At 69.6% G+C, this 53,321-nt stretch carries 62 protein-coding genes and 2 pseudogenes (2 of these 64 running past the window's edge); 31 read left to right on the top strand and 33 right to left on the bottom strand.

The window, feature by feature from the left end; translation table 11 throughout:
• The 5 genes and pseudogenes from ACFFF6_RS11480 to ACFFF6_RS11460 all read right to left on the bottom strand — a co-directional run.
• On the bottom strand, nucleotides 1–468 hold the 5' portion of the coding sequence (locus tag ACFFF6_RS11480; RefSeq protein ID WP_376980796.1) for a TadE family protein. The gene continues 12 nt to the left of window position 1, outside the view; the window shows 468 of its 480 coding nt (coding positions 1–468); it begins with the start codon at nucleotides 466–468; the stop codon falls past the left edge of the window.
• Between the two features lies 1 nt (nucleotide 469).
• The gene (locus ACFFF6_RS11475) at nucleotides 470–733 is read right to left on the bottom strand and encodes a hypothetical protein (protein ID WP_376980794.1); all 264 of its coding nucleotides are present in this window, start codon (nucleotides 731–733) and stop codon (nucleotides 470–472) included.
• Between the two features lie 149 nt (nucleotides 734–882).
• Nucleotides 883–1,827 carry a type II secretion system F family protein gene (locus ACFFF6_RS11470; protein WP_376980792.1) on the bottom strand — a complete coding sequence of 315 codons (945 nt, stop codon included), beginning with the start codon at nucleotides 1,825–1,827 and terminating at the stop codon, nucleotides 883–885.
• The gene (locus ACFFF6_RS11465; protein ID WP_376980790.1) at nucleotides 1,824–2,699 is read right to left on the bottom strand and encodes a type II secretion system F family protein; all 876 of its coding nucleotides are present in this window, start codon (nucleotides 2,697–2,699) and stop codon (nucleotides 1,824–1,826) included. Before ACFFF6_RS11465 ends, ACFFF6_RS11470 begins: the two co-directional genes overlap by 4 nt.
• A pseudogene (locus ACFFF6_RS11460) lies at nucleotides 2,696–3,661 on the bottom strand (TadA family conjugal transfer-associated ATPase); the annotation flags it as partial. The gene ACFFF6_RS11465 and the pseudogene ACFFF6_RS11460, both read right to left, overlap by 4 nt.
• A gap of 38 nt (nucleotides 3,662–3,699) precedes the next feature.
• On the opposite strand from ACFFF6_RS11460, the gene ACFFF6_RS11455 reads away from it, so the two are divergent.
• Together ACFFF6_RS11455 and ACFFF6_RS11450 are read left to right on the top strand one after the other, a co-directional pair.
• Nucleotides 3,700–5,262, top strand: a complete 1,563-nt coding sequence (locus tag ACFFF6_RS11455; protein ID WP_376980788.1) for a recombinase family protein — start codon at nucleotides 3,700–3,702, stop codon at nucleotides 5,260–5,262.
• A gap of 189 nt (nucleotides 5,263–5,451) precedes the next feature.
• Entirely contained in the window at nucleotides 5,452–5,640 is a 189-nt protein-coding gene (locus ACFFF6_RS11450; RefSeq protein WP_376980786.1) for a hypothetical protein, read from the top strand.
• A 68-nt stretch (nucleotides 5,641–5,708) separates the two neighbouring features.
• Here ACFFF6_RS11450 and ACFFF6_RS11445 read toward each other — a convergent pair whose 3' ends face one another.
• Nucleotides 5,709–6,440 (bottom strand): TIGR02391 family protein, encoded by a 732-nt coding sequence (locus ACFFF6_RS11445; protein ID WP_376980784.1) that lies wholly within the window; start codon nucleotides 6,438–6,440, stop codon nucleotides 5,709–5,711.
• A 104-nt stretch (nucleotides 6,441–6,544) separates the two neighbouring features.
• Here ACFFF6_RS11445 and ACFFF6_RS11440 point away from each other — a divergent pair, with 104 nt between their 5' ends.
• Nucleotides 6,545–7,069: a phosphoribosylamine--glycine ligase gene (locus tag ACFFF6_RS11440; protein ID WP_376980782.1), complete on the top strand. Its 525-nt coding sequence runs from the start codon at nucleotides 6,545–6,547 to the stop codon at nucleotides 7,067–7,069.
• 70 nt (nucleotides 7,070–7,139) lie between these two features.
• On the opposite strand, the gene ACFFF6_RS11435 is transcribed toward ACFFF6_RS11440, so the two are convergent.
• The gene (locus tag ACFFF6_RS11435) at nucleotides 7,140–7,529 is read right to left on the bottom strand and encodes a helix-turn-helix domain-containing protein (protein ID WP_376980780.1); all 390 of its coding nucleotides are present in this window, start codon (nucleotides 7,527–7,529) and stop codon (nucleotides 7,140–7,142) included.
• Nucleotides 7,530–7,950: 421 nt separating this feature from the next.
• Here ACFFF6_RS11435 and ACFFF6_RS11430 point away from each other — a divergent pair, with 421 nt between their 5' ends.
• Both ACFFF6_RS11430 and ACFFF6_RS11425 read left to right on the top strand, forming a co-directional pair.
• Nucleotides 7,951–8,679, top strand: coding sequence for a hypothetical protein (locus ACFFF6_RS11430; RefSeq protein WP_376980778.1), 729 nt, complete (start codon nucleotides 7,951–7,953; stop codon nucleotides 8,677–8,679).
• A 372-nt stretch (nucleotides 8,680–9,051) separates the two neighbouring features.
• Nucleotides 9,052–9,975: a toll/interleukin-1 receptor domain-containing protein gene (locus tag ACFFF6_RS11425; RefSeq protein ID WP_376980776.1), complete on the top strand. Its 924-nt coding sequence runs from the start codon at nucleotides 9,052–9,054 to the stop codon at nucleotides 9,973–9,975.
• 62 nt (nucleotides 9,976–10,037) lie between these two features.
• Here the strand turns inward: ACFFF6_RS11425 and ACFFF6_RS11420 are convergent, their stop codons facing one another.
• The 4 genes from ACFFF6_RS11420 to ACFFF6_RS11405 all read right to left on the bottom strand — a co-directional run bounded on the left by ACFFF6_RS11420 (nucleotide 10,038) and on the right by ACFFF6_RS11405 (nucleotide 13,123).
• Nucleotides 10,038–11,225, bottom strand: coding sequence for a protein kinase domain-containing protein (locus ACFFF6_RS11420; protein WP_376980774.1), 1,188 nt, complete (start codon nucleotides 11,223–11,225; stop codon nucleotides 10,038–10,040).
• A gap of 148 nt (nucleotides 11,226–11,373) precedes the next feature.
• Entirely contained in the window at nucleotides 11,374–11,502 is a 129-nt protein-coding gene (locus tag ACFFF6_RS11415; RefSeq protein ID WP_376980773.1) for a hypothetical protein, read from the bottom strand.
• Nucleotides 11,503–11,539: 37 nt separating this feature from the next.
• A complete protein-coding gene (locus tag ACFFF6_RS11410; protein WP_376980771.1) occupies nucleotides 11,540–12,133 on the bottom strand; it encodes a hypothetical protein in 594 nt (197 codons plus the stop codon).
• 606 nt (nucleotides 12,134–12,739) lie between these two features.
• On the bottom strand, nucleotides 12,740–13,123 hold the full coding sequence (locus ACFFF6_RS11405; protein ID WP_376980769.1) for a helix-turn-helix domain-containing protein: 384 nt from the start codon (nucleotides 13,121–13,123) through the stop codon (nucleotides 12,740–12,742).
• Between the two features lie 219 nt (nucleotides 13,124–13,342).
• On the opposite strand from ACFFF6_RS11405, the gene ACFFF6_RS11400 reads away from it, so the two are divergent.
• The 12 genes from ACFFF6_RS11400 (at nucleotide 13,343) to ACFFF6_RS11345 (ending at nucleotide 25,293) form a co-directional block, all read left to right on the top strand.
• A complete protein-coding gene (locus ACFFF6_RS11400; protein WP_376980767.1) occupies nucleotides 13,343–13,669 on the top strand; it encodes a helix-turn-helix domain-containing protein in 327 nt (108 codons plus the stop codon).
• 107 nt (nucleotides 13,670–13,776) lie between these two features.
• Entirely contained in the window at nucleotides 13,777–15,684 is a 1,908-nt protein-coding gene (locus ACFFF6_RS11395) for a DNA primase family protein (protein ID WP_376980765.1), read from the top strand.
• A 2-nt stretch (nucleotides 15,685–15,686) separates the two neighbouring features.
• Nucleotides 15,687–15,911, top strand: a complete 225-nt coding sequence (locus ACFFF6_RS11390; protein WP_376980763.1) for a hypothetical protein — start codon at nucleotides 15,687–15,689, stop codon at nucleotides 15,909–15,911.
• A 162-nt stretch (nucleotides 15,912–16,073) separates the two neighbouring features.
• Nucleotides 16,074–16,661 (top strand): hypothetical protein, encoded by a 588-nt coding sequence (locus tag ACFFF6_RS11385; RefSeq protein WP_376980761.1) that lies wholly within the window; start codon nucleotides 16,074–16,076, stop codon nucleotides 16,659–16,661.
• A gap of 315 nt (nucleotides 16,662–16,976) precedes the next feature.
• Entirely contained in the window at nucleotides 16,977–17,468 is a 492-nt protein-coding gene (locus ACFFF6_RS11380; RefSeq protein ID WP_376980759.1) for a hypothetical protein, read from the top strand.
• A gap of 596 nt (nucleotides 17,469–18,064) precedes the next feature.
• Nucleotides 18,065–18,553, top strand: coding sequence for a hypothetical protein (locus ACFFF6_RS11375; protein ID WP_376980757.1), 489 nt, complete (start codon nucleotides 18,065–18,067; stop codon nucleotides 18,551–18,553).
• Nucleotides 18,550–22,194 carry an ATP-dependent DNA helicase gene (locus ACFFF6_RS11370; RefSeq protein ID WP_376980755.1) on the top strand — a complete coding sequence of 1,215 codons (3,645 nt, stop codon included), beginning with the start codon at nucleotides 18,550–18,552 and terminating at the stop codon, nucleotides 22,192–22,194. Before ACFFF6_RS11375 ends, ACFFF6_RS11370 begins: the two co-directional genes overlap by 4 nt.
• A 233-nt stretch (nucleotides 22,195–22,427) precedes the next feature.
• On the top strand, nucleotides 22,428–22,715 hold the full coding sequence (locus ACFFF6_RS11365) for a hypothetical protein (RefSeq protein WP_376980753.1): 288 nt from the start codon (nucleotides 22,428–22,430) through the stop codon (nucleotides 22,713–22,715).
• A gap of 23 nt (nucleotides 22,716–22,738) precedes the next feature.
• Nucleotides 22,739–23,128, top strand: a complete 390-nt coding sequence (locus ACFFF6_RS11360; protein WP_376980751.1) for a recombinase family protein — start codon at nucleotides 22,739–22,741, stop codon at nucleotides 23,126–23,128.
• Between the two features lie 110 nt (nucleotides 23,129–23,238).
• Nucleotides 23,239–23,808: a recombinase family protein gene (locus ACFFF6_RS11355; RefSeq protein WP_376980749.1), complete on the top strand. Its 570-nt coding sequence runs from the start codon at nucleotides 23,239–23,241 to the stop codon at nucleotides 23,806–23,808.
• Between the two features lie 47 nt (nucleotides 23,809–23,855).
• On the top strand, nucleotides 23,856–24,872 hold the full coding sequence (locus ACFFF6_RS11350; RefSeq protein ID WP_376980747.1) for a hypothetical protein: 1,017 nt from the start codon (nucleotides 23,856–23,858) through the stop codon (nucleotides 24,870–24,872).
• Between the two features lie 187 nt (nucleotides 24,873–25,059).
• Nucleotides 25,060–25,293 (top strand): DUF2188 domain-containing protein, encoded by a 234-nt coding sequence (locus tag ACFFF6_RS11345; RefSeq protein ID WP_376980746.1) that lies wholly within the window; start codon nucleotides 25,060–25,062, stop codon nucleotides 25,291–25,293.
• 289 nt (nucleotides 25,294–25,582) lie between these two features.
• Here the strand turns inward: ACFFF6_RS11345 and ACFFF6_RS11340 are convergent, their stop codons facing one another.
• Entirely contained in the window at nucleotides 25,583–26,404 is an 822-nt protein-coding gene (locus ACFFF6_RS11340) for a hypothetical protein (RefSeq protein WP_376980744.1), read from the bottom strand.
• Between the two features lie 185 nt (nucleotides 26,405–26,589).
• Between ACFFF6_RS11340 and ACFFF6_RS11335 the strand changes: the two genes are divergently transcribed.
• Complete coding sequence (locus ACFFF6_RS11335; protein ID WP_376980742.1) at nucleotides 26,590–27,195, top strand: recombinase family protein; 606 nt, start codon at nucleotides 26,590–26,592, stop codon at nucleotides 27,193–27,195.
• Nucleotides 27,192–27,581: a hypothetical protein gene (locus tag ACFFF6_RS11330; protein ID WP_376980740.1), complete on the top strand. Its 390-nt coding sequence runs from the start codon at nucleotides 27,192–27,194 to the stop codon at nucleotides 27,579–27,581. The genes ACFFF6_RS11335 and ACFFF6_RS11330 overlap by 4 nt, the downstream gene beginning before the upstream one ends.
• A 539-nt stretch (nucleotides 27,582–28,120) precedes the next feature.
• On the opposite strand, the gene ACFFF6_RS11325 is transcribed toward ACFFF6_RS11330, so the two are convergent.
• Entirely contained in the window at nucleotides 28,121–28,405 is a 285-nt protein-coding gene (locus ACFFF6_RS11325; protein WP_376980738.1) for an antibiotic biosynthesis monooxygenase, read from the bottom strand.
• Nucleotides 28,406–28,500: 95 nt separating this feature from the next.
• Here ACFFF6_RS11325 and ACFFF6_RS11320 point away from each other — a divergent pair, with 95 nt between their 5' ends.
• A complete protein-coding gene (locus tag ACFFF6_RS11320; RefSeq protein WP_376980736.1) occupies nucleotides 28,501–29,055 on the top strand; it encodes a TetR/AcrR family transcriptional regulator in 555 nt (184 codons plus the stop codon).
• Nucleotides 29,052–29,561, top strand: a complete 510-nt coding sequence (locus ACFFF6_RS11315; RefSeq protein WP_376980734.1) for a GNAT family N-acetyltransferase — start codon at nucleotides 29,052–29,054, stop codon at nucleotides 29,559–29,561. Before ACFFF6_RS11320 ends, ACFFF6_RS11315 begins: the two co-directional genes overlap by 4 nt.
• A gap of 17 nt (nucleotides 29,562–29,578) precedes the next feature.
• Here the strand turns inward: ACFFF6_RS11315 and ACFFF6_RS11310 are convergent, their stop codons facing one another.
• Nucleotides 29,579–29,701 carry a hypothetical protein gene (locus ACFFF6_RS11310; protein WP_376980732.1) on the bottom strand — a complete coding sequence of 41 codons (123 nt, stop codon included), beginning with the start codon at nucleotides 29,699–29,701 and terminating at the stop codon, nucleotides 29,579–29,581.
• A gap of 147 nt (nucleotides 29,702–29,848) precedes the next feature.
• Nucleotides 29,849–30,373: a pyridoxamine 5'-phosphate oxidase family protein gene (locus ACFFF6_RS11305; protein ID WP_376980730.1), complete on the bottom strand. Its 525-nt coding sequence runs from the start codon at nucleotides 30,371–30,373 to the stop codon at nucleotides 29,849–29,851.
• 144 nt (nucleotides 30,374–30,517) lie between these two features.
• On the opposite strand from ACFFF6_RS11305, the gene ACFFF6_RS11300 reads away from it, so the two are divergent.
• From ACFFF6_RS11300 to ACFFF6_RS11285, 4 genes are all read left to right on the top strand, one after another.
• Nucleotides 30,518–32,410, top strand: a complete 1,893-nt coding sequence (locus ACFFF6_RS11300) for an amidohydrolase family protein (protein ID WP_376980728.1) — start codon at nucleotides 30,518–30,520, stop codon at nucleotides 32,408–32,410.
• Between the two features lie 86 nt (nucleotides 32,411–32,496).
• Entirely contained in the window at nucleotides 32,497–34,113 is a 1,617-nt protein-coding gene (locus ACFFF6_RS11295) for an NAD(P)/FAD-dependent oxidoreductase (protein WP_376980727.1), read from the top strand.
• On the top strand, nucleotides 34,110–35,312 hold the full coding sequence (locus ACFFF6_RS11290; RefSeq protein WP_376980726.1) for an FAD-dependent oxidoreductase: 1,203 nt from the start codon (nucleotides 34,110–34,112) through the stop codon (nucleotides 35,310–35,312). The genes ACFFF6_RS11295 and ACFFF6_RS11290 overlap by 4 nt, the downstream gene beginning before the upstream one ends.
• On the top strand, nucleotides 35,312–36,061 hold the full coding sequence (locus tag ACFFF6_RS11285) for an alpha/beta fold hydrolase (RefSeq protein ID WP_376980724.1): 750 nt from the start codon (nucleotides 35,312–35,314) through the stop codon (nucleotides 36,059–36,061). Before ACFFF6_RS11290 ends, ACFFF6_RS11285 begins: the two co-directional genes overlap by 1 nt.
• Before the next feature lie 41 nt (nucleotides 36,062–36,102).
• Here the strand turns inward: ACFFF6_RS11285 and ACFFF6_RS11280 are convergent, their stop codons facing one another.
• Genes ACFFF6_RS11280 through ACFFF6_RS11270 form a run of 3 tightly spaced genes read right to left on the bottom strand, consistent with a single transcriptional unit; the run spans nucleotide 36,103 to nucleotide 38,994 of the window.
• Entirely contained in the window at nucleotides 36,103–36,972 is an 870-nt protein-coding gene (locus ACFFF6_RS11280; protein WP_376980722.1) for an alpha/beta fold hydrolase, read from the bottom strand.
• Between the two features lie 34 nt (nucleotides 36,973–37,006).
• Nucleotides 37,007–37,885, bottom strand: coding sequence for an SDR family NAD(P)-dependent oxidoreductase (locus ACFFF6_RS11275; RefSeq protein WP_376980720.1), 879 nt, complete (start codon nucleotides 37,883–37,885; stop codon nucleotides 37,007–37,009).
• Nucleotides 37,885–38,994: an alpha/beta fold hydrolase gene (locus ACFFF6_RS11270; protein ID WP_376980718.1), complete on the bottom strand. Its 1,110-nt coding sequence runs from the start codon at nucleotides 38,992–38,994 to the stop codon at nucleotides 37,885–37,887. The genes ACFFF6_RS11275 and ACFFF6_RS11270 overlap by 1 nt, the downstream gene beginning before the upstream one ends.
• 174 nt (nucleotides 38,995–39,168) lie before the next feature.
• Between ACFFF6_RS11270 and ACFFF6_RS11265 the strand changes: the two genes are divergently transcribed.
• Nucleotides 39,169–39,759 carry a TetR/AcrR family transcriptional regulator gene (locus ACFFF6_RS11265; RefSeq protein ID WP_376980716.1) on the top strand — a complete coding sequence of 197 codons (591 nt, stop codon included), beginning with the start codon at nucleotides 39,169–39,171 and terminating at the stop codon, nucleotides 39,757–39,759.
• Entirely contained in the window at nucleotides 39,756–40,853 is a 1,098-nt protein-coding gene (locus ACFFF6_RS11260) for a glycosyltransferase (protein WP_376980714.1), read from the top strand. The genes ACFFF6_RS11265 and ACFFF6_RS11260 overlap by 4 nt, the downstream gene beginning before the upstream one ends.
• Before the next feature lie 116 nt (nucleotides 40,854–40,969).
• On the opposite strand, the gene ACFFF6_RS11255 is transcribed toward ACFFF6_RS11260, so the two are convergent.
• The 3 genes from ACFFF6_RS11255 to ACFFF6_RS11245 form a co-directional block, all read right to left on the bottom strand.
• Nucleotides 40,970–41,614, bottom strand: coding sequence for a TetR/AcrR family transcriptional regulator (locus ACFFF6_RS11255; RefSeq protein WP_376980712.1), 645 nt, complete (start codon nucleotides 41,612–41,614; stop codon nucleotides 40,970–40,972).
• Nucleotides 41,584–43,095 (bottom strand): FAD-dependent oxidoreductase, encoded by a 1,512-nt coding sequence (locus ACFFF6_RS11250; protein ID WP_376980710.1) that lies wholly within the window; start codon nucleotides 43,093–43,095, stop codon nucleotides 41,584–41,586. The genes ACFFF6_RS11255 and ACFFF6_RS11250 overlap by 31 nt, the downstream gene beginning before the upstream one ends.
• Before the next feature lie 87 nt (nucleotides 43,096–43,182).
• Nucleotides 43,183–44,334: an FAD-dependent monooxygenase gene (locus ACFFF6_RS11245; RefSeq protein ID WP_376980811.1), complete on the bottom strand. Its 1,152-nt coding sequence runs from the start codon at nucleotides 44,332–44,334 to the stop codon at nucleotides 43,183–43,185.
• Between the two features lie 76 nt (nucleotides 44,335–44,410).
• Here ACFFF6_RS11245 and ACFFF6_RS11240 point away from each other — a divergent pair, with 76 nt between their 5' ends.
• Nucleotides 44,411–45,073: a TetR/AcrR family transcriptional regulator gene (locus ACFFF6_RS11240; RefSeq protein WP_376980708.1), complete on the top strand. Its 663-nt coding sequence runs from the start codon at nucleotides 44,411–44,413 to the stop codon at nucleotides 45,071–45,073.
• Nucleotides 45,074–45,096: 23 nt separating this feature from the next.
• On the top strand, nucleotides 45,097–45,561 hold the full coding sequence (locus tag ACFFF6_RS11235; RefSeq protein WP_376980706.1) for a DinB family protein: 465 nt from the start codon (nucleotides 45,097–45,099) through the stop codon (nucleotides 45,559–45,561).
• A gap of 122 nt (nucleotides 45,562–45,683) precedes the next feature.
• Here the strand turns inward: ACFFF6_RS11235 and ACFFF6_RS11230 are convergent, their stop codons facing one another.
• The 11 genes from ACFFF6_RS11230 to ACFFF6_RS11180 all read right to left on the bottom strand — a co-directional run bounded on the left by ACFFF6_RS11230 (nucleotide 45,684) and on the right by ACFFF6_RS11180 (nucleotide 52,292).
• A complete protein-coding gene (locus ACFFF6_RS11230; protein WP_376980704.1) occupies nucleotides 45,684–45,890 on the bottom strand; it encodes a hypothetical protein in 207 nt (68 codons plus the stop codon).
• Nucleotides 45,891–45,955: 65 nt separating this feature from the next.
• Entirely contained in the window at nucleotides 45,956–46,945 is a 990-nt protein-coding gene (locus ACFFF6_RS11225) for a hypothetical protein (protein WP_376980702.1), read from the bottom strand.
• A gap of 51 nt (nucleotides 46,946–46,996) precedes the next feature.
• A complete protein-coding gene (locus ACFFF6_RS11220) occupies nucleotides 46,997–47,767 on the bottom strand; it encodes a hypothetical protein (RefSeq protein ID WP_376980700.1) in 771 nt (256 codons plus the stop codon).
• A gap of 131 nt (nucleotides 47,768–47,898) precedes the next feature.
• A complete protein-coding gene (locus ACFFF6_RS11215) occupies nucleotides 47,899–48,300 on the bottom strand; it encodes a hypothetical protein (RefSeq protein WP_376980698.1) in 402 nt (133 codons plus the stop codon).
• Between the two features lie 370 nt (nucleotides 48,301–48,670).
• Nucleotides 48,671–49,372, bottom strand: a complete 702-nt coding sequence (locus tag ACFFF6_RS11210) for an SOS response-associated peptidase (protein ID WP_376980696.1) — start codon at nucleotides 49,370–49,372, stop codon at nucleotides 48,671–48,673.
• A gap of 54 nt (nucleotides 49,373–49,426) precedes the next feature.
• Nucleotides 49,427–49,774 carry a hypothetical protein gene (locus ACFFF6_RS11205; RefSeq protein WP_376980694.1) on the bottom strand — a complete coding sequence of 116 codons (348 nt, stop codon included), beginning with the start codon at nucleotides 49,772–49,774 and terminating at the stop codon, nucleotides 49,427–49,429.
• The gene (locus tag ACFFF6_RS11200) at nucleotides 49,771–49,956 is read right to left on the bottom strand and encodes a hypothetical protein (RefSeq protein WP_376980692.1); all 186 of its coding nucleotides are present in this window, start codon (nucleotides 49,954–49,956) and stop codon (nucleotides 49,771–49,773) included. Before ACFFF6_RS11200 ends, ACFFF6_RS11205 begins: the two co-directional genes overlap by 4 nt.
• A 518-nt stretch (nucleotides 49,957–50,474) precedes the next feature.
• On the bottom strand, nucleotides 50,475–50,927 hold the full coding sequence (locus ACFFF6_RS11195) for a hypothetical protein (RefSeq protein WP_376980690.1): 453 nt from the start codon (nucleotides 50,925–50,927) through the stop codon (nucleotides 50,475–50,477).
• Nucleotides 50,924–51,343: a hypothetical protein gene (locus tag ACFFF6_RS11190; protein WP_376980688.1), complete on the bottom strand. Its 420-nt coding sequence runs from the start codon at nucleotides 51,341–51,343 to the stop codon at nucleotides 50,924–50,926. Before ACFFF6_RS11190 ends, ACFFF6_RS11195 begins: the two co-directional genes overlap by 4 nt.
• Nucleotides 51,340–51,681: an Lsr2 family DNA-binding protein gene (locus tag ACFFF6_RS11185; protein WP_376980686.1), complete on the bottom strand. Its 342-nt coding sequence runs from the start codon at nucleotides 51,679–51,681 to the stop codon at nucleotides 51,340–51,342. Before ACFFF6_RS11185 ends, ACFFF6_RS11190 begins: the two co-directional genes overlap by 4 nt.
• A 173-nt stretch (nucleotides 51,682–51,854) precedes the next feature.
• Nucleotides 51,855–52,292 carry a hypothetical protein gene (locus tag ACFFF6_RS11180; protein WP_376980684.1) on the bottom strand — a complete coding sequence of 146 codons (438 nt, stop codon included), beginning with the start codon at nucleotides 52,290–52,292 and terminating at the stop codon, nucleotides 51,855–51,857.
• 164 nt (nucleotides 52,293–52,456) lie between these two features.
• On the opposite strand from ACFFF6_RS11180, the gene ACFFF6_RS11175 reads away from it, so the two are divergent.
• Nucleotides 52,457–52,723 carry a helix-turn-helix transcriptional regulator gene (locus ACFFF6_RS11175; RefSeq protein ID WP_376980682.1) on the top strand — a complete coding sequence of 89 codons (267 nt, stop codon included), beginning with the start codon at nucleotides 52,457–52,459 and terminating at the stop codon, nucleotides 52,721–52,723.
• Nucleotides 52,724–52,744: 21 nt separating this feature from the next.
• Nucleotides 52,745–53,023, top strand: a pseudogene (locus ACFFF6_RS11170) (helix-turn-helix domain-containing protein); the annotation flags it as partial.
• Here ACFFF6_RS11170 and ACFFF6_RS11165 read toward each other — a convergent pair.
• On the bottom strand, nucleotides 52,946–53,321 hold the 3' portion of the coding sequence (locus ACFFF6_RS11165; protein ID WP_376980680.1) for a very short patch repair endonuclease. 26 nt of this gene lie beyond the right edge of the window; only the last 376 of its 402 coding nucleotides appear in the window; the start codon falls outside the window, past its right edge; it ends in the stop codon at nucleotides 52,946–52,948. The pseudogene ACFFF6_RS11170 and the gene ACFFF6_RS11165 sit on opposite strands and share 78 nt — an antisense overlap.

Raw genomic sequence — 53,321 nt, 5'->3', positions numbered from 1 at the left:
CTCGGCGATCGCCCGACCGTCCACGGTCATGGCGCCGGCGGGCCCATACAGCCCCACCAGCGGGAACGTCGCGCTCACCTGAACATCGATCATGCCGTCCGGGGCCTGGGACGCTGTCACCCGGGCATCGATCCCCCGGCCCAGCCGCTGGGAGATCAGCATCCGGGTGCGGTCGGCCCCGTCCTCGGGGGTGTTGCCGACGAGCGAGGCATGATGGGCGCCCTGCACGCTCGCATCGATCAGCGTGTTGCGCGTGTGGAGGATGACCGCTCCCTGGATGACGGCGAGCGCGATCACGACGATGAGCACCGCGAGCAGAGGGAACTCGGCGACCGCCGAGCCCTCCTCCCGCTGCAGCGCCGCGGCGACCCCGCCGCGATGCCGGTGGCGGACGCCGCGTCGAAGCGCGGACCTGCCTCGGTCCGCAGACCTTCTCACCGGCATCGGGTCGCCGGAGACCTCTCCCATGTCACTCGCCGGTGCCGCCGAGGAACGGCTTCATCGAGTTCTGGAAGATCGCGACCAGCTGATCGGCGGCGACCGCCCACAGCGCGACGACGATCGCCGCGGTCATGAGGGTGATGAGCACCCAGCCGGGGACATCGCCGCGATCCTCCTGCAGACGGCGGGCGGCGCGGCGCAGTGCACGGCGGCCGCCTCCGAGGGCCGCGGCGCACCTCCGGGCGAGAGGACCGCTGCGAGCGGGACCGTGGGAGCGGGGCGTGGTGGTCATGAGGAACCTCCGAGGAGATGGGGGGTGAGGCGGGGACAGGCCGGATCGGGGTGATATCGGGAGCGGCGAGGTCGCAGCGGCTGGACGCCACACGCCCGGAGGCCGCTGACGGGGCACGGGAGGTCCGCGGCGCGGCGGGACGACGGCGCTCACAGCGAGATCTCCAGAACCGCGAGACCGGGGAAGATCGCGAACACGATCACCAGCGGCAGGACGAAGAAGACGACCGGGACGAGCATGAAGATCTCCCGACGGCCGGCGGCTTCGAGGAGGTCCCGCTTCGAGGTCTCCCGGGCGTCCTGTGCCTGGGCGCGCAACACCTCTGCGAGCGGGGTCCCGCGCTCGATCGCGACCGCGACGCCCTCGCCGAATCTGCCGAGCGAGTCCAGCGGGGTGCGCGTGCCGAGCCCGGCGAGGGCCTCCGACACCGTGGCACCGGCCCGGATCTCCGCGACGGTAGCGGCGAACTCCTCCGGGAGCGCGCCCGTGGACGAGGTGGCGACCCGCTCCATCGCCGCGACCGGGCTCTCCCCGGCGGCGACGGCGAGAGCGAGGAGGTCGGCGACCGTGGGGAACTCGCGGGCCATCCTCGCGGCGCGGCGCCGCACCGCGAACCCCAGGAGGTAGTCGCGCATCAGCACTCCGCCGAGAGCGCCCAGGGCGATGATCAGAAGACCCAGCAGCGGGCTCGCCCCGCGCAGCGTGACGGCGAGGACTGCGAGGACGCCTCCGAGGACCATGCCGAGCAGGCCCAGGACGACCTGCTCGAGCCGGAAGGTGTCCGCGGAGGTGGTCCGGCCCGCGAGCTGCAGCCGTCTCTCGAGCTGCTCGGGACCGCCGGTGATCCGCTCGAGGATTCCGATGACACGGCCGACCACGGGGCCCAGCAGATGCTGGATCATCTCCCAGCGCCGACCGCCGCGCTGCTTCGGGGCGAGCAGGGCGCTCTGACGGTCCCGACGCAGATAGGGGTCGATCCTCTCGGCGAGCCGACGGGGTCGCCACAGAGGGCTCCCGTAGACGACCAGCAGCAGCCCGATCCCGGCGAGCAGGCCGAGCCCGGCCCCGAGGACGCCCGGCGGGACGACGCTCATCGCAGCACCCTCTCGTCCTGGGGCAACCGTGCGATGCGCAGCATCACCCGGTAGGCGAGCAGCGAGACCGCGGCACCGATGAGGATCATGAGCAGGCCTTCCCGGGAGTCGTAGGCCTGGGCGGCCTGCGGCCGGGTGGACATGAGCGCGAGCACGAGCCAGGGCGCCGCGAGCGCGAGCCGAGCGGCGTTGACGGTCCAGGACTGGCGGGCCTCGAGCTCTGCACGGGTGCGCGCGTCCTCCCGCAGGAAGGAGGAGAGCGTGCGCAGCAGGACGCCGAGGTCGGTGCCCCCGACGTCGCGGGTGATGCGCAGCGCCTCGACGATCCGGTCGCCGACAGGGTCCGCCAGGCGGATCTTGAGCCGGTCCAGACAGCTGCCGAAATCACCGCTCGCCTGGTAGTCGCGGGCGAACTCCACGAAGGCGGGACGCAGGGGCTCCGGGCCTCGCTGCCCGACCTGGACGAGCGCCTCCGGCAGCGACATGCCGGCCCGCACCGCGGAGTTGATGTGGTCGACGACCTCGGGCCATACCTCGCGGAGCTCCGTCCGCCTCCGCCGCGCGGCGGCTCGGAGCAGGATCGTCGGCAGGATCGCGGTGCCGATCGACATCGCGGCCGAGGGCACGAGCGCGGAGGAGATCGACCAGAGGGTCACGAAGACGACGAGCGCCGCCCCGGCGCTGAGCGCGGGCACGGCGGCCGGCGGCACGGTGCCCAGACCGATCTGGACGAGATCGTCGCGGGTGCGTTCGCGCCAGCTCCCGAGTCGGCCATCGGCGCGGGACGGGCGGGATTCCGCATCCCAGCAGGCACGCCAGATCAGCAGGAGCCCGAGGCCCAGGAGCAGCCCGAGCAGAGCTCCCTGGATCATGCGGCGGCCCTGCCGAGGAGGCGTGCGAGATCCGCGCCCACACGTGCGAAGCGCTCGGGATGAGGCGGGAACCCGTCCCCGCGCACGAGCTGGCCGTCCTGCTGGTGGAAGAGGTCGGAGATCTCGATGACGTCGCTCTCCACCCGGCCGGGAAGCGCCGCGATCTCTCGCACGCAGCGTCTTCCGTCCGGCCGGATGTCGAGATGGACCACGAGGTCGATGCAGCTCGCGACGGTCGGGACGACGAAGCGGCTCGAGACGTTCTCCCCGGCGAGGAGCGGAAGGGTGCACAGCTTCGTCACCGCGTCTCGTGCCGAGTTCGCATGCACGGATGCCATCCCCGGCAGGCCGCTGTTGAGGGCGATGAGCATGTCCAGCGACTCCGCCTCGCGGACCTCGCCGACGATGATCCGGCTGGGGCGCATCCGCAGGGACTCCTTGACGAGGTCGCGCAGGGTGATCCGCCCGCTCCCCTCGAGGTTCGCTTGCCGGGTCTGCAGACCGACCACGTCGCGCAGGTGCAGGTCCAGCTCGAAGACCTCCTCCACGGTGACGACCCGCTCGCGGGATCCGATCGAGGAGGCCAGACAGTTCAGCATGGTCGTCTTCCCGGCGCCGACCGCCCCGGAGACGATGATGTTGAGGCCGGCGGCGACCGCGGCGTCCAGCAGACCGGCGGCCTGGCTGCTGAGGGAGCCGAGCTCGACGAGGTCCTCGAGGCGGTGGGCCCTCGCGATGAACTTGCGGATGTTCACGCTCCAGTGCCGCCGGGTCACGCTCGGGATCACGACATGCAGACGGCTGCCGTCGGACAGGAGCGCGTCGACGAAGGGAGAGCTGAGGTCCAGCCGCCGGCCCGAGGTGACGAGCATGCGCTCGACGATGCCGCGCATCTCCTGCTCGTCGACGAGCACCGAGGTGAGCTCGCTGCGTCCGTTCCGGGCCACGAAGAGCTGTCCGGGCTCATAGCCTTCTTAACCACTCCTGGTATGATGAATCCATGAGCGAGCCAGTCCATGCAGCGATCTACGTGCGGATCTCGCGCGACTCCGAGGCCCTCGGCCTGGGCGTGAAGCGCCAGGAGAAGGACTGCCGCAAGCTCGCCGAGGACAAGCACTGGGTCGTGGCCGACGAGGACGTGTACATCGACAACGACGTCTCCGCATCGAAGCGGCGCGCCCGGCCCCGTTACGAGGCGATGATGAAGGCCGTCGCGTCCGGGCGGGTGCAGGCGATCGTCGTCTGGGACGTGGACCGCCTGACGCGCAAGCCCCGCGAGCTCGAGGACTGGATCGACTACGCGGACGATCTTGGGCTGGAGCTCGCCAGCTGCGGCGGCGAGATCGACCTGGCCACTCCCCAGGGGCGAGCGATGGCGAGGATGAAGGGCACCTTCGCCCGCCTCGAGGCCGAGACGATCGGCAAGCGGCAGCGGGCCAAGCACCGGGAGATGGCCGAGGCGGGGAGGTACGTCGGTCCCCGCCCGTTCGGCTATCGCTTCGCCACGGACTCCGACGGCCGCGTGCTCACCGGTGCCGCGCAGCGCCTGGTCGTCGACGACGCCGAGGCCGCAGTCATCCGCGAGTGCGTCCAGCGCGTCCTCGAGGGCCAGGCGCTGTGGACGATCATGAAGGACCTCAACCGCCGCGGGATCACCACGGCGACTGGCCACGAGTGGAGGTCCCAGCCCCTCCGGCGGATGCTCCTGCGCTGGACGCACGCCGGCTACCGCAAGCACCAGGAGTTCAAGGACGAGCGCTGGGTGGGCCCCGTGCACCTCCACGAGGCGGACTGGGAGGCGATCATCGACCGCGAGACCCACGAGCGCGTCGTCGCCAAGCTCACCGACCCCGGTCGCGTCTCGAACCGCGGCGACACCAGCCTGAAGTACCTGCTCACCTGGATCGCCGAGTGCGGCGTCTGCGAGCGGCCGCTCGTCGGCGCATCGCAGCACGCGTACATGGTGAAGGGGTACAAGCGCAAGGACGGCACCCGGTCGCCGGACAGGCAGCGCGTCTACCCGGCGAAGTACATCTGCCCGCACCCCGACTGCCACGGCGTGAGCCGGCGCATGGACGACGTCGACGAGTTCGTAGAGCGGCACGTCCTCGCCCTGCTCGAGGCCGAGGGCGTGCGCGTGTTCGGCGGCGACCAGGCCGTCGTCGAAGCGGCGCGCGCCCGGATCGACGCCATCACGAGCCAGAGGCTGATGCTCTCGGACCTGGCCACGACCCCCGTCGACGAGGGCGGCCTGGACGAGGCGCAGTTCAAGCGCCAGAACGCGAAGCTGTCCCAGCAGCTCAAGATCGAGCAGGCGCGCCTGAAGGCCGCCCAGCCGGCCGAGGGCTTCGACGCCTTCATCGGCGCGGACGCGACGGCGGCGTGGAAGAGCGCGAGGGTCGACCAGAGGCGCGCCGTGCTCGACGCCCTGACGGAGATGGGCGGCCTGCGGATCACGGTCGACAAGATCGGGCCCGGCGCGTTCTCGGCCAAGGGCGCGGACAAGTACGCGGGGATCCGCGTCGAATGGGCGGAGGCGGCAGCGACACGCGGGGCGAGCTGAGACGCGGCTCGGCGGCGCTGTCGTGGCTCGCCGGTAGACTGGCAGCTGAACCAATCGTCAGAGTGTTGTCGCATGCGCACGGCTAGCTCGATCCGGAGACGCGCCCGGATCACCGCCTCGAGGCGGTAAAGGGCACAACTCCGGACACGGGACGCCGGAGGAAGCACTCCTCACCAGAGGAGCGTCCCCGTGCCCACGACCACTGCAGATAGCGCCGCCGACCTGTGCAAGTCCGGCTCCCCCACCTCGGTCGACGCCTCGATCGCCAGGTTCCTGGCGACGAGGCCCGCGTTCACCGACCAGATGCGCGACCGGATCTCCGTCGCGCTGACGCCGCGGATCGACGCCGCTGACGCGCGGCCCGCTCGGGCGGCGTAGCGCCGAAAGAGGTGAGCCCCGGTGCCGACGGCACCGGGGCTCAATACACGTCACGGACGCAGGCGAGCTCAAGCAGGCTCGAGGGCCGCCTGGTCGACCCAGCGGGCCAGGAGGCTGAACGCCGCGAGCTGCTCGAGGCAGAGCTGATCCTCGCCGCCGGCAGCCTCTTCGGGGACGTGCATCCCCGGACTGCGGATCGCGGCGTAGAGGCCCTCGGCGAAGGCACGGGCCCCGCGGTGCAGGTTCTCGTAGGTCCTGCCGCCGTCGTCCTCCATCAGGCGCAGCCGCGCGGCGTCAGGCTTCGGCGCGTTCAGCGAGAACGCCTCGTTGAACAGCGCCGTCTCGGAGATGTCCATCCGGCCGAGCTTGGCCTGGGTCTCGGCGTTGATCCGGATTGCTGCCTGCATCACGGCCTGGTGGTAGTGCCCGGTGTTCCAGTACGAACGCCCGTTCTCCCAGGCCAAGGGGTGGAGGTTGGCCGCGTCCATGTCCGGGGCGTCGTCCCCGAGCTTCTCAGCCAGCTCCGCCTGCCGGCCGAGGGCGGCCTTAGCCCTCGACGCCTGGTCGCGCAGCCACGAGTAGCTCTCACCCTTGTCCGGACTGCCCCGCGACCAGCCCGGCGGGACGCGGTCGAGGATCTGCTCGACGACGTGGGCTTGCTCCGATGCCTCCGTCTTCGGACCGCGCATCAGGGTGCCGAAGTAGACGATCCCAGGTCCCGTGTCAGGGTGGATCTGACCGGTCACGTAGAGGAAGCGGTCGATCTCGGAGATCGCCCATGCTGTGTCCAGTCTCGTCATGCTTCAAGTATCGGCGACATCACGGACACGACGAGAAGGTGTCAGCTTCGGACCTCGCTCCGCCTCGACCATGGATGTCCACCCCGCCGACTACCGTACTGCGTATGGAAACAGAGTCCGTCGCGCTCCTCGTCTCAGCGCTCTCGTTAGTCCTGGCGGCGCTGGCACTCGGCTGGCAGATCGCGCAGTACTTGCTCTCGGCCGGCCGCCCCAAGGCGACGCTCCTGCACGGGCTCGTGTCGCCTTCCGGGGTCTACTCGGGAACCGTGCGTGCGGACGGAAATGGATTCGATCTCGGCGGGCTGCGAGGACAGGGCACGAGCGGGTTCGACGCCGTCGGCATCCAGGTCACGAACCACGGGAGAGCACCCGTGATCATTGAGAGCGTCAAGCTGCTCCCGCGAGGCGGTGCGATGTCTCTCGTCCCCGTGGGCGAGCGAGTCGGCCCGGACCTCCCGCACAAGCTCGAGCCGGGCGCGAACGCAAGCTGGTTCCTCGACCTCGACCACGCCGCGAGGCTGGCAGCCGCCTCACGAGAGGTGCTCAAAGAGCGGGTCTCGGGCGTCTACATGACGGCCCAGCTCGGCACGGGGAGGACGGTCAGGACACGGCAGACGCTTCGAGTCTGATCGGGCCCGGACGCGAACGGGGCGACCAGCGCCTGCGATCGTCTGGCGTGCCGGCGCTGGCGGGGTCTGCTCAGTCTTCGCGGAGCCAGCCGAGGCGCTGCTCGGCGTACGCCAATCCGACGCGGGCCTGCGCGAGGTCATAGTCACCCTGCTGGATCCGGTCGTGGAGCCGGATCACGGGCATCGCGGTCGGAAGCTGGTGCTCCGGCCAGAGAGCGTCCTCGGGGACGAATGAGAGAAGCTCAGCCGGCGTCGTGTCAAGGGCGACGGCGAGGATCATCAGCTCGTCGACCGTGGCGGAGACCTCGCAGTGAACGATCGCACGGAGGCGACCGACGGAGATCTCAGCGCCGTGCATGACGGTAGCGAAGACCAATCCGTCGATGGTCAGCTCGAGCTGCTGGCGGAAGTGTTCGACCGCGGCGGCGACGGCGAGGGAGGTGGAAGGAGGCAGCGGCATCCCCCGAGCCTACGAAGGATCGAGGGCGCGAAAGGGCTGACCGTCGGTCGGGGTCATCGCGCGATCGATACAGTGCGCGCTCTTGGGGCGGTCTTGGCTCGATTTCCGGGCCCAGTCGTGCTGGGAGGCGGGCCGTATGGATGCGACCGATCGCAGCCTCTTTGTAATGCAGGAAAGAACTGGCTAGGGTCGCCGGAGGGCCTCGTGGGCAGCCGGGACAGGGTCGTCCGGAAGTTCTTCACGTTCCGCATATAGGAGGAACTTCCGGGATCGCGTGCAAACCCTACGCACATCTCCGGGATCGGCCTCCATGCTGGCGATGCTCCGGCAGGAGGTCATGCCCGTGACCGAGCTGCCAGGCCGAGCTCGCCAGCACCGCTCTTCGTCCAGCATGTCGGTGCTCAGACCTATATTGAGGACCATGACAGAGATGCTCGCTGCCCTGCTCGGCGCACTCGTAGGCGGAGCCCTCTCCGCCTGGGTCGCCTCCAGACAGACGGCCAAGGTCTTGAAGCACGAGACCGACATCGCGGCCGCTGAGCGTCGGGAAGCGCAGCGCCTCGACGAGGAGCGGCGTCGCTCCTACGCCGCCGATCAGCTAGTTGCGGCACTGGCCGACTTCAGGGCAGTCGCGCGAGACAGCCCGGACGATACGGCCGCGTTCGTCCGAGTGCCGGCCGTGGCGGAAGTCCATCGGGAGCGGACCATGCGTGCCACAGCGTTGATGAAAGCTGGTTCGAGCCACGCTCACGCTCTTCCGCCACAACTCCGCGAGAGGTGGGACGCACTGACTTGGATGCTGCGGTTCAACCAGTCTGGGCAACCAGATCGCTCAGAAGATCTCCGACGCCGCGACGCCAGCGACTTGCTGAACTACATCGAGTACGTGCGGCGCTCCCTGGTCGCGGTCAGCGGGGACTGCCCGATGCCGCCGCACTACCCCGCCCCCGACGCTCGCCGCGAAGGGAATCGCCCGTGGGGTTTCGAGCCCGAGAGCGCGCAGGAGCCGGACCTCACCGAGTGGCACATGGGCTCTCGCGTGGTCGGGAAGGTGAAGTTCTCGTCCGGGGAGACCTCGTGGTACGGCCCCAATGGCAAGGTCGCGGCGCTTCCGGACGAGCCGGTCGACGCCGGCAAGCCCGAAGAGTGACGTCGAGCCGTGCCTCGGTGCCTAATCAGTCCAGCGGCTCCGTCCGCAGGTTCGTCGCCGGAGAAAGCCCTCTGGTGCAACGGTCTTGGAGCTCCTTGGCGAGGTCCGCTGGGTCCGCTTCGAGGCCCACCAGCGGCTGCCGGTCGTCCCGTTCCAAGCAGACAAGCTGCAGGTTATGGCTGAGCGCACGAGCCCTGCCCATTAGGGGCAGGTGGCCGCCCAGTCGCTGCTCCACGGTAGCCAGGCGCTCCCGGTGCAGCCGATACGGTGCCGTGTCTGGCCGGGGCCCCAGTTCGTCCGTCACCGACCGTAGTCTCGTGATCACAGCTGCACACGTGCGAGCAGCACTCAGCCGACCAGATGAGGAAGCCTGTGGGAGCAGACCTGTTCATTTCGTACGCATGGACGTCGAAGGGGCACCGAGAGTGGGTGCGCCTTCTCGCAGCGCAGCTCAAGGCACTGGGGTTCGACGTCCTCATCGACGCGGACGTCGACTACGGCGATGACCTCAACGGTTTCATGCGCCGAGTCGCGGACTGCAAGCACGTCCTGCTCGTCGTGGACCAGAATTACGTCGAACGAGCCGACACCATGCCCGATTCGGGCGTGGGCAAGGAGAGCAGATGGATCGCCGAGGTCTACGAGGACCGCGACCCTGCCTGGCTCTCCACCCTCTTCGTCGACAACGCCTCGTGCGCACTGCCTGCATGGCTCGGAGACCGGATGCCCAAGGGCTTCGACTTCAACCACTCCCCCGGCAGCCAGCAGCAGTTCCCCGGGGCAGAGCAGATCGAGGATCTGTGGCGCTGGGTCTCGGGGCTACCGGCCAACCGCGACAGCGCTACGCCTATCGCGACTCTCCGAGAGCGGGCCACGCGGCTCGAGCAGCAGGACCTTCGCAGCGATCCTTCACAGTGGCGAAGCCCGGACCTCGTCGGCGAGACGCGTTTCATGTATGAGGACGCCCCTGGGAAGAGGTTCTATTGGGGCCTGGGCGCTTCTGAATTCGCACTCGCCGTCAGCGGGCGCTCGTACGACTCGGTGTACGTGTACAAGGACCCAATCAAGGCGGTCGGCCTGATCCAAGTCGATGACGTCGACGACGCCGATCTCGAAAGACACCTCACCCCCGGACGATCTGTCACTCCACGGACGGGGCAGAGCGTCGTGCTCATGAATGCGCACGGGCGACTGGCGGTCGTCGATATCCTCCAGGTACAGCGCGAGGACACCAGCGGCAGCCAGTACGCCCCACCTTTCGTCAATTTCCGCTGGAGAGTCGTCGAGACGTCCTGACGAGGCGCTCCGCGCACAAAGGACATGCTTGGTCGTCGGACTCCCATGCGAAGTGGGAAGGTCTACGCCGGGGCCTCACTGGTCACCGTCATGTCCAGATCCTCGACATCTGCGATCAGCTCCATCACTGACTGGTAGCGCCGGTCAGGTTGCGAGTCGATGCACTTGTGGACAATTCGCTCAATAGGAGTCGCGCTGCTCCGCCCCACGTTCTTCCGTCCAGTGAAGATGTACAGCAGCACGAACCCTGCAGCGAAGATGTCGTGGACAGCGCCGAAGTCCCTGAACGAGCCGAGAGCCGGGTCGATCTTCGTGCCCTTGAGCTCGGTCTCCGTCATCGTGAACTCGGAACCCTTGAGCTTGGCCAGGCCGAAGTCTGAGAGCTTGACCAGCACAGCCGATCCGCCGAAGGTGCGGAGCAGGACATTCCTAGTACTCAGATCACGATGGAAGTGCCCCTTGGAGTGGATGAAGTTCAGGCCGTAGAGGAATTGCAGCGCGATCCGCTTGCGAGTCGTTGGGCCGAAGCCCGGCTGGTTATTGCGCTTGGCGACATAGTCCTCCAGCGAAGAGTCACAGTGCTCCATCGTGTACGACCAGTCCGCCTCGTTGAAGTTGTAGACTTCGAGGACGTACGGAAACCGGAGCTCCTTCATAAGCTCGAACTCCCGTCGGAAGCGCTCCTTCTCCCGGCCATCAGAGCCGGGCTTGAGCTTCTTCCGCGCCAGCGTCATACCGTAGTTGGGATCGGTGAACCGGTGGACCAAGGCGAAGGCTCCCTCGCCGATGGGCGTCAGCTTAGCCGTGCGGGAGTCGGAGACCGTCACGGCTCGGTCGCCAAGGCTGAAGACCGGCGCGTAGCTCTCCACCTCGACAGGCGTGAAGCCTTCAGGGATGGGGCTCCCTCCGCTGTCGACGAGCCATGCAGGGGCGTTATCGACGACCCGCTGGTACTCGGGAGCCATCGCCAGCGAGTGGCCGGCCTTGTTGAGCATCGTGCGGGCTTCGGACAGCAGATCGATGAGATCCAGCAAGTTCCTCGAGTTGTCCGCGTTGAAGTGACCGCTGCTGCCGCCACGGGCCTTGTAGTTCATGTGCTTGAACTCGGCATCGAGGCCAGCGTGGATGTATGCGAAGGCGCGGGGTAGGACCTCCTCCCGGCGGTAAAGCTCGAGGTAGGTGGGGTCGATGTCCTTCTCGCGGAACGCGAGTTCGAAGCGCTCCACTCGCTCCTGCTCCATGGTCTTCATGCCTCGAGGCTACCGATGCCCTCGGACAAGCTGAGGCGAGCGAGTGGACGGCCATTGGATCGATCCTGAAGTCTACGAGCCACTGGTCGATGGGCTCAGCTCTGGGGCCGAAACCGGTCAGATGCTCTACTGCCCGCAGGGCCGCGGATCAGTGGGCGTCTGCCGCCACGGTCGACGACCCGTGCAGCGCCTCCTTGGAGCGCCGATTCGCTTGGAAGATGCCGACGCCGACGGCGGTCAGTGAGAGGGCCGAGATTACGAGCTCGACGATCTCCATGCCCTGACCATGGTATGGAGACTCGTGCCGGCGCGGCCTACCACTCCTCTTGGAGCCAGCCCAGCCTCTGCTCCGCATAGGCCAGCGCGACATTCATCTGGGTGAGGTCGTAGCCACCGCCCTGGATGCGATCTCGGAGGCGGATCACCGGCAGCGCGTCGGCCTCCTGGTCGGCCAGCTCGCCGAGCTCGCGCAGCTCCTCGTAGGCGGCCTGGAGCTGGTCCTCGACGTGGGCGGAGCGGATCTCGAGGCGCTGCACGCGGTCCTCGGCCCAGCGCACGCGGGACTCGTGGTCGAGCGCCGTCCTGCCCTCGAGCCAGGCGCGCAGCTCCTGCTGGTCGACGTCGCTCGGGACCGCGGTCGCGAGCTGGTGGTCGGGCAGCGGCGAGTCCTCGGGGACGAACGAGAGGAGCGCCGCGGGCGTGGTGTAGAGGGCGACCGCGAGGATCAGCAGCTCGTCGACGGTGGCGGACGCTTCGCCGCGCTCGATGGCGCGGAGTCTGTCGGCGCAGATCTCGGTGCCCTGGAGGACGGTGACGAAGGCGAGTTCGTCGGTGGTCAGCTGCTGCTGCGTGCGGAGGTGCTCGACGGCGGCGGCGACGGCGAGGGATGTGGGAGGGAGCGGCGGCATAGATCAAGCCTAGGTCGGGACGCGGACACGGAGGGCTTGGTCGCCGAGGGTCGGCTCGGGGTCAGCTCGCGCCCTTCGGGCGGTCTTAGGTTGATGGCCGGGCTTGGTCGCGGTTGGAGGGGCGGGGATGACGGCCTGCGGGCACCTGTACCCACTCGTGTACCCAGTTGTACCCAGTCTGTACCCAGTAGATCGGCCACTGGGTACAGACGTTTCGCCTGGTCACAGCAGGTATTTGGGACTCTGTACCCGATGTACCCACTAGATCTAAGAAGTTACAAGGAAATATTGCCCCCACATCTCCCGCTGGCCCTGGTTCGCTCTTCCCTATAAAAGATTCACTCCTACTGGGCACATTGGGTACATGTCCTGGGACGTGCTCGTTTACCAGGCGAAACACCTGTACCCAGCACAAATTTCCGTGGGTACAAGCTGGGTACAGGTGGGTACGCACAGGGCGCGGTGCGGGCCTTCGGCCCTCTCGCTCACCTGCTCGAGGCTCTCGGCTGACCGACCCAGCTCGACTCCAAGCCAAGCCCGCGACCGGGCCACCAGGCCCGGCTCGCCGCATGCGCTGCCGGCCCTCACCGCTCGCCGCTTCCGGTTCTACGCCTCCGGCGACCCCAGGCTCTCGATCTGCCGCTCGATGTCGATCATCGCCTGCGTCGCCTGCTGGTGCTCGCGCAGCGCGTCCTCGGCGCGACCCTGCTGCCTCTCGAGCTCGCGCCCCAGCTCGCGTCGGCGCGCAGCGGCAGCGCCTTCCTCGCTCACCAGGTCCGCGAGCTCGATCCCGAGCACCGACGCGATGGCGACCGCCTCGTCGATCTTGACGCTGCGCCGGCCCTTCTCCATGCGGGTGACAGTGCTCGCGTCCACGGTCGACCCGAGCGCCCCGGAGAGCCGCTCCGCCATCGCGGCCTGGCTCAGGCCCGCCCGCTCGCGCTCCTCGCGCAGTCGTCTCGCGAAGGTGGTCGCCGTCGTCGTCCCCATGCAAGCGCCTCCTCGTGCGAGGGGTCCATCCTGACCCCGTAGTGCCAAAACTACACCAGGTTGGTGCCCGTAGTTGCACAAACCTCACTACTTCGCTAGACTGGAGCCACGGCAGCATCGCAGATGCGCCGACGACGGCTGGTGACAGAGACCCAGTGCCTGGCGGAGCCCGACCTCGCGTAGTCGGGACGCTTCAAGCACGACGAGAGGTCCGTCCCGATGACCGCCGCACCGACGCTCGAGCGTCTCTATTCCCTGCGCGAGCTGGCTGAGGCCAACTACGGAACGCGCACCACCCTGACCAAGCGGATCCACGAGGGCACGCTGCCCGCGCTCAAGGTCAACGGCTCCTACAAGGTCCGCGAACAGGACCTCCATCTCCTGGCCGAGCCGGTCAGCCCTGCTGCTCTGGACGATGCGTCGTCCGATGAGGCGTCGGGCCTCGATGACCTCGCGTCCCTCGCGGCGCAGATGGTCTCGACCTGGCCGGCGCTGACGCCCGAGCGCAAGCGCGAGCTGGGCCGCCTCCTCGGCGGCGCTGCCTGATCACCACATGACGAAGGCCCCGCCGTAGCGGGGCCTTGCATCAAGACGTTCACCGCCCAGCTGAGTAAGCGGCTCATGCACTGGGCGACAGAAGAAGGGATCTTCCTGTGTCCATTATTCCAGGAAATCACGACGACAGCAACGAGCAGCGGGACGAGGTCCCGGTGTTCGACGACGACCTCGAGGTGCCGGACGCGCCCGCGGCCAACCCCCTGATCGACGCCCTCGAGGCGGCCATCGCCCACTTCTCGGCCGGCGGCGAGGGCCTCGCGCCGATCAACGAGGTCGTCGATGTCTGCACGGGCCTCTACCTCGACGCCATCGACGCCGACGCCCCGCCGTCGCCCGGCGAGATCGAGAAGCACCTGCTCGCGATCGTCAACGGCGTATCCAAGATGGAGAACACCAAGACGAGCATCGCGACCGAGAAGCTGCCCACCGCGCGCGTGCTGACCTACTGGCAGGTCGCGCAGATCCTCCTGCGCCTGCACCACGTGGTGCGCATCGCCCCGAGCACCGAGGACACCGACCGCGAGTACGACGTGCTGGCCATGTACGTGCACGACGGACGCAGCCGCGGGCTGCACACCCCGAGCGAGCACGACATCCGGACCACCGCCCGGAAGTACAACAAGCAGCTGAGCCTTAAGGAGTTCGCCGAGGTGCAGGCGGTCCTGCAGGAGGACGCGCCGCGCGTGCAGCGGTGTGCCCATCGGGACCTGGTGCCGGTGAACAACGGAGCGTTCAACTACTCGCGGCACGACATCGACCTCGAGATCGACGGGAAGAAGTTCCACTTCCCCGCCAAGAGCATGAGCCCGTTCGACCCGTCGCTCGTCTTCCTGTCGAAGGTCCGGGTCGACTACGTCAAGGGCGCGATCAACCCCGTCATCGTCCATCCGGTCGACGGCACCAGGTGGGACGTCGTCTCCTGGATCAAGGAGTTCTACTACACGCAGGGCGACGACGCGTTCAACGCGAAGTACGCGGGAATGGCGGAACTGATCTGGGAGATCATCGGGGCCGTGGTCCGGCCCAACGTCCGCTGGGGCAAGTCGGCCTGGTTCTACTCCGAGCAGGGCAACAACGGCAAGGGCACCCTGTGCAGCCTGATGCGGAACCTCGTCGGTGCCGGATCGCACACTTCGATCCCGCTCCTGGACTTCGACAAGGACTTCGCGCTCGAGCCGCTGCTGCGTGCCACCGCGATCATCGTCGACGAGAACGACGTCGGCGCGTTCATCGAGAAGGCCGCGAACCTCAAGGCGATCGAGACCAACGACGTCATCCCCATCAACCGCAAGTACCGCATGCCCATCGCGTTCCAGTTCTGGGGCTTCATGGTGCAGTGCCTCAACGGGTTCCCGCGGATGAAGGACAAGTCGGAGAGCAACTACCGCCGCAAGCTCTTCGTCCCCTTCGACAAGTCCTTCACCGGGGCCGAGAGGAAGTACATCAAGGACGACTACCTGCAGCGGCCCGAGGTGCTCCAGTACGTGCTCTGGTACGTCCTGCACGAGGCCGGCGCGGCCGATCCCGGCAGCTACTACGAGCTCTCCGAGCCGGTCGCCACCCAGGAGGTCCTGGCCGACTTCAAGGAGGTCAACGACCCGGTCCGCGCGTTCTGGGAGGAGTTCCGCGAGCGCTTCGCCTGGGACCTGCTGCCGTTCACGTTCCTCTACGACCTCTTCAAGGCGTGGTTCCGCGAGGTGTCGCCCTCCGGATCGCCGGTGAGCATGAACCAGTTCCGCTCGGACCTGCTCGGCCTCGTGCGCACGGATCCGATGTGGCACTGCGCTGACAAGTCGAAGAAGCACCGGCCCGGAAACATGATGGCGCTGCCGGAGATCCTCATCGCGGAGTACGAGCTGGCCAAGTGGCTCAGCCCCACCTTCAAGGGCAGCGACATCACGCGTCGCTCGAAGCCCGTGCTCAGCGCGAGCTACCGCGGGATCCTGCGGCGCACGGGCGCGACCACCGACGGCACCACCAGCACCGACGACACGGAGGACTGATCATGAGCAACCGCCGCACCCGGCGCGCCGCGCGCCGCCGCCCGGAGCCGCTCTCGCGCGCGGCCTTCCAGCGCGAGCTGATCAAGGCCGTCGACGGCGACCCGACTGCCGACCCGGACGTGAAGGCGTTCTGGAACGACGCGTTCGCCGCCCTGGGCGGCAGGGCCGCGCTCTCGCGCCCGGGTGGCATCGAGGTCCTGCGCGAGGAGGGCCGTGCTGATGGCTGACCCCGACGCGATCGCCGCCGCCCTCCGCGAGCCACCGTCCGGTCGACCTCAGCGACGCGATCACCGGCCTCGACCCCGACGCCTTCGAGGCGGTCCTCGCGGCGCTTGCCCACGCCGGCGGCCACCAGTTCCTGTCCACTGACCAGAAGGAGATCGATTCCGATGACTGAGCACATGTTCTACAGCCTCAACCCGTCCGTGCCGTCGCTGGTCGACGCGCCCCTGTTCAGGAGCAGTTACCTCTATTGGCGCATGCGCGAGGACGAGATCGACTGCCGGGTCAACTCGGGGGTGTTCGACGTCGTCCGGGTCGGATTCGTGACCAGGAAGGTCGGGCACGTGCACGTCCTCACCACCGACGCTCCGCGCGAGCGCTACCTCCGCCTCCGCGGACCGCTCCCCAGCGGTGTCGATGAGATCGCTTGGGTGGAGCTGGCGGACGGCGTGTCGTACCTGCTCTCGACTCACCTGTGTCCGGAGGTCCGCTTCTGGGCCCTCGCCGCCGTCAAGGTCGGAGTCCCGCCGGGACTGACCCGCTTCAGCTGCGGTCCCTGGACGCCCGCTTGGCGCATCGAGCCTGCGGACGACGGGTCCGCCACGGCGCTGCCTCGGGCACCACGTCCGCCTGAGCTGGTCCGGCCGGCGGACAACAGCGAGCTGACCTCGGGTCGTGCTGACTCCGGCCGGGCCCTGAGCGAGATCGAGGCCGATCTCTGCGAGTACGGCGGGCATGACGATCCGAGCACCTGACGAGGTCAATTGCAGACGCTGTGGTCCATCTGCGGCGCATCCGCGTCCACCCATGGTCAGCGCTGGGCTTTACAAGGCCACAGGTGGTCCACGAATGCGCCGTGATTGGGCGTCCCGGGAGCCACTCGGGCCCTTCGGTCAGGGCGCTGGTCCAGCGGGAGTCCGTCTGTGGACCATCAACGGCCTCCTGCTACCCGGTGATGGGCGCAGGTGGTCCCGCCCTGGTACGCCGACTCACGTGGCACAGCATCGGAATCGATCCTGGGAGCACCGACTCCACCCGCTGATCACCAAGACATCGAAGAAGGAGACACCATGTTCACCACCACGAGCCGCGACGAGAAGATCGCGGAGCTGCGCCGCCAGCTCGAGGCCGCCGAGGCGGAGAAGAGCGCGCAGGAGAAGCGCGAGAGGGCCGAGCTGGCGCGCGTCCAGAAGGTCGCGGGCGCGAACCACTCGCGCCTCGTCCTGGCGCTCTACGAGCTGCTGGGCGTGGAGCCCGAGCACGGCACCACGCGCACCGTGAAGGGCGAGGTCAGAGAGGTCGCCGTCGACAAGGACGAGACGCTGCGCACGCAGCGCCTCTACGACCTCGTCCGCGGGCTGGCCGAGCGCGCCGACGGCGATCTGCTCGACGAGCTGAGGCTCGCCGATGAGGAGGGCCGCGAGGAGCGCCGGCCGAGGCCCAAGCCCACGGCACCGGCCGACGCCGCCGATGACGAGCGGGACGCCGTCGAGGAGGGCACCGACGAGCACGGCACGAGCTCCTTCGACGCGTTCAGCGCCGAGCACCAGCGGACCGCCTGATGCACGGGCGTCGGCAGCGCCGACGTCATCGCCGCAGAGCCCCGGTCGTCATCGCGACGGCCGGGGCTCCTTCATGTCGCGGCGCGTCTCGTCGACCTCCATCGCAGGCACCGGAGGTGCACCGCGCACCGCTGCGCCCGTCGCAGCGGATTCGGCCCGAGCCTGCGAGGGATCCGCGCCAAGGGCGCGCAGCGTCCTCACCGGGGTGAGCCCGCGCAGCGGGCGAGGGGGCTCCGCCCCCTATCTCGCACGGAGGCCGGAGGCCGGAGTCAAGCATCCGTCTATTCGCGCGAAGCGCGGGCCCGAAGGGCTGTAATCATGACGGACTGCTTGCCTGCCTCACACCTGGTGGGGGTACGGGTCCGCTCCCTCCCAACCATCAGTTCCATGGTCCGTCGAGCCGCCTCGCCGTGTTGGCTCCAGCGCTCAGATCCCTTTGCAGGCAAGGGATCCGGTGGTTTTCCGCCACTGGGTCAGGTAGAATTGGAGGTACCCGGATTGATCTGAGTGACTTTGATTCGTCGGCGGCTTCCCCGCCCGTGAAGAGGCTCTGGGCGACCAGCCTCGTCACCGATCGATCCAGGGGGTGCTGCCGGATGAGCGCAGCCAGCAAGTCTAAGCCCGTCGGCGTCCGCTTCTCCCCGTCCGAACTCGCAGAGCTCGACCGCCAGCGCGCGCTCCTCGGGGGCGTCCCGCGCGGCACCGCGATCAAGCAGATGTGGCAGCGCTTCGGCGACGACGCCGCGGAGGTCGCCGCCCAGCACGCCGACGTCGCCGCGTCGAACGCGAAGGCGATCCAGCCCCTCGTCGACGCCCTCGAAGCAGCCGTCGCCGCGTGGAACGCTCGGGCGCACCAGCGGCAGATGATCGGCGCGAACAAGAACCAGGTCGCCAAGTTCGCCAGCACCCTGCTTCTCGTCCTGCGCGAGGGCGGCGACGTGGACGAGGAGCGGCTCGACGCCCTCGTTCTCGCAGACCAGGGAATCGCCCGCTCGCTCGAGCAGCAGCTGGCCGCCGAGCGCGAGGACGACCTCGTGCTCTCCGGCGTGCGCGCCGCCCTCGAGCGGATGCGGGCCGAGCCGTGAGCGGCGTGACCGAGGGCGGGATCACGCGCAAGGTGCTCACGGGCAGGTCGGCCCGCGGACTGATCGGGTACGAGGCCGAGCTCGGCGAGGGCAAGGAGCCCCCGCTGTTCTCGACCTCGCGCAACTGCGCCAGAGACATCCCGACGCAGATCGTCGAGTGGCAGGCCACCCGGCAGCGCCACGGCACCGACGGTGCCACGCGCGCCGAGAGCGGCAAGTTCGAGACCGTGGACCCGGACACCGGCCTGCACGCCAGCGGCCGGATGGGCACGCACGTGAAGTACTTCGACGGCAAGCGCTGGCGCAAGCGGCCGGCCCACGACGGCGAGACGCCGACGCATCTCTACATCCCGCCGCGACACCTGATGGTCAAGGAGTCCGAGGCGGTCCACACCATCTACGCCGCCGGTGCCGACCTGGTGAACCCGGACAGCATCGAGGACTGCGCGAGGTTCTTCCTCGCGGTCAAGGCCGAGCGCGAGGAGCTCTACCCCGGGCTGCAGGAGAAGCTCTGGCTCGAGCGCAACGGGGACTCCGGGCTCGTCCACGTCCACGTCGCGTCCAACGCCACGATCTACGAGGACTTCGCCCTCGACGGCGTCGACTACGAGGCCGGGCAGAAGATGGCCGGCGCTCTCACCCGCGTCGACGATGTCCGCGCCCGATCCGACGACTTCCTCGACGTCCACCCCGAGTTCGGGCTCTCGCAGGCGCTGTCCCGCGTCGGCACCCAGGAGTACGAGGACGCGCAGGTCCGCGACGGGCAGAAGTCGTACTGGGATCGGCGGCGCGGCAAGGAGACGGACCAGGCTCAGGCCCGCCGCACGGTGACCGAGGCGCTCATGGCCCCCGAGGTCGTCGACCGCCCGACGTTCGCGGCGAAGATGTCCGAGCTCGGCGTCGCCGTGACTGAGAAGAGGCTTCGCCGCGGCAAGCCCGGCAAGAAGCACGACTACGTCTACACCGTCGAGGGCGCGGAGCGGGGAGTGTCGGGCAAGGTCCTCGGCGTCGAGTACTCGTACGACGCGATCGGCGCGCAGCTCGACCTCAAGGCGGTGTCCCAGGAGATCGAGCCGGTCGCCGCGCACCAGAGCACCGGGGAGCGCAGGCCGCTCCCGTTCGAGGAGAAGCCGTGGTCCGAGGAGTCCCGGCGCGCCCACGAGCAGCTCATGGCCGACGTCGCCGAGCTGGCGCGGGCCGAGCGCGAGGCCCAGGCGGCCGAGCTCGCCGAGATGGGCCCGCACGCGCTCGGCCAGGAGGTCGTCCGGGGCCTCGAGTCCCGGAGGTCGGCGTGGTCCACGCGCGACCTCGAGCGCGCCGTCGACCGCCGGCTCGCTCCCATGCGGGAGCTCGGCGACCCCGACGCCGCGCAGCTTCGCGCCGATGCGCTGGCGGCCGCGCAGGAGAGGCTCGTCTCGATCCTCGACGCCGGCACCGACTCCGACTCGATCCGCCACTGGACGACGCAGGAGGTCGTCGACCAGGAGCGGGCAATCGGCGACAGCCTCCGCTCCCGGGCGCAGCAGGCGGGACGCGACGGCGTCGTCAGGGTCGACCGCGGGTCCTTCTCGCTCACAGACGCCCAGGCCGCGGCCGCGAGGTCGCTGACCGGCACCCAGCGCCTGGTCGTCATCGAGGGTGCCGCCGGCTCCGGCAAGACCACCATGCTCGCCGCCGCGAACGAGCAGCTGCGCAGGCAGGGCCGCCGACTCGTCGTCGTGTCCCCGACCAAGCGCGGCGCGATCGAGGCCAGCGAGGCCATCGACGCCGAGGGCAACAGCGTGCACTCGATGCTGTACAGGGCGGGCGCGTCGGTGGACTCCGCAGGGCGCTGGCAGCTGCCGGAGAGGTGGACCGAGCAGCCCCAGCAGTGGGCCCTCGACGAGGAGACCGTGCTCGTCGTCGACGAGGCCGGCATGCTCGACAAGGGCACCGCCGCCGCGCTGCACCGGTACGTCGACGACATGGGGCTCGGCACGCTCGCGGTCACCGGCGACTCCCGTCAGCTCTCCGCGGTCGGCCGCGGCGGGTACCTCGAGCAGGCTGCGTGCCTGGCCGCCCAGCGCCACGACCTGCAGGACGTCCGGCGGTTCCGCACCGCCGACGGCGAGGTCGACCAGGTGTACGCGGATGCCACGCTCGAGCAGCGCCAGGGCCGCGGGCCCGACGCCTTCGTCGACATGCTCGTCCAGCGCGACCAGCTGTCGATCGGCACCGAGGACGAGGTCGTCGCCCGCGTCGCGGACTCGGTCGTCGAGGAGACGCGCGACGGGGAGAGCGTCATCGTCGTCGCCGCGACCAACGCCGCCGCGCAGCAGGTCAACCACGCCGTGTACGAGCGCCTCGTCGCCGACGGGTCGATGGACGCCGGCACGGCCGTCCAGGGCCGCGACGGGGACCCCATCGCCGTCGGCGCGAAGGTCGCGACCCGCCGCAACGATCGCGAGCTCGAGGTCGCCAACCGCGAGACGTGGACCGTCGCCGAGGTGCGCGAGAGCGGCGAGGTGGTCCTCGTCGACGACAAGGGCGAGCTGCGCGAGCTGACGCCCGAGTATGTCCAGTCGGACCTCAAGCTCGCCTGGGCGGTCACGGCGCACGGATCGCAGGGCGCGACCGTCGACCGCGCCCACGTCATCGGCTCCGACCGGATGGACGCGGCGGGCCTCTACGTCGGGCTCACCCGCGGCAGGCTCGCGAACACGTTCCATGCGGTCGCGGACGACGAAGCCGACGCGCGCCGGCAGTTCGTCGCCGCGACCCGGCGCTCCAACGCCGACCACGGCCTCGACGCCGCGCGCGAGCTCGCGCAGAGGCAGGTCGACGAGCTGGCTGTGCCGATCGAGGAAGTCCAGGCAGTCCCGACAGTCGATGAGACGCCTTCTGCGGCGCTGGTCGAGCATCAGCGCCGCATGGACGCGTTCGCCGCCAGGAGCGCCGCGAAGATCGAGGCCCTGATGGCTCCTCGGAGCCCGGAGCAGCGCATTGCCCCTGCAGTGCCCGATCCCGAGCACGGACCGCTCCCGGGCTCCCGCGTGGATGAAGGAGCCGACGAGCCCGTCATCGAAGAGCTCCCCACCGCCTTCCGCTCCCGCCTGCGCGACGGCCGTTCCGCACGGGCCTCGCAGGAGATGCTGCGCCGGCTCGACGGGCTCGCGGCGCTCGAGGAGGACTACCGCGGCCGCGGCTTCGAGCCCGACCCGGAGTTCGTCGCCCGCATCCGGGAATGCGGCGACGTCGACCGGAGGATGCTCGGCGCGATGGCATCGCGCCTGGAGCGGGGCATGCGCGAGGACCTCGAGCTCTACGTCGACAAGACCGAGCTGAGGGACGAGTCCGACGCCGAGCACAGTCGCCTGCGCGCAGCGCTCGAGGCGGAGCGTCGCGAGCACCCCTTCGGTCGGCCCGTCGGCCAGCGCGACGACGCCGACCGGATGCTCCACGAGCGCGCCTTCCACAGGGACCGCCGCGAGCGGCTGGCGGCTGAGCTCGACGACGGCGTCCTCGAGAAGGACACTCCCGGTGCTCGTGCGGAGAAGTCGCCGCTGCAGCGTGAGCTCGAAGCCGCCGGGCACGAAGTCAAGGTCATGAACGACGCGAGCAGGGCGCGTGAGAAGCAGCTGAGCCACGGCATGGAGATGTGAAGGAGGTGACGACGATGACCAAGACCCACACGTACGCGGCCTGGCTGGACGCCACGGCCGCCGAGCTCGAGGAGTAGGCCTACGAGGACGAGGCGCTGGCGATCGGCCGCGGCATGACCGGGCACGGCGCTCGGTTCAGCCGCAGTGCCATGGACCGCGCCGAGGCGCGGGCGGAGCGACGGCGCATCGCGCGGAGCAATCGATGAGAACGACCATGAAGATGGAGGAGCGACATGGCTCAGAGCACGAAGGACCACATCGATCAGGAGCGGGCCGCGCAGATGCGGCGGCTGCTCGAGGAGAAGGACGAGACCGCCTTCAGACAGCACTTCGGCGAGCAGGCCTTCGGGTCGGACGAGCACGAGGAGGCCCGGGGCAAGTGCCTCAACTGTGGCCTTCCCCTGCCGGAGCGTGTGCGCCGCATGCCCGAGACCCTCCGGCAGCACCTCCTGGACATCAAGGCGGGCGGGCCGAAGCACCTGGCGCACGAGTGCTATCAGCACGACGACTTCGGCTTGTGATGACCATGAAGAAGGAGATCACGATGAACCAGGAATCGAAGCGGCGGACCATCGGGTACGCACGGGTCGCCGCGGCCGACGATCGCTCGCTCGACCGCCAGGCACAGGCCCTCGGCGAGGTCGACCTGCTGTTCGCGGAGACCGCAGCGGGCACGGCGACCGCGGCGCGGCCCGAGCTCGAGAGGCTGCTCGGCCAGTTGCGGGAGGGCGACGTCGTGCGGACCTTCTCGGCAGACCGGCTCGCCCGCTCCCCTCGCGCGCTGCTCGACGTCGTCGAGCGGATCGAGGCCAGCGGCGCTCGTCTCGAGATCGTCGACATGCCCGACGCCGACCTCTGCACTGCGGCGGCCCAGCAGCAGCTGGCCCTGCTCGCGTCCTTCGCCAGCGCTGAGCTGCCGTTCGGGCCCCGCTGACGGCGTCCGATTGACGACCGCCTCGCGGACCCCTCCGGGCAGCACGCCCAGGAGGGGTTCCGTGTGTCCAGGAGTGGTGTCCAGAGAAATTCTCAGTGGAGGTTGAAGATATGAGCACGAAGATCGGCTACGCCCGCGTGAGCACCGACGAGCAGGACCTCGAGGCCCAGCGCGAGCAGCTCGCGCGCCTCGGCGTCGCGCCGGAGCACCTCTACTTCGACGAGGGCCTGACCGGGAAGAACCGGAACTGGCCCGGCCTGGAGAGCGCGCTCAAGGCGCTGCGGCCCGACGACGTGTTCGTCGTGACCAAGCTCGACCGGGTCGGCCGGTCGGCGCGCGACCTGGGGGACATCTCCCAGGAGCTCCAGTCGCGAGGGATCACGCTCTCGCTCGGCGGCAAGCCCTACGATCCGACCGACCCGATGGACAAGCTCTTCTTCGGCATGCTCGGCCTCTTCGCCGAGTTCGAGCGCGACCTCATCTCCGCCAGGACGAAGGAGGCGCTGGCCGTGCCCGAGCGCCGGGCGAAGATGACGGGCAGACAGCCTAAGCTGTCGCCGGCGCAGAAGAAGCAGGTGATCCGGCTCCACCAGCAGGGCGAGGACTCCCCAGCCGAGATCGGGGCGATGTTCGGCGTCAGCAGGCAAACCGTCTATCGGGTGGTCGCGGACGTCGAGTGATCGACTTCGACCCCGGATGCCGGGCATGTCCCTGGCAGGATGGGAGCATGGAAGATGCTGCACCGTCGCACCCGCACCGCAGCGACGCCGATGGCCCCGCCGTCGATCCGAACGTCGCCGCGCTCGTCGCGTCGGCATCGCGCTGGATGGGGAAGGCCCTGGCCGGCTGGTTCGACGACGACACGGAGACCGTCGGGCTCCTCGCCCCGATCGCCGTCGAGCACCTGGGCAAGGCCGTCCTGTGGTCGCGGAACCCGGCGCTGCTAGTGCCGCTGTCGAACAATGCTGAGCCGTCACTGCAGATCCTGGCCTCCAGGCCGAACATCGCGAACCCGAGGCTCCGGACGATCGGGCTCGGCGTGCTGCTGGATCGCCTCGAGCGCACCATGGGCACCTCCCCACTGACGGACGACGAGAAGAAGAGGCTGACAGACACCCGCAACGGCTCTGTGCACGTCGGAGCCAAGGTTCAGTCCGCGCACGTCCTCCGCGACGCCCTGCGACTGTGCTCGGTGCTACTGGAGGACCTCGGAACCGACCTGGGCACTTTCTTCGGCGACCAGCACGACACCGCCGTCGGCATCCTCGATGCCCAGCGGACCGAGGTCGAGAGCAGAGTCCTCGCCAAGAAGGCCTGCGCGCGAAAACGGATCGCCGACCTCGAGGCGCTGCTAGGAGAGAGGGCCTTCGCCGAGGCGGCGGCGCTGCTCGAAGCGGAGGCAAAGGACGCGCTCGACTCCGGGATCCTCGAAGCCGTGATCGATCACCCGTGCCCGATCTGCGAGCGGACGGGCAGGCTGGGCGGCTTCCTCGACGTCGAGGGCGACGTCGACTGGGACATCGAAAGGGTCGGCGACGCCTACGAGTCCTACCCGATCGGGTTCTGGAGGCTGCACTTCACGCCGATGGCGTTCGGGTGCAACGTCTGCAAGCTCAGCATCGATCGCCAAGACGAGCTCACCGCGGCGAAGCTGCCGGCGGAAGCGTACGAGATCGAGTCAGAGGACCTCGACGATGACTTCGACATCGACGATTACGCCCGCTCCTCCGAGGAGCCCGACTGATCGCTACGGCTCATGACGCCGGGCTTGACGGAGGGTGCTGCGAGACAGTCTTTCGCGACCCGACCCTCTGCACGACCGCGTGGGCTTCGTATCGGCCCGAGATGGAGATGTCTGCGAGACTCTCGTGTGTCGGTGCCTCGTGCGACAATCTGGACCAGAGCCTCATCTCATCGCGAAGGAGCACGACGTGGCCGATTACGACGTTCAGTACGACAAGGACTCCGGAGACTGGAGCGCGAAGCGAGCTGGAGCATCGCGTGCTGCCGGCCGGTTCGATACCCAGAAGGCGGCGCACGACGCTGCACGGGGATGGGCCGAACGAAGTGGGGGCGGCGAGGTCCGAGACCACCGAAAGGACAACAACCAGATCCGCAATACGGACACGATCGGTAAGAAGGACCCGCACCCGCCGAAGGGCTGACGGACGCCGATGACAGGTTCGTCACACCCATGGCAATGTCGGCTCGCGTCATGACTGACCGTGTCGGCATGCTCGTAGGCGACGCCGGAGACAGCGTGTTCGACGGGCCAGGCGCGTCCCCCGCCCACGCCGGTCGTAGCCAATCGTCGTCGCCGGGTTCAAGCGGTCTAGGATCTTTCCCGCGTCCGGGAGGTCACCACAGGCTAGGCGTCACGCCAAGCCGTGACCTTCGAATTAAATAGCACTGTCGTCCGCGACTGCTGGGTAGCGGTGCCGCATGGACAATGTACTATTCGTCGAAGATCGTAAAGTCGAGGTCCCTTATCGCACGGCCGCCTCCGCGCTCTCCGCCGAGACGCTTCAACTCGGCGAAGTGGTCGATGTTCTTCGTCGGGTCACGCAGGACGAATTCAGTGTGCCCCTCGTCCGTATTGACGTCGAGGAGCCCTGCCCGCTCGAGGTGATTCACCCTTCTTGCAATCTCATTCACATCGAGGTTCAAGACGCCCTCCAGCTTGACTGCTGATACGACGACCCTCCCGTGCCGGTAGGACTGTCCATGGTCGACGATGGCAGCAATGACGTCGCGAACGGCCGGTGGCTGGTCTCTGATCGCCTTGATGAACACCGAGGCGTCTTCGAGCACGCAGGCGAACTCCTCCTCGTCCAGATCCTCACCACTCAGCGCACGCAGGTTCACCGGCTTCTTCAGTCGAGCACGATCCTCGACGCTCAGGTCCTCGGCGCGCTCCAGGCCGGCGACTGCCTCCCGGAACTTGGCCTCGTGCTCGGCCTTCATCTTCTGCATCCGCGTAACCGGGTACTTGGCTTCGTTGGACTTGTTGTCGACGACCGCATGATGCTTCAGGCACAGGAACACCAGGTTCGACACGTCGCGCAGTTCCTCGTTCGAGAGGCTGTGCCTGCCGCGAGCCGCACCCTCTCGCACGCCGTATATGTGCGCGATCTCCCCGTTGAGCGTCCCGTCAGCCAGCAGGATCGGCCCGGTGCATCCTGGAAAGGCGCACTGGTTACCTGAATGAAGGTAGAGGTCACGCAGTGCGTCCTGCCGCGGTCTCAACCGCGTCCGAGGCTTCTTCGGATCCCCCATGCCCTCACGATAGCGCGTCGTCCGCCCCTTCGGCCCGACTGTTCATCAAACGGTCGTCTGGCTGAACGTCTGAGAGGTCCCTCCGAGGAACGCGATCCGAGCCGCTCTATGTTCAAAAACCCGTTCAACAACTGGTATGCTGGAAGCAGGTAGATGAACACGTTTGCTGAACGAGAGGAGGGGCCATGGCACTGATCGGACTGGTGCGGGTGAGCACCGCGAAGCAGGAGACGCAGCGGCAGCACGACGCCCTGGACCCGATCTGCGAGCGAGTTTTCGAGGAGAAGGTCAGCGGCAAGCTCGCAGTCGACGACCGGCCCGGCCTCCAGGCGGCACTCGACTTCATGCGCGACGGCGACATGCTCGCCGTCCAGGAGGTCGACCGACTCGGCCGCAACCTCCTCGAGGGCCTCGTCGTCCTCAACGACCTCTTCCAGCGCGGATGCCGGGTCAAGGTCCTCGAGGGCATCGCCCAGGGCGAGCACACCGAACGGAGCTTCCTGCTCGACATGGCCCTGGCGCTTGCCGAGGACCGGAGGCGCGACATCTCGCGCAAGACGAAGAACGGCCTCGAGGCGGCGCGCAAGCGCGGGCACGTCGGCGGACGCCCCAGGGTCATCGACGACGACAAGCGCGCGATCATCCTCTCGCGCCGGGAGAAGGGCGAGTCGATCAGGGTCATCGCCCGCGTGCTCGACGTCTCCGTGGGGACGGTGCACGGGGTGCTGGCCGAGCAGGCAGCGACCGAGTCGAAGAAGCGCGGAGAGGAAGAGAAGGAGCGGACGCGATGAGCAAGGACAAGAACACCGGGATCAGCACGAAGGGGGTCCAGATCCGCGAGGAGAACCTCCGGACGCGCTCGACCGACGAGCTGGCCCGCTCGGTCTCCCTCGGCATCGCCGTGGTGCCGGCGGCGCTCGACGCCCCGGCTGACGCACGGCCCTGGTTGGCGACGGCCCACCGCGACGCGCAGCGCCTCTACCGGGAAGTCGCCGTGGCTGGGGACGACGGCATCGAGCTCCAGGCCCTCGGGTCGGAGCTGGGGAAGGATCGACGCCAAGCGGCGCTGAAGGTGCTCCGCAGCTGCGGAGTCGTGACGGAGACGCAGCAGAGTCGCGAGGGCACCGGTCGCTCGCTCATCGTGCTCAGGGTCGGCTCGACCGACAACAGCGCCTGATCAGAAAGTCCCGCAGCGAGACAGGGTTCCGAGACCGAAGCCGCCGCATGGATGCGGGGGCTACTGCGCGTCCTAAGAAGGAGATGCCTACGAGACGCCGGGTGAGTCTGACGCGCGCGAATCGACCGGCGGCTCGTCTCGGAGGTCAGTGCGCCGGTCTGACCGAGGATGCCGGCAGCTCCAGGACCTGCGGCGCGAAGCCGCCGCCCGCGACGGCCGCCCTCGCGAACCACCGCTCCTCGCCCTGCCGGTCGTGGCGACGGCACCACCCGAGCACGATGCCCGCGACCTCGGCATCGCCAGCGGCACCGACGGATCCGCCCCGCCGCACCCAGCAGTGCCGCACGCGGGGCTCGACCCAGCCCTCGGCAGCACGCGGCGCTCCTCGCTGCAGCCGCCGGCGGTCCGCATCCGCGCATGCGTCTCGGTCGTCGAGCGTCCGGCGCGTGCCCGTGGATCCACGATGGCATGCTTCCGAACATCTGATCTAGTACGGACCGATCAGGACGGGCAGTCGGCCTGGTGTTCGGTCCTGCTGGTCACTGGGAGACGACGGTGACGATCTCGCGCGGCTTGCGCTCACGGTCGTCGAAGACGACCGGGTCGCCGAGCCCGCGGGCCACCCCGAAGGCGCGCTGGTAGTCCTGCTGGGACTCGAACGTCCCGGTGGTGATGACGGCGTCCTGGTCCAGGGTGGCCCAGATGTCGACGGACCGGCAGCCGGGTTGGCCCTGCAGCGTGTCGCGGACGATGCGGGTCCGCTCGACGAACGCGGCGAAGTGCTCGGGGCGCGGGTAGTGGTAGGCGATGAATCCGATGGTCATGGCGTTGCTCCAATCGTCTATACGGTGGCGTACAGTTAGTGACCGTAGCACGTTCCGTACGGAGCCGTATAGATGATTTCTCGAAGGAGCAGAGCATGGCGAAGGCGCGCACCCCGCGGCAGAGCTGGATCGACGAGGGCCTGCGGGTGCTGGCCGCCGGCGGCCCGGACGCGGTCCGGGTGGAAGTCCTGGCCAAGAACCTCGGCGTGACCAAGGGCGGCTTCTACGGCTTCTTCGCCGACCGCGACGCCCTGCTCGAGGCGATGCTGGACGACTGGGAGCGGCGCAGCGTCGCCGATGTCCTCGCCCGCGTGGAGCACGAGGACGGCACGGCCGTGTCCCGGGCGGCGCACGCCCGCGATCTCACCTTCTCCGAGGAGCTGCTGCCGATCGACTTGGCCGTCCGGGAGTGGGCACGCCGCGACGAAGCGGTCGCAGAGCGGCTGCGGCGGGTCGACGCCGGCCGCATCGACCTGCTGCGCTCGGTCATCGGCACCGCGTACTCCGACCCGGTGGAGGTCGAGGCGCGCGCGGCGCTGGCGATGCTCTCGACGGTCGGCGCGCACTTCGCGGCCATCGACCACGGCGACCTGGGCGGGGCCGAGGCGCACGCCCGGCTGGCGCGCATCGTGCTGGGCGAGGCGCTGTGACGACCGGGCACCGGGCAGCGCTGAGGACGATCGACGACGCCCTGCTCGCCGAGCTGCTGCGCGTCGCCGTCCTGGACGCTGCGGCGGACGAGGTGACTCCGCCGCTGACGCCCGGGCACGGCTGGACGCCCCAGCGGCAGGACTGGTTCGTCGCCTATCACCGTCGGTGCCGCGACGGGCTGGCCGGCCCCTCGGGCGAGGCCGCGTGGGCGGTCGTCGTCGACGGCGCTCCAATGGGGTGCGTGCGCCTGAAGCGGACCGCGGAGGCCGGGGTGCTCGAGGTGGGCATCTGGCTCAGGCGCTCCGCGCGGGGCCGCGGCATCGGATCGCAGGCGATGACGGCCGTCCTCGCCGAGGCCAGCGCCGCCGGAGCGAGCGCGGTCGTGGCCGACACCGCGTCGGGCAACCGGGGAGCCTGCGCCCTGCTGCGGGCCGCGGGCTTCACCCTGACCGAATCACAGACCCCGGACGGCCGCGTCGGAGCCCGGAGGACTCTCACCGATTGACGCACGCACCCCGGGGTCTACGCGTCCCAGGAGACGGTCGCGGCCGGGTCGGGCCGCGTGGACCACGCGTCGTGGGCGAAGATCAGCGCGTTGGCGTCCGCGCCGAGCAGGTGGACCAGGCGCTGGCGGCCGAGCCGCACGCTCGTGACCGGATGTCCCTTGGCCGCTCGGCGGACGAGCCACTCGCCCGGTCGAGACCGGCGCGCGTCCGGTGCTGGTCCGCGGGCGGCGGCTGCCGCCGCTCGGGGCTGCATCGCCGTCCCCTTCTCCCCTGTCATCGATGAGCCTCAGTTCGTGGGATCTGCTCGCTGGCGGCGCGGGGCCTCGACCCCCGGCGTCATCGCGCCCATCCAGATGGGCACGACCCGGTCGACCGCCACGTCGCGGGCCAGCGGCAGCGATCTCCAGAGCAGCGCGCCGCCCCGGGTGCGCAGCAAGGGCCCGACCAGGCGGTGGAAGCGCTCGACCTCCTGCTCGCTCGACCTGCGCTGCGCGCCGACGGTGCCGACCAGGCGGAGCCCGGGCGGCGAGACGAAGCGGCCCTTCAGGAACGACCTCGCCCACATGAGCGGGCCGCTGTCGACGGCCTGGATCGTGACGCGGGCGTCGCGGTCGACGTTCGCCGCGAGCTGGGCGTTGAATGCGTCGAAGTAGACGCCCCTGCCCTTCTCGGTCGGCAGGAACGACCCGATCGGGGTCACGTGCGGCGACCCGTCGGGGTTGAGCGAGGCGATGCTGCAGTGCAGCGAGCTGCGGATCGTGCGGCGCACCATCCGCCTGACCATCGTCCACTCCTCGTCCGTGATCTCCACTGCCTACCTCCTGTGCCGTCCCCAGCGAGTGCTCCGGGAATTGACTCTACATCTATAGAGTCCTGTGCCATACTCTACGGAAGTAGAGCAGAAGGCAGGCGATACGGCGATCGACGAGCCGACCGCGGACGGAGAGCACGAGACATGGTCGAAGAGCGGCAGAACGGCCACCACCGAGCGCCGACGCCTACGCTGCGCGACTCCGGTCGGCTCGTCATCGCGGGAGTCCGGGTCATCACGGGGACCGGCGCGGTCATCCCTGCCGGCGACGTCCTCGTCGAGGGCGGACGGATCCGGCGGCTCAAGACCGGCTCGGCGGGGCCAGACCATGCCGGAGCCGATCTGATCGACGGCCGCGGCATGACGCTGATCCCGGGACTGGTCGACGCGCACTGCCACCTGGACTTCCTGCAGTGCCGCAGCGGGCTGCGCGCCTGGCTGTGGAGCAGGACGGCGCTGCCGAAGGCGCTGAGCGAGCTGGTCGCGTGCGGGATCACGGCGATCCGCACCATGGCGGACCCGCCCGAGCGGGTGCTCTCCCTGCGTCGTCGCGCAGCCCGTGGACGGGTCCGGAGCCCGCGCCTCGTCTCGGCCGGGCCTGCGCTCACCGCACCGGGCGGCCACCCCCAGGTGACCGTCGGCAAGGACAACCCTTGGCTTGCTCGGCGCATCACCCGCGGGATCCGCAGCGCCGGCGAGGGCAGAGCAGCCGTCCGCCGGCTGCACCGCGCCGGGGCGGACCTGATCAAGATCGTCTACCAGGGCGGCGTCTACGCCGACCAGGGGGTCGAGATCGCCAAGCTCTCCCCCGACGCGGCGCGAGCCGTCATCGAGGAGGCGCACCGGCTCGCCCTGCCGGTGAGCGCGCACACCCACTACGAGCACGACGTCCGCGAGCTGCTCGGCATGGGCATCGACAGCCTCGAGCACGGCATCAGCGAGCAGCCGGTCGCCGACCCAGAGACGCTCGACCGCTGGCGCGAGGCGGGCGTCCCGCTCGTGCCGACCCTGGTCATCAGCCGCGACGTGCGCAACGCCGACGGCGAGCCCTACCTCGTGCAGGCGAGCAGGAACCTCCGCGCAGCGCACGAGGCGGGTGTGCGGATCGCCGCCGGCACCGACAGCATGGTCGGCGCGCTGCCCGCGGACTCGCTGCACGACGAGCTGCGGCTGATGGTCGAGGCCGGACTGACGCCCCATGAGGCATTGCAGGCCGCGACGAGGAACGCGGCGGAGCTGCTGAGGCTAGAGGACCGAGGGGTCATCGCCGAAGGCGCGGCCGCGGACCTGGTCCTGCTCGGCGCAGACCCGCTCGAGGACATCAGCAACGTCGGCGACATCCGGCTCGTCATCAAGGACGGCAGGATCGTCCACCGCGCCGCGGAGCGGTCCCATGCGAGCCTGTCCCGCTTCGTCTCCCCCGCCGGCGAGCTGGTGTACCGCGAGACAGGCGCGGACGAGGCCGAGGTGCGCTGCTCCTTCGCCGAGCTCGACGGGACCGTCACGCGCACGATCATCCGCCGCGACCCGAGCACGGGAGAGGTCACCAGGACCGAGACGATCGAGTCCGATGAGCGCCTCGTCACCCGCCGGTGGACCTACGAGACCCCTGCCGAGGACACCCGGATCGAGGCCGAGGCGACCGCGAGCAGCATCCGGCTGACCGGCGCATTCGAGGGCGAACCGGTTTCGCGCACCTACGCGCTGCTGGGACGCCGCTGGATGCAGGGCTCGGTCTTCGACGCCTCCACCTTCATCGCAGTCGGCGAGCCGGTGCTCGAGTACGTCGCCATCGGCACCAGCGGCCACGGCGCGCTCCAGCTCACCGAGTTCGAGCTGACCAGGACACCGGCGGAGCGACCGGGCCCCGTTGTCGCTGCGGAGCTGGTGATGCCGAGGTGGCGTCGCTGGTGGTCGGCCGACCTGGAGTTCGACCCGAGAGACGGCCAGCTGCTCGTCGCGCGGCTGGGCAAGAACCAGAAGATCAGGCGCATCGACGCCGACGCCCCACACCGAGAAGGGAACGAGCCAGCATGACCACCAGCACGACGCTCCCGGAGCAGGAACGCACGGACGAGCCCAGGAGACAGAGAGAGCCGAGCGCTCCTTGGACACCCCTCACAGTGTCGCGAATCGTCGGCGCGGAGGCGCTGCCCGCTGAGGTCCGGGAGTACTGCGGGCTCGACCGGATCGACTTCGCCGACCAGGTATCCGTCACCGGCGTGCCGTGCCGCAGCGCCGAGCAGTGGGCGCGAGCGACCGTCGGCATCGTCCATCCCGTGGCGGGGACCCTCATCTGGCGCGTCGGCCTCCACGGACGCCTCGACCACCGGCGCTCCCCGGACCTGATCGGCGGCTGGCGCGTCGCCCACCGCGACGAGCGCCGCATCCGCCTGGAGATCCCGTCCACCGTGATGAGCCTGCGACTGATGCTCACGACCGAGGACGACCGGGTCACGCTCACGACCTGCGTACGCTTCGACGCGCCGCGGGGCAAGGCCGCCTGGAAGACGATCGAACCGCTGCACGGGCTCGGGGATCCTCGCTTGCTGGCAGGCGCTGCCCGAAAGGAGCGCGATCGCGAACTGCAAGGGGTCGCCGACCCAGACAGCAAGCCGAGCGGCGAGCGAGTCGTCGTGCTCGGCGCGGGCTACTCCGGACTCCTCGCCGCCCGCTCGCTCGCGCGTCACCTGCCCGAGAGCGCGCGGCTGACGCTGATCAACGAGCGCGACGTGTTCGTCGAGCGGATGCGGATGCACCAGCTCGTCGCGGGGCAGGACCTGCCGAGGATCCCGCTCTCGGACTCGATGCGCAGCACCGGCGCAGAGGTCGCCATCGGCTCCGTCGCATCGCTGGACCGGGACGGCCGCGCCGTCGTGCTCGACGACGGGCGGCGGATCGGCTACGACCGGCTCGTCTACGCCCTCGGCAGCCGGTCGACCCCAGCGCCGCAGGGATCCGTGGGAGTCGCGGACCCCGATGGGGCGGCGACGCTGCGGCACCGGCTCGGCGAGCTGCGCGGCGGGCGGGTGGTCGTCGTCGGCGGCGGGCTGACCGGCGTGGAGACCGCGTCGGAGATCGCCGAGCAGCGCCCGGAGCTCGAGGTACACCTCCTCAGCGGCGGGCCGGTCGACGCCGGCATGGCCCCGCGCGCGGGCCGACGCCTGCGCGAGTCCCTGTCCCGGCTCGGGGTCGCCGTGCGGGAAGGGGTGCAGGTCGCGCCGGACGGCTCCGGCGCGCTGCAGATCGAGTCCGCCGGGACCGCGGAGCCGCTCTCGGCCGATCTGGCGATCTGGGCGGCGGGGTTCCGCGCCTCGCCGATCGCCGAGGACGCGGGCCTGCGCGTCGACGGCCAGCGGCGCATCGTCGTGGACGACCGGCTCCGATCGGTCGACGACCCGAGGATCTACGCCATCGGGGACGCGGGCGTGATCGGCAGGCCAAAGGGGCTGGCACGGATGAGCTGCCAGACCGCGGTGGTGATGGCCTCCTGGCTGGGCAAGCGCCTCGCCCGGGAGGTGGCGGGCAGGCCCATGCCGGCGCACCGCCCGAAGTTCGTCTGGCGCAACATCAGCCTCGGCCGGGGCGACGGCCTCACCCAGTTCACCCATTTCGACGACCGGCCGCTCCCGTTCTTCCTCCACGGGAAGGCGGCGGCCAGCTTCAAGGAGCTCGTCAACCGCTTCGTCGCCTGGGAAGTGACCGGGCTGCGGCCCAGCAGCGGACGAGGCCGGCGATGAGCGAGACCATCGACTGCGTCGTGGTCGGAGGCGGCCCCGCCGGGATGATGACGGGCCTCCTGCTCGCCCGGCACGGCGTGAGCGTGCGCGTGCTGGAGAAGCACGCGGACTTCCTGCGCGACTTCCGAGGCGACACGATCCACCCCTCGACCATGAGGATCATGGACGAACTCGGCGTCGTCGACCGGTTCCTGCGCATCCCCCACCGCCGGATGGAGACCGTCGCCATCTCCGCTCCCGACGGAGAGTCGGTGTTCGCCGACTTCTCGCTGCTCCCGGAGCCCTACAACTACGTCGCGTTCATGCCGCAGTGGGACTTCCTCGACTTCGTCGCCGAGGAGGCCTCGAAGCATCCGTCGTTCGAGCTCGTCCGGCAGGCGGAGGCGACGGGGCTGCTGACCGAAGGCGGCCGTGTAACTGGAGTGCGCTGCCGGACGCCTGCCGGTGAGGAGACCGTCCGGGCGCGGCTCGTCATCGGCGCGGACGGCAGGAGTTCGACGGTGCGGGATCAGGCGGGCCTCGTCCCGACTGCGAGCGAAGCGCCGATGGACGTGCTCTGGTTCCGGATCAGCCGCCGGAGCCAGGACCGTGTGCCGTTCGTCAGCGTCGGCACGGGGTTCACGCTCATCGCCGTGGACCGCGGTGACTACTGGCAGATGGCCTACTGCATACCCACCGGCGAGCACGACCTGCTCCGGGAACGACCCGTCGACGTCGTCGCGGATCGCATGGAGCAGGCAGTGCCCGAGCTAGCGGCGCGGTTCCGGCACGAGATCGGGTCCTGGGACGACCTCCACCTGCTCAGCGTCTCCGTCGATCGCCTCAAGCGCTGGCACCGCCCCGGACTGCTGTGCATCGGCGACGCCGCGCACGCGATGTCACCGGCGGGCGGAGTGGGCATCAACCTCGCGATCCAGGACGCCGTCGCCGCCGCGCGGATCCTCGGCCCCGGGCTCGCGGCCGGGATGATCCCCACCGAAGCCGTGCTGGCACGAGTCCAGAAGCGCCGGGAGAGGCCAGCGCGGATCATCCAGGCCGGACAGGTCAGGATCCTCGCGGACCTGTATCCGAAGGACGTCGACGACCCCTACTCCACTCCGGCGGCGGCGCGCCTGATCCGACGTTCTCGGCTGCTGCAGAAGACCGTCGCCAAGGTCATCGGGCTCGGCCTGCGGCCCGAGCCTGTCGGGACGCGGTGATGGGTGCCGTGCGCATCCATCGCCTCGGCGACCCGGTCGGCCGACCGGTGCTCCTGCTGCACGGAGGCGGGGTGGCCGGCTGGATGTGGGACCCGATGATCGAGCACCTCGGCCCCGGCTTCCGCTTGATCGTGCCCGACCTGCCGGGGCACGACGGCAGCGCCGACGACGAGTACGCCTCCCACGACGAGGCGGTGGACGCCCTTGTCGCCGTCCTCGAGGCCGAGGCGGCCGGCCCCGCCCCGGTCGTCGGCTTCTCCCTCGGTGCGCAGCTTGCGGTCCTGCTGGCCGCCCGCAGGCCCGACCTCGTCGACCGAGTCGCGGTGATCAGCGCCCAGGCCGTTCCCTCGAGGTGGCCCGCAGCGACGCTCGGGCTGCTCCATGCGGCAGCGCCGCTGATGGAGAGCGAGCGGTTCGCGCGGGTGCAGGCGAGGCAGCTCTTCGTCCCGGAGCATCTGATCCAGGACTGCGTCCGGACATCGCAGCGACTGTCCACGCGCACGCTGCTGGCCTCCGTCGGGGAGAACATCCGCTTCGTCGTTCCAGACAGATGGAGCGTGTTCCCCGGCGAGGCGCTGGTACTGGTAGGCGGCTCAGAGCGATCGACGATGCGACGATCAGCGCAGCTCCTCGCAGAGCCCCACGATGATGAGCCGGAGGTCCTGTCCGGATGCGGCCATGGGATCCCGCTCCAAGAGCCGGTGTGGCTGGCGCAGAGGCTACGTCCGTGGCTGGAGAAGGCTCGATGAGTTCACGATGATCGCGGAAGCACGACGCGACCTGCTGCCTGTCAGATTCCGGCGGCCTCAAGCGGATTGAGCGCGGCGTCGAGCACGAGGCCGGAGTGCGTCCATAGGAGCGCGCCGCCAGCGTCGCCGATCACCGTCCTCCGGGCGCGCGGGATTCGCGCTGCGAGGAGCGCACCGTGATCGAGTGAGTGCGTGCGGTCACGGGCCCCGAAGAGCACGGCGACCGGGATACTGATCGTGGCGAGATCGATCGGCCAGCGCGTCGTCGCCATCATCGTGTCGGCGACGTAGCCCACGCCGATTCCAGCAAAGCCCTCCGCGAGGGCCACTCGATAGCGTGCGTCGAAATCGGGCGCGGTGTAGACGGCGCGGTCGTGCGCGTCGGAGCCGTCGAGGACCATCTTCTGCATGGCATCGGGGGTGAAGGAGCCCAGCAGATCTCGCGCGGCATCCGGTGTGCTCTGCATGAGCTCCGGCAGGGCTCGCGCGCTCTCGGGGAGCAGCTCGCGCACTGCCGGATGAGCCACCTCGTCTGCTGGTGAGACGAGGACTAGCCTCCGAGCCCAGCCTTGGACGGCCGCTGCCAGACCGAACAGCGCGCCCTGCGAGTTCGCAACGATGGGGACGACCGGGTTCGCCACTTCGAGCACGGCGGCCACGAAGGCGCGATAGTCCGCCGCCGTCGACGCCGGGGTCCGAGAGGGATAGGGGTCCGAACCGCCCATCCCGGGGCGATCCATCGTGATCAGCCGAATCCCGCGAGTATCGAGCAGATCCTCTCCAAAGACCATGGACCTGCCGGTTCCTGCCCCGGCGATGAACAGTACCGGCGTCCCGTCGTTCGGGCCACTGATGAGGCCAGTCAGCAGTCGGCCGGACGGACGATCCACGGAGCGGAAGGAAGACATCATCAGACACCTCAGGTGGTGGAGGACACGAGGGCGATCACGACACGCCCCATGCCCACGTCGGATCGCCCATGGCGGCCTGGGTGACGTCCCACAGCCTCTCGCGGTGCGCGGGGTCGCGGGCGAACCGCGGCAGCGGGACCTGCTTGAGGCGCTCGTCGACGTAGACGCCTGCGCCCCGGGCGTGACGCGGGGCGTCGAGGACGAGCCGCGCGTATACCCGCGCAATCTGTTCGGGTGCTGCGGCCAGCCGGTTCTTCGGCGCGTACAGCGCACGGAGGAGCCTCGGCTGCGCCGCGAGCCGCGCCGGGTCGAGCCGGACCGCGGGGACGCGCAGGCAGGAGACTTCGACCCTGTCGCCGACACGCTCGGCCAGCGTGACCGCGGTCATCACTTGGGCGAGCTTGGCGTGGTAGTACGCCCTGGTCGGGGTGAACCAGCTCGGGTTGTCCAGCTCGTCGAACCGGATCGCCAGCCGCGGCATCGTCACCAGCCCCTTGCTCGCGACGAACACCACCCGCGGCTCGGACGCGGCTGCCAGCGCCGGGCTCAGCCTGGCCGTGAGCTCGACGGGGCCGAGGTGGTTCGTGGCCCAGAACAGCTCGTGCCCTTCGGCGCTGCTCCGCGCCGTGCGCACGGCCTGGTCGAAGACGGCCGCGTTGTTGATGAGCGCGTCGAGCGGGCCGGCATCGACGATCTGCGCGGCGGCGCGGTGGATGCTCGCCGAGGATGCCAGGTCGAGCTCCACCGATTCGATCCGTGCCCGTTGCTCCTCAGGCAGTTCGGCGAAGGCACGGCGTGCGCGTCCGAGGTCACGACACAGCGCGAGGACGCGATGCCCTTGGGAGGACAGGAGCACCGCCGAACGGAGCCCGATGCCGGCGTTCGCACCGGTGACGGCGATGCGTCTGGGCATCAGGAACGCTCCTCGTCGGTCGCTTCGCGGACGCTCCCATGTCCGCTGAGCCCGTCCGCGAACCCGATCAGCGCCGTTGCGTACTTCTCCGTCTGGGCGAAGTGGACGTCGTGCGAGCTGCGCACCCGCACGGTCTCATTGTCGGGCAGGAGCTGCTCGACGCGCGCCAGGTCGTCGTCGAGGGCCGCGAGGAGGTTGCCCTGGCGGTCGTGGCGGGTCGGGGTCGCCTTCACGAAGACCGTCGGACACGAAATGGCTCGAAGCGTGTCGGCCTGGTCGAAGCCGTCCAGCCAGCTGCTGTCGGCGAACGCCGTGGTGAAGCGCAGGTCGAAGGGCTGGCTCATGGTGCCCCAGATCCGGTTGATGCTCACCCCGGCCCAGCGCACGATCGGCAGGCGGTTGGGATCGGCCCGCCGCTGCTTGACCACGCTGCGGGTGAAGACCTTCCAGAACGGTCCGAAGAACCGCGTCCAGTAGCTGCCGGGCATGTACCAGCACACCCAGTCCTTCTCGTCATCCTGGGCGACGAACTCCACCGCGCTCTCCCACGCGTCGACGTAGACGTAGGTCGTCTTGATCCGGTCGGGCTCGGTGGAGAAGAACGGGGAGTCCTCGAAGAGCACGCCGTGCACGAGATCGGGCCGGCGCGCGGCGACGAGCGAGGCGATCAGCCCGCCCGAGGAGTGCCCGGCGATGACGACGGGGCCGTCGAAGGACTGCTCGATCAGCGCGGCCATGTCGTCGGCGATCTGCGCTCCCGTGTAGTCCTCGGGGTTCCAGGTGCTCTTCCCGTGGCCGTGCACGTCGACGACGAGAACCTGATAGGTCCCGATGAGCTCCGGAAGCGCCTTGGCGTACTCCTGCCACACGCAGCCCTGACCCGGGATCAGCAGCAGCGGCACGCCGCCGTCCCGCGGGCCTTCCGCGACGTTGAGCTCGAGGCCCTCGCGAATGCGGACCGTCTTCTCCCGGAAGCCCAGCCGCTCCGCCTCGCGGACGTGCTTGTCGAAGTAGTCCTTCGTCTTGCGGCACGCGAGCAGCGCACGCGCGCCGAAGACGGCCGTCGTGCACGCGATGGAGATGAGGACGTTGAGCAGGATCGGGTTCATCGCCGGGCGCTCCCTGTACTGCGGTGCGCGACGTTCGTCGACGTGGTTCCCATGAGTCCTCCCGTGCTCGGCGTGGATGCCTCGAACTCATCGACCATAACATAGACTATGTTACGGTAGGTCTCGACGCCGGGAGAGAATGTTGCGTCACCAGAAGAGCGAGGAGCGAGGGCCATGAGCGCAGCGAGGCAGCGATGGCTGGACATGGGCATCGAAGTGCTCGCCGAGGAGGGCGGCGTCGATGCGATCCGCATCGACCGCCTCGCCGAGCGGCTCGGCCTGTCGACCGGCTCCTTCTACCACCACTTCCGGGGTGCGGCCGGGTTCAAGAAGGACCTGTTGGCGCACCTGGAGGAGGTCCAGACCGTCGGCTTCGCCGACGCGGTCGCCGACACCGACGTGGCCCCCGGCGACGGCGCTAGGACCTCTGCGGACCTGATCAGCAGGCTCGCCGCGGCACGCGCCGAGTACCGTCGTCCTCGCCTCGAGGCGGCGCTGCGGGCCTGGGCGCTCACAGACCCCGATGCGGCGCGGACGCAGGCCGCGATCGACGAAGGGCGGCTGGAGACCATCCGCGCGGTGTGGCGGCAGGTCACCCCGGACGAGGAGGAGGTGCGGCTGGCCGCGCTGCTGCCCTACGTCGTCGCTATCGGGGCGAGCGCGATCATGCCGCCCCTCGGCGACGACGACCTCCACAAGCTCTACGAGATGATCGTCTCCCTCGTCCCCGACCCCGCGGCCGAGCAGGACGACGACGAGCCGTGAGGGCCCTGTTCCTCACCGCCGACCTGGGCGGGAACGTTCCCCCGACCCTCTCGGTCGCCGAGGAGCTCACGAGGCGAGGCGTCGACGTCGAGGTCACCGGGCTCGACGAGGGCCGCACCGCGCTGCCCCAGACCGCGTTCGAGCCGGCTCTCGCCGCGGGCCCCGGAGCAGGCGGGAGGGGCCTGGCGAAGGCGGGGTCGATGCTGCGCCTCATGGCGGGCCGCGGAACCCGCGGCGCGGCGGAGCGCCTCGTGCCCGACAGGCAGGCGGACGTGGTGGTCGTGGACTGCATGCTGCCGGCCGTGCTGGCAGGGGCACTGCGCGCCGAAGCGCCGGTCGCGGTCCTGTTCCACACCCTCGGCGAGTACTGGATCCGCGCCTTCGACGGCGGCGCGGGCGGGACCCTCTTCGGCGCATCGGGACTGCGGCCGCGAAGGCTCTGGGAGCGCGCGCAGGCCAGGCTGCTGCTGACCGACCGCGAGCTCGACCCGAGCAGCGACGATCCGACGCTGCACCGGTACAGCTGGACCGGCACCGCTGAGCAGGGTGCCGCCCCGGCACCGCGCGAGGATTCTGCGCGCCCGCGAGTGCTCGTCGCGCTCAGCTCGACCGACTGGCCGGGCATGCTGCCCGTCTACCGCCGGATCGTCGCAGCGCTCTCGGACCTGCCCGTGGACGCGGTGGTCACCACCGGTGGCGTCGACCTCGGCGGCGAGCTCGCGGGCACGGCCAACGTCGAGGTCCTCGGCTGGGCCGATCACAGAGAGCTGCTGCCTCGGACGGACCTGATGATCGGCCACGGCGGGCACTCCTCGACCATGAAGGCCCTCGCCCACGGCGTGCCGCTGCTGGTGCTGCCCATCAACCCGACCTCCGACCAGCGCCTCATCGGCCAGGTGACCCAGGAGCAGGGGCTGGGTCGATGGCTGCCGAAGCGGGCGAAGACCGACCAGATCCGGGACGCCGTGCACGCGATCCTCGCCGACGCCGGGCTGCGTGAGCGCGCGGCGCGGACCGGAGAGCGTATGCGTGCGCTGCGGCTCGGTGCCGCGGTCGCCGCCGATCGAATCATGGAGACGTTGGGGAAGGACTGATGTGGTGCGCGGAGGACCGATGCCGCGTCGGACGTCTCGGGGCCGTGCGACCTCAGGTCAGCGCAGGATCGCAGCTACGACCGCCGATCAGACGCAGAGGCCCTATCGTGAGACGGTCAGGCAACGGTGCCGGATGAGGCACCTGGCGATGAAGCCGCAGACCGATGGCCCAGCTGCTCGAGAAGCAGACGCAGTCGGTGCTCGATCTCGTCCTCGGTCGGCACCGGCGGGTACAACGCAAGCACGACGGAGCCGAATAGAGCGTCGCGAATCGTGGCAGCATCCGATCCGGCAGGGAAGTCCCCAGCGTCGATGGCGCGTTGGGCGACGCCCTGCAGCGCGTCCAGGCGAGGCTGGAGATGCCGATCTGCATATGCCTGCACCAGATCGGGTCGGTCGACCGTCGAGCCGATGACCCGTGCCATCAGGTCTCGGTACCGCTGCTGGCTAAGTTGGCCGGCTATCGCAGGGACCACGTCGTCGATCGTGGCGTCCGGCGGGAACGGTTCGGGGCCGGGCGTGCGGACGTGGTCGATCGCCGTGATCAGCAGTTCTTCCTTGGACTTCCATCGCCGGTAGACGGTCAGCTTCGCCACTCCTGCGCGGCGAGCGATCGCCTCGACGCTGGCGGCGTCCGGCCCCAGCTCGATCAACAGCTCGATCGCCGCATCGAGGATCGCTGCGTCGCGGGCGGCGCTGCGCGGCCGCCCACGTCCGGTGGCCCGCGCTGTCATGCCGGGCGAAGAATCTGCTGCAGCCATGGTGAAAGACTCTCGGATTCGGGGCCTCCGCGCCAGCCGATGTGGCCGTCGGGCCGGACGACGACAAGGTCGGCTCGCATGTTCGGAGAGCTGAGCGCTACTACCTGGTCGTCACCGACCTGAGCGGCGAGTACCCGCCTGTGACGGTCGGCGACGACCAGGTCGGCAGCGACCACTGCCCAGCGTCCAGCGAGCGCGCGGTGCAGAGTGCTTTGCGCGCCGTCGGCCAGCCGGCACTCGAGGTCCGGCATCCGGTCGCCCTGCATCGGCCTGCGGCGGAACAGCGAAGAGGACCTCGCCAATGGACCGTGCCGGTAAGTCACGGTCAGCTGCGACGCCACCAGCCACAGTCTCCGCTGCACGGCAGGGATCCGCATCGCGGGCATCACCAGGAAGTCGCGGACGAACCGCTTCCACCTCCGGTCTGGGAGCATGATGCCGACGGCTCCAGTCGTCGCGGCTAGCATCTTCGCTGCGAGCGGCCGACGTTCCGCGTCGTAGCTATCCAGCAGTTGCTGGCCTGCTCGGCCGGCTGCGACCAGACCCAGCTTCCAGCCGAGGTTCTCTGCGTCGCCCAGACCTGTGTTCTGACCCTGCCCGCCGCTGGGGCTCTGGATATGTGCCGCGTCGCCAGCGATCATGATCCGGCCATTGCGGTACTTCTCGGCCAGCCGCCGGTGGATCCGGAACTCCGTGGCCCACAGGACCTCGCCGGCCGCCGCAGCGTCAAGGCCGCTTCGTCGGGTGAACTCGCCGAGGACGAGCTCGGCGATCTGCGCCTCGCTCAATCCGCCCGGAACCTCCGGGTCGGGTTCGCTGAACACTCGCCACGCACCGCCGGGAAGCGCCGTGACTGACAGCATCCGGCCGGTGTCCATCCAGGTGACGCTCCCGTCAGGGTCATACGGCCAATCGGCGCGGACGTCGATCATCAGGAGCCGATCGATGAGCTGCGTGCCTGGGAAGTCGATCCCGGCGAGGTGCCGCACGGCGCTGTGCGCGCCGTCGCAGCCGACCAGCCAGTGGAATCGCTCCCGCTGCGTTCCCGACCGGACGTCCAGCGTCGCCGTCACGTCGGCCTCGTCCTGGTCGGCGGCCGCCAGACGGGTCCCCCACTCGATCGTCGCGCCGAGCTGGCTCAATCGATCCCGCAGCGCACCCTCGACCTCGGCTTGCGAGACCAGGAACGTCGGCTTCGGCAGAGAGGCGACGGCCCGTCCCACCTGTAGGCGGAGCTTCGTCTTCGGGCCTTCGTTGTAGTACAGCGTGAGCAAGGAGCGCGACCGCTTCGGCAGATCGCCGAGCGCGCCGATCCGCTCAAGCACCTCGACCCCTCGCGACTGCAGTCCGAGGGCTCGAGATGTCGTGGCCGGCTCGGACGCGGCGTCGATGATGCGCACGCGCACCCCATGAAGCACCAGATGCACAGCCAGGGCCAAGCCGGTCGGCCCAGCGCCAACGATAAGAACGCTGTCGGACATACTGTATACGGTACGGTACCGTTTACGAACTGTCCAGGGCCATTGAGCCATGCCCCGGACCAGACCCGACTGCCACGGTCGCGGCAATCAGCGCGTCAGTAGCCATTCATGGACCCAGGCGGCCTGCCTTCCCAGCGCCGCCGCCGGCGTGGCGCGGACGACGAGGTCGCGCGCCGCGCAGAGCAGCGGTCCCGGTGCATGGGCGAGCCTGCCGATCATCCGCGATCGCGCAGCGACCCTCTGGGGCCGCGGCCGGCGGAGCTCGTCGTAGCGGCGGAGCGCTTCATCCAGGAGCTCGGGCGCGTCTCCGCACTCCGTCCCCGCGAACGGAGCGATGAGGCCCACCAGTGTGGCGGCGTCCTCCATCGCCATGCCGCCGCCTTGGCCGAGGTCGGGCGTCATCGCATGCGCCGCGTCGCCGAGCAGCACGGCCCGGCCCCGCGCGAAGGTCGGCAGGTCGCCGCTCAGCTCCTCGATCGGGAGGTACTGCATGGCCGCCGGATCCGTCGCGTCGATCAGCTCCGGGATCGGCCGGTGCCAGCTCCCGAACAGCTCCCGGAGCAGCGCCGGGTCGCCCGGCTCGTCGATCCCAGCCGTGCGGACGCCGAACCAGTAGACCCGGCCATCGGCGAGCGGCGCGATCCCGAAGCGGCACTCGACGCCCCACGTCTCGCCGGCCTCGCCACGGAGCTCGACGGGAGCGGCGGTGATCCCGCGCCAGGTCGCGTATCCCGAGTAGGCCACGCCCGGGTCCTCGGGCCATCCGGTGCGCACCGCGCTGCGGAGGCCGTCCGCCCCGATGACCAGGTCGAACCGGTCCCAGGCGCGACGGGCACCTGCAGTCCCGGACCCGACGCTCTCGACGAGGCCGTTCGGGTACATCGAGGTGACCCGCCTGCCTGTGCGGACGGTGCCGGCCGTGACCGCATCGGACAGGAGCCCGTGCAGATCGGCTCGGTCGATCACGCGCAGCTCTGCGACCGCGTCGGCGGGGAGCGTCGACAGCCACGCTCCCGAGGGGCGTCGCTGCCCGGCGCGGAGCCCTTCGGTCCGGGTCGTGACAGCGCGGAACGCGTCGCCGACCCCGAGCGCGTCCAGCGCGCGGATCCCGTTGGAGAAGACCGACAGCCCGGACCCGCCGGAGCGGACCTCGTCCGCACGCTCCAGGACGACGACCTCGACACCGGCGCGCTGGAGCCCTGCGGCGGCGCAGAGCCCTCCGATGCCGGCACCGACGATCCCGATTCGCCTCGCAGACCCTCCTCTACTTCCGTAGAGCCTGACACCAGGCCTCTACAGATGTAAAGTCGGAGTCGTGGAGAAGACAGTCATCGAGAGCACGAGCACCCGGAGCGCGCGGCGGGACCAGATCGCCGAGGCGGGGATCCGCATCATCGCGCAGCGCGGTGTCCGCGCGCTCACGCACCGGGCCGTCGACGACGAGGCGCACCTGCCTCCCGGATCGACCTCGTACTACGCCCGCACGCGGCGGGCGCTGATCGACGAGATCGTGCGGGTGCTGGCCGAGCACTCCATCTCCGACCTCGAGGAGGCGGCGCGCGGCTTCGCTTCCCGCGAGGGAGCCTCGGGTCCCGTGGCTCGCGACGAGCTGGTGGCCTCCATGATCGAGGCCGTCGACGCGCTGGCCCGACGCCCCGACGAGCTCAAGGCGCGCTGCGCCCTGCTGCTCGAGCTCGACCACGACGAACCCGCACGCACCACGCTCGCGGAGCGGTCCCCCGTGCTGCGGCAGATGGCGCAAGGGGTTACCGACGCCCTCGAAGCCGCCGGCATCGCCGCGACGACCGACCACGCCTTTGACCTCATGAGCCTCTGCGACGCGCTCCTCATGCGAGCCGTCATCACCGGAATGCCGCCGCAGGTCGCGCCGATCCTGTCCGCGTACGTCCACGGACTGGCCGACGCGACCGCCGGGTCGGCACGAGCCGGTGCCCGGCGACGCAGCGGGCAGTCGTGATGGGCGGCGCATTCGACGTGCCTATGGAGCCCGAACGCGCCCAGCTCGACGCCTTCATCGAGGATTACCGGCGCGGCATCGAGGCGACCCTCAGCGGACTCAGCGAGGAGCAGGCGCGACGTCGCCTCGTACCATCGGCGACGACGCTGCTCGGGCTGCTCAAGCACGTCACCTGGATGCAGAAGGTGTGGTTCGAGGAGTGCGTCGGCGGCACGCCCCGAGGCGAGCTCGGCCTCGTGCAGACGCCCGACGAGTCCTTCCAACTGGCCGATGCCGACACCATCGCCTCGGTCCTCGCGGCTCACCAGGAGGCATGCGCGACGGCCCGGAAGGTGGTCGATGGCCTGCCGCTGGACGCCGTCGTGACGGGCCACCGCGCCGGGCCGCGCACGCTGCGCTGGGTGCACTTACAAGTCCTGCGAGAGCTCGCACACCACTGCGGCCACGCCGACATCCTGCGCGAGCAAGTACTCGCGGACGCCGAATGAAGTCCGGGATCGCGCCAACGAAGTCCAGGCACGTCCTCGGCCCCGAGCCCACACGTCGAACGAGACAGGCTCGCCAACTCAGCCGTCGCGTCCCGACGGGCTGAGCTGCCTTCGAGACCGCATCAGTCGTCGTCGCGCAGGCGCTTGAACTCGGCCTCGGCCAGGTCCGCCTCGGCGCGGAGCTCGTCGACGAGCTGCGGGGCGGTCAGCGTCGGGTGCTCTGCCAGCAGCTCCGCGACGCGGCCGGCGGCATAACGCCTGGAGGCGCGCTTCAGCTCCGCGTCGAAGATGGGGTCCGTCTTGGGCAGGAGGTGCTCCTGGCTGGTCATCGCTCGATCGTAGGCCGCGAGAGCGACACGAGGACCTGGGCGTGCCGCGCCCTCTTCGCCCGAGCCTACGAAGCCACGGCCGAGACCAGCCGCAGCTCTGCGGCGTCCAGTGCCGCGAGCACGCGCTCCGGCGCTTCGATCAGGCCGAGCAGCCCGCTCGCCCGGCGCGCCCACTTCTCGGGGTCGTCGCCGTCGCGGAACGCGGCGGCCGACTCGACCTGAAGCCGGAGGTTGACGGGCAGCCGGGCCGCGAGATCCGCGGCGAGCTCGCTCGCCACGGCCGAGCGCCGCGAGGGCCCCGGCCTCGATCGACCGAGGATATCCTCCGTCGGAACCGGTGCCGCCGAGGCGCTCTCGAGCGCAGCGACCGCCCGGCTCGCCCAGTGATCAGGCCCGTCGAGGGGCAGCGGGAGCGACACCTGCTGGACGCTGGCAATCGCATCCCGCCCCAGTGCGAGGGAGATCCCACCGGGGTCCTCGCGGCGGTTGAGGTAGCGGGTCACGTCGACGCCGGGAGGGCAGACATCGGCGAGGACCACGTCGCCGAGCCAGTCGCTCGGATCGACGACCCAGCTCTCCCGCACCACGACATCCGGCCGCAGGCGCACGCGATATAGGTGGAACTCGCTCCGGCTGTCAGCCTGGTTGGCGATCCGCCGCAGCATGTTGTGGATCGCGGCCTCATAGGTGCCGACGTGGAGTGCCTTCGCCCTCTGGCGCGCGGCCCATGCCGCGACGTGTTCGTCGCCGCCCATCCGCCTCCGCGTCACGGGCGTGAGGACCGCGGCGGGATCGAAGTCCTCCGTCGGCCAGTCCGCGTGCGTGCTGGTGTGGTACCACGCGAACCGAGCGACCTGGCCGTCGTCGAGGGCCGGATCATCGAGGTCGACGGTCACCCGCGGCGCGTCCTCGTGCTCGCAGGTCAGGCCGCAGCCGGAGCACTTCTCTCCGCCCTGCTCCCAGCGGTCGATCCAGTCAAGGTCGACGCGGAACCGATGATGGCAGGCGGCGCAGAGCATGCTCCGGTCGCGAGAGAAGTCGATCGGTCGTTCCACACGGACATTCTCGCAGGCAGGGTCGACAGAGCCCAGCTCACGGTCGTTGAGTCACTGGCCATGAAGGCCTCTCTCGATCCTCCCCGCCTTGCCCGCTTCTCCCGCCTCCCGCAGGTAGCGGACGGCGGTGCTGACGAGTTCCCGCAGCCGCTCGATCTCCCGCTCCGCGGCATAGCCTCGCGGCTGCTGACCCCATGCCCGGGCGAGGGCGAAGCTCGGTGCCCACTCGCGGAGGAGGTCGTGCTCGTGCCGGTTCCCTGGTTCGAAGCCCTCGGCCTTCAGCGAGTCCTCCCAGCTGCGCAGGTAGAGGTCGACGAGCTCGGGCTCCGCGGCAGCGAACGCCTCTGCCGCCTTGAAGGCGGTTCGGAACGAGAGATGCCACCTACCGTGCCGGTCCTGATAGTTGGCGGGATCGTCCACGAAGGGAGTTCCTGACAGCCTGCCTCGAGCCCAGTACCGCTCTGCCGAGGCGGCGTCGGTGTCCCATCGCCTCTGGAAGCCGGTGTACTCCCCGCTGGCAATCATCACCGCCGAGATCGCCTCCTCCGACACCCCGTCCCATGCGAGCTTGTTCGCGGCCTCCAGCCGGGCGGCGCGTTCCTCGTCCCGGAGGAGCTCCTTCCGCTCCTTCCACAGACATACCAGCTGACGCGTCAGGATCCATTCGTCCAGCCCCTCCAGCTCACCGCCCTCGTAGCGGATCCTGCACTGGCGCACGTGGACCGGACCGATGTAGGTCACCTTGATGAGCGGGTCGCCCGTGCGGGAGCCCTTGGGCCGGAGCGCGTACTTCCGCCCCTTCGCGAGCTCGTCCTTCTTCATCGCTCCATCCTCACCGGAGAGACGCGTCGACGCCAGAGTCCACTGCGGCTTCCGGACGCCGCCCCGACCGCGAAGAGGTGGGAGAGCCCATCCGCGAAGGGCGGACGGGCTCTCGTCAGGCGAGGGGGCGGTCACTCGGCAGAGCGTGCTGCCCTCTCTGCGTCGACGCGCTTCTGGAACCCCGACTCCGTCTCTCGGAGCTCGACGTTGACCCAGAGTCGCCGGTCATGATCGGGCTCCTCGTACTCGGCCTCGACGATCTCGAAGTCGACGACTCGACTCGCGTGGATGAAACGCCCATCGAGGACGGACCACGGAATCTTCTCGAGGTCAGCGACCACGAAGACGGAGCCCGCCCAGATCATCGCGGCCTCGCTGATCTGATCGAAGTCCATCTTCTCGATCTCGGCCGGTTCGTGCCAGCGCCTGAGCGCATCCTTCGCGTCGATGCGGGCGTCGAACTCCTTCTCGAACTTCTTGCTGTCGAACGGGCCCTGTTCGATGATCTCTTCGATGGTCGCGTTCTTGAACATGTGTCAGCCTCCTGGGGCAGGTGATCGCGCCGGCGAAGCCAGCACTCGACGTGGACTGCAGTGGCGAACGGGTCGATTTGGCAGCGTGTGCTACCCTTTCATCCGGTCCGGTGATCTTGGGCAGACTCATACCTCGACCTCATTCACCGAGAACCCGGACGAGCTCTGCTCGTCAACAACAAGGCGACCAACGAGCAGAGCTCAAGTCCACGTCCTGCCCGACTCCGTCCGGGCCACGAAGACGAGACCGCCGCCCCGTCCCTCGAACGAAGCCCGGCGCTCCGCCGCAGCGGCAGCCCGAGCGCTCGCGCCCTCGGGCAGGGACGTGCATCTGTGACGCGCCCGGGCGACGCGCGAAACAGAGCGGGCGTCAGCCGACGGGCCGAATCAGCTCCGGACCGTCCCCGCGCAGCGGACCCACCGCATGGAATTCGAGCTCCTCGATCACGGGAGCCGCGGCGTCGACCATCGCATCGACGAGGGGCTGCGTCCCCTCGGTGCCAGGATCGAGCCACTCCTCCTGCACGCTCTCCGGGAGGATCAGAGGCGCGCGATCGTGCAGACCAGCGACGGGCCCGGCCGAAGGGCGGGTGAGGATCGTGGCTGTGAGCAGCCATTCCGGGCTCTCGCCGCCCTTGGGCTTCCACCAGGAGTAGAGGCCCGCGAAGAACACGGGTACGCCGCCCGGCGCATGGATCCAGTGAGGGACCTTGGTGCCGTCCTCGCCGGTGCGCCACTCAAAATAGCCGGCTGCGGGCACGAGTGCTCTGCGGCTCTTGAGCGGACCTTTCCACGTCGCCTTCTCGGCGATCTGCTCCGCGCGCGCATTGAACGTCGGGAACTTCAATTTCAGATCCTTCGCCCACGGCGGGACGAGCGACCACCTCGCCGTGCTCACGCGCCGCGTGATCTCGCCGTCATCGAGAGTCTCGAGGAGGATCGGCATCGTCTGGGTCGGCTTGAGATTCCAGGTGCTCCACGGCTCCCACTCCCGCCAGTTCCTGCCGGTGGACTCGACCCAGGCTGCGATCGCCGCGTTGACGTCGTCGTCGATCGCGAACCGTCCGCACATGGCCGCCTCCTCCGTAGGGTGCGGTCATCGTAGCCACAGGACCGCAGGACGTCATCAAGCCCAGGGGTTCGCGTCCCGCCAGTGCGCAGCCCACCACGGATCACGCCGGTGACGCCCGCTGCGCGGCTTCGTGCTGCGCAGGTCGACGGCCTCGAGGATCCAGGACCGCACTGCGCCGTCGAGCTCGTCCCAGCGGTCGGCCCACTCGATCGCGAGGATCACCAGCTCAGCGTGACGGCTGGAGATCATCACCGAGCCCGGCGGGAGTGCACGGTCCCGATTGGAGTTCGTCACTTCGACGCGGGTCCCGGAGATCGTCAGGCGCAGCCGGATCACTATCCCCTCGACGACGGACATCGCCTGCATGTGCGCGTGATGGATCTCCTCGGGCAGTCCGCTCATGCCGGCTCCATCGTCCCGGGGTCCTGAGACTCCTCACCCAGTCCGGCCCAGAGATCGACCTCTCCGGCCGCAGCGAAGGAGCTCGCCCGTTCGAACCACGGCACGACGCGCTTCCCGGTCTTCCGCTCCTCGATCTCCAGCCGGACCCTGTAGGCCCACTCGGCGTCTGCTCGTCTCGACATGAAGACAGGATCAGCCTGGGTACCGACGGACGAGCGACGAGCACGGCCTGCAACCCATCCGCCGAGCACAGCTCCAGGCCACGGGCCCCTCCCCAGGCGACACGGGTCGCGAGCGCCTCGGGCACGCCTTCGAGCTGCGAGGCGTCCCCGGCCTGCTGCTCGGCGTGCTCGCGGGAGTAGGTGCAGTGGCCGCAGAAGCGCTTCTCTCAGCCGCCCCTCCACGGGGTGAAGCGAGAGGGGTGCCCTTGGGTCCCGGGACCTGGGTACCGAAAGCCCTGGGACCTCAGTCCCGCTTCGTGCTCCAGCACGGTACCTGAGGCCGGGGTGCGCTCGCTCGGGCGTCGCATCGGCCGTCAGCAGATTCGGGGGAATACGTCCTTCGCCGTCACCGCAGACGAGGCCCGCCGCAGGTCCGCCGAGGCTCGACGGCCTCGGAGCCCGGATCGCCTGGATCTGCCCGAGGCACGGATTGCAGTTCATCGTGGACCCCTTCGAGCACCTCCGCTGATCCCGAGGTGCTACTGGCCGCCGTCCTCGCGGAAACGCTCAGCGCGCAGCCGCGCCTGAAAGCCCTGGATCCGCTCGGCGCGCTCGAGCGCAGCGACGCTCCTCGCGATCTCCTCCTCGGTGATCGGGCGGGACAGGCGCTCGGCGAGTCGTGCGGAGTACGCGTCGAAGACCCTGCTGATCGCCTCGTCCCGCGCGACCAGGTCGTCGACCACGGCCTGGAGCCGGGCCGCGAGCGAGACCGGGTCGTCCCCCTCCTCGACGGCGACCGCCCGACCGACCTCGGCCACGCCCGCGACGACGATCGAGACGTCTTCCCCGTCGCCGACGACGAGGGCCTGGCAGAGGTGGTCGGAGGGCAGGGCCAGGAGCTCGACCGCGAGGAGCGCGACCGCCACGCGATCGCGCTCCTCGGCGGGCAGCGCATCCCAGCGCCGCAGGACCTCCCGGCGGTCCTCGGTCAACGCCGCCGTCCGCGGTAGTCGTCGGGCAGAACTCCCTGGTAGCGACCCGTCTTGACACGCGTCGGCCGCGAGCCGTGGTTCAGCCAGACGACGAGCTTCGCGAACGAGTGCCACAGTCGGCCGCAGAGCCACCAGCCGAGAGCGCAGACCCCCGTCATGACGAGGATCGGGAGGTACTGGTCCCCCATCACGCTCAGAACGGAGGTCGAGCCCATCACCATGACGACGAGGATCCCGCCGAGCGGCCGTCCCCACTTCCCGATACCGAGCACGTGCGCCTCGAGCGGTGCGGCCTCGCGGTCGTGCTCGCGCTGGAGGCGATCGAGCTCGGCGGCCCGCATCGCCAAGCGCCTCTCGTGCCGGCGGCGGTCGAGCTCCGGGTCGAGCGGCTCGAAGTCTCGATCGTCCCAGGTCACGCGTCGACGTCCTCGGACGGATGGGCAGCCTTGTAGGCGCGGTACACGCGCTTCGGGATCACGCCCCGGGCCGCGACGTGGTAGCCGTGCCGGCGGGCCCAGTCCTTGATGGCGTCCCGCTCCTCGCGGGTCGTGTCGGGCACGAAGCGCTTGGGGACCTGCACCGGCCGGTCAGGCTCGCGGCTCGCGGCCCAGTAGGGCCGGAGCAGCTCGTCCAGCTCGGCGCGCTCGGCCTCCGTGAGGTCGACGACGCGCCACTCGGCGTCGAGGCCGAGGGTCACAGTAGCGGCGTCAGGGGCTCCAGACAGGTCGGAGATGATGGTGTGAGCGATAGCCATGATTGCGTCCTCTCGACGATCGATCAGGGTCTTCGTCGGCTCGGACGCCGAGCGACGCGCGATGCGCTCCCCTGCTCCTCGTCGACCTGCGCCTCGGACACGGCGGCGTCGCAGGCGTCTGCGACGCCCTCGCCTTCGGCGTCCAGGACCTCCTCCCAGTCAGCGCCCATCGCTCAGCCCTCGGACCCGCAGTCGGACTCGAACGCCTCCAGCAGCGCCTTGCCCGCGTCCGAGTCGTCCTTGACGTAGACGTCGCCGCCGAAGCTGATCGAGGTCTCGCTGACGGTCACCTGCTCGGTGCCCGTGCGCTCGTTGCGGGAGTCGTCCCCGGCGACGGTCCAGATCACCTGGGTCCGGTCGTCGTTGAACTCGCCCATGCTGGTGACCTCGGGCTTCTCGTACACGCCCTCGCACTTGTACTCATGGTGCGTCAGCTGCCCGTCCTCGACCACGAGCTGGCCGAGGTTGGAGGTCCCGTTGACGTCCTCGATGTAGTAGGTGCCGTCGGCGCTCGAGCCGCCGGAGCACCCGGCGAGGGCGAGCAAAGCCGCCGCCGCGACGGCGATCGCCGATGCTGAGGTGGCGCGGCGGACGGTGGTGGCTTCGGACACGTTGGGACCCCCTGGGTGCGTCGGCTTCGAGACGTCGACGCCACAGTCCGTCCAGGCAAGCAGACGTCCCAGATCGGACAGGCTGCCGACTCGCACTCGAGAGTACACGAAATAGGCGCGTTTAGGTGACTGTGCAATAGAAGTGACTCCGCAAGTGTGGAGGCGTGCCCATTCCAGTCCCAGATCTTCATGCCCTTGGCGTCGAGATCGCACGTCTCCGTCGGAACCGGGGCATGTCCATCGACAGACTGGCAGAGGCAGCGGGGGTACACCGGAAGACCATCATCGAGATCGAAGCCGGACGGGTCGCCGCCAGGGTCTCGACGCTGCACGCGATCGCCCACGCGCTGGGGACACCGCTCACCGAGCTGGTCGCACCCCTGTGCGCGAGGCATCTCAAGTCGGTGCAGACGCCTACACCGATCATCTAGAGCGAGCCTCGGGCGAGACGTCTCCGCGCCATCCGACTCGCTCGCGGACTCACCCAGGAGCAGATCGCCGAGGAGCTCGGCGTCACGGTGCGCTACTACCCCGGGCTCGAGCGCGGCGAGCGGAACCTGACGCCCGACTCGGTGGACGTCCTGGCGGAGCAGTTGGGCGCAGCAGTGAGGTTGACGGTCGAAACGACGTCACCCGGGCAGCCTGATCATCGGTCACAGCGCGCCCGTCAACAATGCGGAGCGCCGTTGAAGGACGATCGAGGCGATATGAGCGGCGGCCGTCTGCGGTGACTCGTGCTCCCAGATGCGCACGGTGATCCATCCCGCGTCTGCGAGCCGGAAGTCGGTGTCAGCGTCCCGTTCCCGATTCCGGGCGATCTTCCCCGACCAGTACGCGGAGTTCGCCCGCGTCTCCCGCCGGCCGTGCTCGGGGCACCCGTGCCAGAAGCAGCCGTCGATGAAGACGGCGACCTTCGCAGGACCGAAGACGATGTCGGCCCGCCGCCGCAAATTCGGCAGCGGGGCGCGGTCGACGCGGTACCGGAGCCCCATCGCGTGCAGGAGCCTGCGAACGGCGAGCTCCGGAGCG

The organism is Brachybacterium hainanense, assembly GCF_042434575.1.
GTDB lineage: Bacteria > Actinomycetota > Actinomycetes > Actinomycetales > Dermabacteraceae > Brachybacterium > Brachybacterium hainanense.
Note: the sequence above shows the minus strand (reverse complement) of the source record. Positions and strands in the feature narration are given on the sequence as shown.

What these genes read in the sequence shown, in the direction of transcription:
- ACFFF6_RS11300 (WP_376980728.1), top strand. Translation starts at nt 30,518, where the DNA reads ATGGTCGAAGAGCGGCAGAACGGCCACCACCGAGCGCCGACGCCTACG.
- ACFFF6_RS11255 (WP_376980712.1), bottom strand. Translation starts at nt 41,614, where the DNA reads ATGGCTGCAGCAGATTCTTCGCCCGGCATGACAGCGCGGGCCACCGGA.
- ACFFF6_RS11215 (WP_376980698.1), bottom strand. Translation starts at nt 48,300, where the DNA reads ATGTTCAAGAACGCGACCATCGAAGAGATCATCGAACAGGGCCCGTTC.
- ACFFF6_RS11415 (WP_376980773.1), bottom strand. Translation starts at nt 11,502, where the DNA reads ATGGAGATCGTCGAGCTCGTAATCTCGGCCCTCTCACTGACCGCCGTC.
- ACFFF6_RS11355 (WP_376980749.1), top strand. Translation starts at nt 23,239, where the DNA reads ATGAGCACGAAGATCGGCTACGCCCGCGTGAGCACCGACGAGCAGGAC.
- ACFFF6_RS11205 (WP_376980694.1), bottom strand. Translation starts at nt 49,774, where the DNA reads ATGAGCGGACTGCCCGAGGAGATCCATCACGCGCACATGCAGGCGATG.
- ACFFF6_RS11200 (WP_376980692.1), bottom strand. Translation starts at nt 49,956, where the DNA reads ATGTCGAGACGAGCAGACGCCGAGTGGGCCTACAGGGTCCGGCTGGAG.
- ACFFF6_RS11230 (WP_376980704.1), bottom strand. Translation starts at nt 45,890, where the DNA reads ATGACCAGCCAGGAGCACCTCCTGCCCAAGACGGACCCCATCTTCGAC.
- ACFFF6_RS11430 (WP_376980778.1), top strand. Translation starts at nt 7,951, where the DNA reads ATGACAGAGATGCTCGCTGCCCTGCTCGGCGCACTCGTAGGCGGAGCC.
- ACFFF6_RS11435 (WP_376980780.1), bottom strand. Translation starts at nt 7,529, where the DNA reads ATGCCGCTGCCTCCTTCCACCTCCCTCGCCGTCGCCGCCGCGGTCGAA.
- ACFFF6_RS11455 (WP_376980788.1), top strand. Translation starts at nt 3,700, where the DNA reads ATGAGCGAGCCAGTCCATGCAGCGATCTACGTGCGGATCTCGCGCGAC.
- ACFFF6_RS11210 (WP_376980696.1), bottom strand. Translation starts at nt 49,372, where the DNA reads ATGTGCGGACGGTTCGCGATCGACGACGACGTCAACGCGGCGATCGCA.
- ACFFF6_RS11330 (WP_376980740.1), top strand. Translation starts at nt 27,192, where the DNA reads ATGAGCAAGGACAAGAACACCGGGATCAGCACGAAGGGGGTCCAGATC.
- ACFFF6_RS11365 (WP_376980753.1), top strand. Translation starts at nt 22,428, where the DNA reads ATGGCTCAGAGCACGAAGGACCACATCGATCAGGAGCGGGCCGCGCAG.
- ACFFF6_RS11420 (WP_376980774.1), bottom strand. Translation starts at nt 11,225, where the DNA reads ATGAAGACCATGGAGCAGGAGCGAGTGGAGCGCTTCGAACTCGCGTTC.
- ACFFF6_RS11335 (WP_376980742.1), top strand. Translation starts at nt 26,590, where the DNA reads ATGGCACTGATCGGACTGGTGCGGGTGAGCACCGCGAAGCAGGAGACG.
- ACFFF6_RS11325 (WP_376980738.1), bottom strand. Translation starts at nt 28,405, where the DNA reads ATGACCATCGGATTCATCGCCTACCACTACCCGCGCCCCGAGCACTTC.
- ACFFF6_RS11340 (WP_376980744.1), bottom strand. Translation starts at nt 26,404, where the DNA reads ATGGGGGATCCGAAGAAGCCTCGGACGCGGTTGAGACCGCGGCAGGAC.
- ACFFF6_RS11185 (WP_376980686.1), bottom strand. Translation starts at nt 51,681, where the DNA reads ATGGCTATCGCTCACACCATCATCTCCGACCTGTCTGGAGCCCCTGAC.
- ACFFF6_RS11265 (WP_376980716.1), top strand. Translation starts at nt 39,169, where the DNA reads ATGAGCGCAGCGAGGCAGCGATGGCTGGACATGGGCATCGAAGTGCTC.
- ACFFF6_RS11410 (WP_376980771.1), bottom strand. Translation starts at nt 12,133, where the DNA reads ATGCCGCCGCTCCCTCCCACATCCCTCGCCGTCGCCGCCGCCGTCGAG.
- ACFFF6_RS11285 (WP_376980724.1), top strand. Translation starts at nt 35,312, where the DNA reads ATGGGTGCCGTGCGCATCCATCGCCTCGGCGACCCGGTCGGCCGACCG.
- ACFFF6_RS11385 (WP_376980761.1), top strand. Translation starts at nt 16,074, where the DNA reads ATGACTGAGCACATGTTCTACAGCCTCAACCCGTCCGTGCCGTCGCTG.
- ACFFF6_RS11275 (WP_376980720.1), bottom strand. Translation starts at nt 37,885, where the DNA reads ATGCCCAGACGCATCGCCGTCACCGGTGCGAACGCCGGCATCGGGCTC.
- ACFFF6_RS11400 (WP_376980767.1), top strand. Translation starts at nt 13,343, where the DNA reads ATGACCGCCGCACCGACGCTCGAGCGTCTCTATTCCCTGCGCGAGCTG.
- ACFFF6_RS11360 (WP_376980751.1), top strand. Translation starts at nt 22,739, where the DNA reads ATGAACCAGGAATCGAAGCGGCGGACCATCGGGTACGCACGGGTCGCC.
- ACFFF6_RS11320 (WP_376980736.1), top strand. Translation starts at nt 28,501, where the DNA reads ATGGCGAAGGCGCGCACCCCGCGGCAGAGCTGGATCGACGAGGGCCTG.
- ACFFF6_RS11465 (WP_376980790.1), bottom strand. Translation starts at nt 2,699, where the DNA reads ATGATCCAGGGAGCTCTGCTCGGGCTGCTCCTGGGCCTCGGGCTCCTG.
- ACFFF6_RS11390 (WP_376980763.1), top strand. Translation starts at nt 15,687, where the DNA reads ATGAGCAACCGCCGCACCCGGCGCGCCGCGCGCCGCCGCCCGGAGCCG.
- ACFFF6_RS11250 (WP_376980710.1), bottom strand. Translation starts at nt 43,095, where the DNA reads ATGTCCGACAGCGTTCTTATCGTTGGCGCTGGGCCGACCGGCTTGGCC.
- ACFFF6_RS11445 (WP_376980784.1), bottom strand. Translation starts at nt 6,440, where the DNA reads ATGACGAGACTGGACACAGCATGGGCGATCTCCGAGATCGACCGCTTC.
- ACFFF6_RS11280 (WP_376980722.1), bottom strand. Translation starts at nt 36,972, where the DNA reads ATGATGTCTTCCTTCCGCTCCGTGGATCGTCCGTCCGGCCGACTGCTG.
- ACFFF6_RS11470 (WP_376980792.1), bottom strand. Translation starts at nt 1,827, where the DNA reads ATGAGCGTCGTCCCGCCGGGCGTCCTCGGGGCCGGGCTCGGCCTGCTC.
- ACFFF6_RS11220 (WP_376980700.1), bottom strand. Translation starts at nt 47,767, where the DNA reads ATGAAGAAGGACGAGCTCGCGAAGGGGCGGAAGTACGCGCTCCGGCCC.
- ACFFF6_RS11405 (WP_376980769.1), bottom strand. Translation starts at nt 13,123, where the DNA reads ATGGGGACGACGACGGCGACCACCTTCGCGAGACGACTGCGCGAGGAG.
- ACFFF6_RS11440 (WP_376980782.1), top strand. Translation starts at nt 6,545, where the DNA reads ATGGAAACAGAGTCCGTCGCGCTCCTCGTCTCAGCGCTCTCGTTAGTC.
- ACFFF6_RS11475 (WP_376980794.1), bottom strand. Translation starts at nt 733, where the DNA reads ATGACCACCACGCCCCGCTCCCACGGTCCCGCTCGCAGCGGTCCTCTC.
- ACFFF6_RS11290 (WP_376980726.1), top strand. Translation starts at nt 34,110, where the DNA reads ATGAGCGAGACCATCGACTGCGTCGTGGTCGGAGGCGGCCCCGCCGGG.
- ACFFF6_RS11350 (WP_376980747.1), top strand. Translation starts at nt 23,856, where the DNA reads ATGGAAGATGCTGCACCGTCGCACCCGCACCGCAGCGACGCCGATGGC.
- ACFFF6_RS11270 (WP_376980718.1), bottom strand. Translation starts at nt 38,994, where the DNA reads ATGAACCCGATCCTGCTCAACGTCCTCATCTCCATCGCGTGCACGACG.
- ACFFF6_RS11235 (WP_376980706.1), top strand. Translation starts at nt 45,097, where the DNA reads ATGGAGCCCGAACGCGCCCAGCTCGACGCCTTCATCGAGGATTACCGG.
- ACFFF6_RS11375 (WP_376980757.1), top strand. Translation starts at nt 18,065, where the DNA reads ATGAGCGCAGCCAGCAAGTCTAAGCCCGTCGGCGTCCGCTTCTCCCCG.
- ACFFF6_RS11380 (WP_376980759.1), top strand. Translation starts at nt 16,977, where the DNA reads ATGTTCACCACCACGAGCCGCGACGAGAAGATCGCGGAGCTGCGCCGC.